A 57,671-nucleotide genomic window follows, 5' to 3' on the forward strand; every position below is an offset into this window, starting at 1 on the left:
GCCGGAAGGCGAAGACGTGCCCAAACTGGCCGACTTTATCACCCGCATCCGCCCGCTGGCCGACGCGGTGGTCAGTGACGAGCTGGGCCGGGTACTGGAAAAGAGCATCAACAAGATTCTGGTCGACCGCCTGGCCAACGTGCTGGCGCATATCGAAAAGAATATCTGAACACACCACGCCTCTGCGTAGGCACGTCGCTGGCGACGCGATCATACCCCCAGCTTCAAGGTACGAGTCACGGGGAGCGAAAACCCGGCCCTAAAGCGATAGGGTTTGATTTTCGAAACTCGCACCTCACAAAATCACGCCGCCAGCGACACTCCTACACACCCCCCCTCCTTTACACACCGATACATGATTAGCCGCCGGTTGGCTTTTCTTGCTGTTTTGTTGCCGGGGCTCCCTTCATACCCGCGGGAATGCCAATCTTGGGACGTTAGTGCGAATCTTGTTCGCCCTGCCAAAATAATAATGTCCCGAGGAGAGCCCCATGAAACCCGGCCTGTTACTCAGTACCCTGCTGAGCGCCAGCCTGCTTGCCGCCTGTGGCGGCGGCGGTTCCAGCAACCCGGCACCCGCCAGCAACACCCCCACACCCAGCAATCCATCGACGCCGGAAACACCCACGGGCCCGGAACCGCGTCCTTCCAATGTCACCGCCCCCTTTGCGGATTACGGCACTGTGCTCAATATCCTGCCCCCGGGTCAGGATGATATCGGCGGGGTGGCCAACCTGGCTGCCGACATTCCCGGCCTGGGCGATCTGCTCAGCACCCTGTTCGACGACCTGGTGGCGGAAACCGGCCTGGTACCGGCCCTCAGCAAGGAGCCCCATTTCGACGACCAGCTCGCTCTCTACGATGCCCTGGTGCGCAGCGAACCCGGGCTGACCGATGACCAGCTCGGCGACTACTTCAAGGCCGCCCCACTGCTGGCGCCGGACGCGGGCAACTGGGAAAGCGAGCTGAGCCTGGATGCGGCCGGCTATCAGGTGGATATCAAGCGCGACAATTTCGGGGTGCCCCACATTTTCGGTGACTCCCGTCGCGATGCCCTGTTTGGCGTGGGCTATGTGACCGCCGCCGATCGCCTGTTCCTGCTCGACGTACTGCGCCGCGCCGGGCGCGGTGAGCTATCCCGCTTCCTGGGGCCGGCAGACTTCTCCTTTGACAAGGATATCGCCGTCAACGCTCCCTACCGGGAAGAGGACCGCACCACCATGATCGCCAATACCATCGCCCGCTTCGGCGACGATGGCGCCCAAGTGTTCGATGATGCCACCAACTATGTGGCCGGCCTCAACCAGTACGTGGCCGACGCCCGTAGCGGGCTGCTGCAAGTGCCCGTGGAATACGTGGCCCTGGGGGTGCAACTGGAACCGTTCGTGATTGAAGACGTGGTCGCCATCGCCACCCTGATCCAGGGCATCTTCGCCGGCGGCGGCGGCAACGAGCACAACAATGTGCTGCTGCTCCAGGCCCTGGAGACCCAGACCGGCAGCAAGGACATCGCCTGCGACCTGTGGAAGGACCTGCGTCATGGCACCGATCCGGAATCCTCCGTGACCACCACCACATCCTTCGCTACCCAATCGCCCCCCACGCTACCGGACACCTGCCCGCTCAGTGGTGAGCTGGCTGGCCAGTTCCCCGGCGCGGTGATGTTCGATGCCGGCTCCTTCCAGAGCTATGACCCGCTCAGCCATGCACCCTGTGGCCGCCCCGGCCAGCCCGAGTGTCCGGAAGCCCTGGGCAATGTGCCCGCCCTGCCCGGCACCGGTGTGGTCGGTGGTCTGCTGGATACCGTGGGGGACCTGCTCGGCGGCATCCTGTCCCTGTCCTTCCTGGACGATGGCGGCCAGGCCCTGTCACAGCAGTGGGCCAGTCTCACTCGCCAGTTGCCCGCACTCTGGACCCGGGAGCACAGCCTCAGCGAGCAACAGCAGCAACAGGCCATGCAGCGCATCGCCGCCATCGAAACCGGTATTCAGGGTCTGCGTGACGGCTTCCCCAGCGTCATGTCCAATGCCCTGCTGCTCAATGCGGAGCATTCCGCCAGCGGCCAGCCACTGGCCGTGTTCGGTCCGCAGACCAGCTATTTCGTGCCCCAGCTGCTGCTGGAAATGGCCGTCCATGGTGGCGACATCAACACCCGCGGCATGACCTTCACCGGCCTGCCCTATGTGGTCATCGGGCGCGGCCCTGACTTCGCCTGGAGCGCGACCTCCGGCAGCTCCGACCTGACCGACGTGCGCGTCGTGCAGCGCTGTGAACCGGCGGAGTCGCCGGCCCATGGTGAGGGTGGCTACCAGGTCAACGGCCAGTGCAAACCCTTCGATGTGATCGACGAGCAATGGGTGGCCCGCTGGAATCTGGCCTCTTCCACCGATCCGGAAGCAGTGGGTCAGAACGAAGCGGTCACTCGCCGGGTGATCCGCACCGAGGAATACGGCCCGGTGATCGGCTTTGCCACCGTGTCCGGCATGCCCGTGGCGGTCACCCGCCAGCGCAGCACCTACTTCGCCGAGCTGGATACCGCCCTGCCGTTCCTGCAGGCCAGCCGCAATGATGTGCACGACGTGCAGAGTTTCTACGACGTGTTCCACAACACCACCGGCAGCTTTAACTGGTTCTATATCGATGATCGGGATATCGCCTTCTTCCATTCCGGCGACTACCCGCAACGGGCCAACGGCATCCATCCGGAGTTGCCCAGCTGGGGCAATGGCCAGTACGACTGGAACGGCTTTATCCCGCAACAGGCACACCCGCAGGAGAGCAACCCGCCGCGCGGCTACCTGGCCAGCTGGAACAACCGCCCGGCCCGGGACTGGTGGGCCGCCGACGCCCATGCGCCCTATGGTTCCGCCCATCGCAACGACATCCTCGATGTGCGTCTGCAGCAACTGGTTGAGGAAGGCAGCGTAACCCGGGCGCGCATGGTGGAAGCCATGGGCGACGCCGCCACCGTAGATCTGCGCGGCCAGGAAATCGTCCCCGCCGCCCTGGCGTTGCTGGAAAGCGCGCCGGTCACCGGCGATCAGGACAGCGCCATCCGCCTGATGCAGGACTGGGTCGCCAACGGCGCCCTGCGCCGGGACCGGGACGGTGACGGCAACTACGACGAGGAAGCCGCCGTGGCCCTGATGGATGCCTGGTACCCGCTGATGATCGACATCCTGCTGCCGCAGATTACCGCTGTGGAAGATGTGGATGGCCAGAACCTGTCCCTGATGGGGCGTGACAACAAACCTGGCGCCATGGGCTCGGCCTATAACAATGGCTACTACGGCTATCTGGAGCGGGTGCTGGAACAGGCCGCGGGCACCAGCGCCAGCCCCTACCGGGCCCTGCGCTGCGCCGGCAGCAATGACCTGGCCACCTGCCACAGCGCCCTGGCCAACAGCCTCAACCAGGCCATAGCAGAACTGGGCGGCATCGCCAGCATGGACAGCTGGAACGTGGACGAAACCCAGGACCAGATCCAGCATCGCGCCATCGGCCTGGCCACGGTCCCCGCCATCCACTGGCAGAACCGCCCCACCTTCCAGCAGGTGGTGGAGTTTACCGGGCATCGGTAAGCCCCCTCTGTAGGAGCCATGCTTGCATGGCGAACCGGCTCGCGATAGCCCATCCTCAGGGCTATTCGCCATGCGAGCATGGCTCCTACCCTTCTTTATAAGCCGCCTTTATTCCCCCCCATCCACCCCATGCATTTGTCTAATCCCCCCATCGGCGTTAGCGTCTGCTACACATAAAAAACAGATTTCCGGGAGAGCAACGCATGCGCGCGATTTTGTGTAAGGAACTGGGACCGGCGAATACGCTGGTCATCGACGACATCCCTTCCCCCGAGCCGGGCAAGGGTCAGGTCAAGGTGCGGGTAAAGGCCGCCGGCCTGAATTTCCCCGACACCCTGATCATCGAAGGCAAGTACCAGATCAAGCCGGAGCTGCCGTTTTCACCGGGCGGCGAAATGGCCGGTGAAGTGCTGGCCGTGGGCGAAGGTGTTCAGCGTTTCAAACCCGGTCAGCGGGTCATGGGCCTGACCGGCTACGGTGCCTTTGCGGAAGAAATCCTGGTGCCGGAAAACCAGCTGATCCCGGTGCCGGACGGCATGAACGACCACACCGCCGCCGCCTTCTCCATGGTCTACGGCACCAGCTACCACGCCCTCAAGCAGCGCGCCAACATCCAGCCCGGGGAAACCCTGCTGGTGCTGGGTGCCAGCGGCGGGGTGGGCCTGGCGGCCGTGGAACTGGGCAAAGCCATGGGCGCCACCGTGATCGCCTGTGCCAGCAGTGAAGAGAAACTGGCGGTGGCCAAAGAGGCCGGCGCCGATGATCTGATCAACTACGCCGAGGAAGACCTGAAGGACGCCCTCAAACAGCGTTACCCGAAAGGCGTGGACGTGATCTACGACCCGGTGGGTGACAAGTTCACCGAAGCCGCCATCCGCAACATGGCCTGGAACGGCCGCCTGCTGATCGTCGGCTTCGCCGCCGGCGACATTCCGAAAATCCCCGCCAACCTGGCACTGCTGAAAGGCTGCTCCATCGTCGGCGTGTTCTGGGGTGCCTTCACTCAGAAGGAGCCACAGACCAACATCCAGAACATCATGGAACTGATGCAGCTGTTCAATCAGGGCAAGATCAACCCGCGCATCAGCCAGGTGTTCAAGTTCGAGGACTACGAACAGGCGCTCGCCGCGCTCACCTCACGTACCGCCAAGGGCAAAGTGGTGCTGGATGTGGCAGGCGACTGAGTCGCAAATCGCAAGCTGTAAGACGCCTTGCAGCTTTTAACGCCCACTCTGATCAACCACCACACCCGGTGCCCCGGCCTGTAGCAGCTCGCGCAGGTCATCCGGCACCGGCGTTTTCGCAAACGGTTCCGTGGTCATCATCACGTACACCGCTTCCGCGCGAGCGATGGCGCGCCCTTCATCCGCATGGCGAATATCCGCTTCCAGAGTGAAGGAGGTGTTGCCCAGGTGTGTGAGGGATACGAACACATCCAGCACGTCATCAAAGCGTGCCGAGGATTGCCATTCCGTGGTCAGCTTCACCACCTGGTTATCCAGCCCCTGGGCCAGCAGCTGGTTGTAGTCACAGCCCATGGCGCGCATGAACTCGGTCATGGCGAGATCCACGTAATCCCCGTAACGGGCATTGAAAACCACTTGCTGAGCGTCGCATTCGTTGTAGCGCACCCGAAAGCGGAAACAGAACGGCTGGGGCATGACATTCTCCAAAACTTATCAATACTCTACGAAGCAACTGTTGGAGCTATGCCTGCATGGCGAATGGAGCATTGTTCGCCATGCAAGCATAGCTCCAACAGCAGAAATAAGAGGGTTTTGAGCATTGCCAGAGCTTGCCGCGCTTACAACATCCGCTCAATGGGCAATAGCGACAGCAACCACGCCAGCATGCGTCGCCATACGGTCACGTCGGGTTCGTTGTGGTGCACCTCCGGCCGACCGTCATGGCCATCGCCGGCCCAGGTCAGTTTTCCCTGCTCTTTATCGACCCGATAACTGTTTTCCGGCGCCAGGCCTTCTTCGATGAACGCCGCGACCTGCTGGCCCAGTTCCGCAGACGCCACGTAGTAGCCCATCTCCGTGTTCAGATGTACCGAGCGCGGATCAATATTGAACGAGCCCACGAACACCTCGCGCCGGTCCAGCACCATGGCCTTGGTATGCAGGCTGGCCCGGGAGCGCCCCTTGAACAACCGTACCTGGCGGTGCAGGGCACGGGCGTTGGCTTTCAATTCGTGCAGCTCCACACCCGCCTCCAGCAAGCCATTCCGGTACCGGGCATAGGCACCGTGGGCGGCAATCACATCATTGGTGGCCAGGCTGTTGGTGAGCACCGCCGCGCGGCCACCCCGTTGTTTCATCTCCGCCAGTTCCGCCACAAAGGCATCGCCGGGAATAAAGTAGCTGGCCTCCATCAGCAGCTCCTGATGGTCGTCCCGGGCCAGCAGGTGGGCGAGTTGATCGCCCATCAACGTCTGCTTAACCCCGGCGGCCTTGTCCGGGCTGTCGAACAGCAACACCGCATGGGCCTGCACACACTGGCGATCCTGGGCCGTCAGGTATTCGGTGAAGAAGGCTTCGTGCTGGGGAAACAGGTAGGGATAGTTCCTCAGGGTGCGGCGCCATTGCCGCAACCACTTCCAGACTCGATCCGCCGCCGTTTCCCGGTAACGACGCAGGGTCTTCATGGGCATGGCCAGCGGGCTGTCCCAGTAGCAATCAAACGCGGCCTGGGTATCGGCAACGATGGGACCGCGGGCGTACAGGTCCAGATCACGAAAATTGGTGGACGCGTTCACGCCAAAATAATGATCGGCAATATTGCGACCGCCCACAATTGCCCGTTCGCCATCCACGATCCAGGCCTTGTTATGCATGCGGTGATTCAGCAGCGGCGCATGGTGCAACCATTGCAGGAAGTGCTTGTAGCGACCATGGAAGGCGTTGAAAAGACGCACCTCGATATTGGGGTGCGCGTCCAGTGCCGCCCACTTCACATCCCGGCCCAATTGATTGGCGTGGTCCAGCAGCATGCGCACTTTCACCCCCCGGCGCGCCGCTTCCAGCACCCGGTAGATCAGCAGCTTGCCGGTGGTGTCGTCATCCCAGATGTAATACTGCACATCCAGGGTTCGCCGGGCCAGACGGACCAGGGTGACACGCAGGGTGAACGCCTGGTCGCTGTCAGACACCAGCGACAGGGAGGACAGTGCCGTCGGGCTGGCCTGCGCACTCATAATGTTCTCTCTCCATTCACCCACACCGCTCCATCTGCCGTTGTTATGACCCGATCATGACCGGGCCATGATGATTGTCCTGTTTTCGTCGGTAATGCCTACCCTGCCATAAAACGAACGGCATTCACCTAAAATTCACAGGGTTTTTACGCCCGGGACTTGTCACGCCGCCACCCTCTGGGCACTCCATTTTCTGCTCAGGGATGAACACTCATGAAGCACATTCTTTTCGCCGGCCTGCTGGCCGCCTCACTGGGGTCGGCCCATGCCTACCAGTGGAACTACCCCGCCCCCATCAAGACCCCCGGCGCCAACGACAACGGCAAGGTGGTGCTGTTCGACGTGTCCCACGGGGGCACCGAAGGCAACGCGGACTGGGTGATCGACGGCGCCTTTTCCGACTTCGCCGATGCGCTGGTGGCCGAAGGCTATACGGTGCAGGAATACCGGGGTGTGGACAAGAACAGCGACGGCGTTATCCAGTTTGTGGACGACTACACCACCCCAACCACCGCCAACAGCAACGCCAACGAAGCGGTCATCACTTACACCGCCATCAGTCACGCGGATGTGCTGGTACTGGCGGAAAGCAACCGTCCCTTCACCCTGGCCGAACAGCAAGCCCTGGAAGATTTTGTGGCCGCCGGCAAGGGCATCTTCTTTGTGGCCGACCATTACAACGCCGACCGCAACCTGAACACCTGGGACAGCACCGAGGTGTTCAACGGCTATAACCGCTCCACCCTGTCCCAGTTCAATGTGGGCGGCAGCTACGGCGACCTGCGTAACCCGGGCACCACCAGCGGCTGGCTGGCCCAGGAGTTCGGCATCCGCTTCCGCTTCAACGCCATCGACTGGCACAGCGGCGCCAGCGGCATCGAACCCGCCAGCCAGGTTGAGGGGCTGACCACCGGCGTGGGCCCGGTACTGATGGCCGGTGGCGCCACCCTGGCGATCACCGACCCGAACAAGGCCAAGGGCCTGGTGTATTTCTCCACCAGCGACAGCCCCAGCCGCTGGACCCACGCGGTGGATTCCGGGCTCTACTTTGGCGGTACCGCCGAAGGCCCCTATGTGGCCATCGCCAAATCCGGCCCCGGTAAGGCCGCCTTTATTGGCGACTCCAGCCCCATTGAAGATGCCTCACCCAAGTACAAGCGCCAGGACAACGGCAACACCAAGAGCACCTACCCGGGCTGGACCGATGCGGGCAACGCCGCCCAGCTCAGCATTAACCTGATCGACTGGCTGGCCACCCCGGAAAGCTACACCCAGTTCAACAGCAGCGCCCACCCGGCCGGCACCGCCACCCCCACTCCCATGGCCAGCGAAGAGCTGGACGACCCGGACAACGGCCAGCCCTGGAACACTCCCTCCGGCGGCTATAACCCCTGGGATGCCAGCACCTTCGACTATGGCGCCTACGGTGCCCCGAACGGCCCCGGTGGCAGCTCTGGCGGCGGGGAGGTGCTGTCCGTCAGCGAGGCCCTGGCCGAACCCACTGGCACCTCCGTCACCGTGGAAGGCGTGATTACCCAGGCCATCAACGGCGAGTACGCCCTGGAAATAGAGGACAGTGCCGGCAGCGCCGCCCTCTACGTGAAACTGGAAAGCCAGTACCGCAACGACTTCAGCCCCCAGAACAACCCGGCAGTGATCGGTGAAACCCTGCAGGTGAGCGGCGAGCGTGACGTCTACATGGGCGAGCCCAGCATCGAGTACGTCACCGACATGCAGCTAGTGGATGGCAGTACCGGCGGCGGCAGTTGTGGCAGCAGCGGCGCGGTGTCGGTAAGCGACGCCTACGCCAGCAGCCAGGGCACCCCGCTCACCGTAATCGGCGAAGTCATCAGCGGCGTCAACGACCCCTACGCCCTGGAGCTGGGCGACCTGAACAACAGCACCACCATTTACGTAAAGCTGGAATCCGACCAGCGCGCCGAATACAGCCCCGCCAACAACCCCGCCATGATCGGCCAGACCCTGGAAGTGGACGGCGTGCGCGACCTCTACATGAGTTACCCCAGCCTGGAATCGGTGAGCTCACTCACCGTGATCAGCAACTGCCCCTGACTCTTTTTGAACCCTTGCCTGGCGGCGTTCGCGCCGCCTTTCCCAACCCGACACACAGGACACATCATGAAAGCTTCACTGCGATTCCTGCTCGCCCTGTCGCTGGCCGGCGGCGCCCTGCTCAGTGGCTGCGGCGGCGATAATGACAACAACGCCGCAGAGCAGAACACCGGCCCCCGAGTGGATCTGCGTCTGATGGAAACCACCGACATCCACACCAACGTGATGGACTACAACTACTACAGTGACAGCGTGGACAACGGCCATGGCCTGGTGCGCACCGCCATGCTGGTCAAACAGGCCCGCGCCGAAATCACCTACCCGGAAAATTCTGCACTGGTCGACAACGGCGACCTGATCCAGGGCAGCCCCATGGGCGACTGGCGCCAGGCGCAGGGGCTCACCAGCGGCGAGGTGCACCCGGTCTACAAGGTGATGAATGAAATGGCCTACGACGTGGGCAACTACGGCAACCACGAATTCAACTACGGCCTGGATTTCCTCGCCGAAAGCGTGGACGACGCCGCCTTTCCCTACATTAGCGCCAACGTGTTCAGCGCCGACGGCAGCACCCCGTATTTTGATCAGTACAAACTGATCACCAAGACAGTCTACGACCGGGACGGCAACCCCCACGACCTGACCCTGGGCTTTATCGGCTTCCTGCCACCGCAAATCATGCAGTGGGACAAGAAGAACCTGGAAGGCAAGGTCACCGCCAAGGACATCAAGGCCACCGCGGAGTTGCTGGTGCCGCAGATGAAGGCAGAAGGCGCAGACATCATCGTTGCCATTCCCCACTCCGGCATCAACACCACCGCCTACTCGGAAGAGGCCAAGGCAGAAAACAGCAGCTGGTACCTGGCGGACGTGGATGGCATCGATGCCATCATGTTCGGCCACAGCCACCTGACTTTCCCCTCCGACAGCTTTGCCAACACCGCCAACGTGGATCTGGAAAAAGGCACCATCAAGGGGGTGCCTTCGGTCATGCCCGGCTACTGGGGCAGCCACCTGGGCATCATCGACCTGACCCTGGCACTCAATGAGGATGGCGAAAGCTGGACCGTGGTGAACAGCCAGGTGGAAGCCCGGGCCCTGGACCCGGAAGGCGAAGCCGATGCCGCCCTGACCGCCCTGGTGAAACCCGACCACGACGCCACCCTGGAATACATGGGCCAGGTGATCGGCGAATCCACCGATGACATCTTCAGTTTCCTGGCGGTGGTAAAGGACGATCCTTCCATCCAGATCGTCAGCGATGCCCAGAAAGCCTATGTGGAAGACGCCATTGTCGGCACCGAGCTGGATGGCTTACCTGTATTGTCCGCCGCCGCCCCGTTCAAGGCCTGTGACCGTGACGGGGTCTGCGCCGAGGAAAGCAGCTTCACCGTGGTGCCGGCCGGCGAGCTGCAAGTGAAGAACATCGCCGATCTCTACCTCTACCCCAACACCCTGATGGCAGTGAAGGTAACCGGCGCCGAACTGGAACAATGGCTGGAATGTTCTGCTTCCCAGTTCTTCCAGATCACCGACACCGCCGACCGCCAGGAATTGGTGGATTTCAGTGGCTTCCCCACCTACAACTTCGATGTCATCGACGGGGTCAGCTACCAGATCGATGTGACCGAACCGGCCCGCTACGATCGTGACTGCGCCAAGATCAGCGACGGCAGCCGCATCGTTGACCTGCAGTTTGAGGGTACCGCCATCGACCCGGCCCAGGAATTTCTCATCGCCAGCAACAACTACCGTGCTACCGGCGGCCACTTTGCCGGCACCGGTGGCGACCATGTGGTGATCGAATCTCCGGACGAAAACCGCCAGGTGGTCGGCAACTACATTCAGGCCAACAGCCCGGTAACCCCTACCGCCGATAACAACTGGTCCTTCGCACCGATCCTGGGTTACAGCAGTGATCTGCAAATCGTCTTCCGGGTACCCAACACCGACCGCGCCAAGAACTTCGTGGCCGATGCGGTGGCCGGAGCCGGTGGCAGCTTCATGGCCACCCTGCTGGATGACAGTGGCAACGAGGCGATCTACGAGCTGAACCTGCAGCCCTGATCAATCGGACTGCAACACCTGACGAGTCGGTGCCGCCGGCTCGTCGTTTCGTATTCGCAAAAAGCTGGCAAAGCGGGGCAAACCCGTGGATGTGAGACCGTAGAATTTATAGGTCACCGTGCTGCCCAGCGGCGGCGGGTCCGCCCGTTCGGCATCGCTGAGACCACTGCCCAGCTTGAAGCGCCGGCCCGCTTCGGTTTCCACCACCAATGCGCCAACCTGGCCCTGGTATTTGCCTTTTCCCGGGGTGTAATCCACCACCGTTGCTTCCGCATCCTGAAAGGTTTTTACCTTCAACAATGCCGCCGTGCGGCCGGTTTGGTAGACGCTGTCGCCATGGTGCAGCATCAAGCCTTCGCCACCCGCCGCCAGCACCCGATCCAGATCGGCCAGCAGGGCCTCATGATCCGCGGCCGGCCGCTGTTCCACCATGGCCAGATGGTAAGATCCGGTATCTCTGGTCAGCTGACGCATTCGGATAATGCGCTCGCTGAACGGTACACCGGAGGCCGGCAGGTCGAACAGCATAAAACGGATTTGCCGCCACTCTTCTGCCTTCGGCTGCAACCGGCGGATGGCCGCGGACACCTGGGCAAAGCGGCCCCGCCCCATCCACAGTTCGCCATCCAGAGGCTGATCCGGGAAATCCCGCAGGAACCAGTCCGGCGCCGCAATCACATTGCCTCCCCGGGACAGCAACTGCTGCCCATCCCAGTAGGCGCGCACCCCGTCCAGCTTTTCGCTGACCCAATAGCCCTGCAGATCCATGCCCGGCTGATACACCCTGGCCAGCTGCAAGGGGGGCTCGCCGGCCCGGGCCGCGGCCGCCAGCAGCCATATAGCCATCACCAAGCCAAGCCGCAGACCGCCTTGTCGTACCGGTATCGTCACGGTCTTCTCCTTTTATTCTCGCTCACGGTCCCAGACTGTGACGGAAGGAGAGGCCCGACTCTGTCCGCCTTCGCAGCAACAGCGCGTAAGAAATCACCGGTTTTGCAACAAATCCGCCGGTCGGGCATCCAAGCGTCAGGAGGTATCAATCATGCGTACGTTGTTGTTTCTGGTTGCTCTCACCGTGAGCAGCCCACTGTTGGCCGCCGAGGCCTACTTCGCCGGCGGCTGTTTCTGGTGTACCGAATCGGATTTTGAAGAGCTGGATGGGGTCAGTGAGGCCATCAGCGGCTTTGCCGGGGGAGACGAAAAGAATCCCAGCTACGAGGATGTGGCCCATGGCCGCACCGGCCATACGGAAACCGTCAAGGTGATCTACGACCCGGCGGTGGTGAGCTATGACAACCTGCTAACCTGGTTCTGGCAGCATATAGACCCCACCGACCCCAACGGCCAGTTCGTGGATCGCGGCCAGCAGTATCGCAGCGCCATTTTCTACCAGACCGAGGCAGAGAAAACGGCAGCCCTGGCCTCCCGGAAAGCACTGGATGAAAGCGGCCGCTTCGACAAACCGGTGGTCACCGAAATCACCGAGCTGAACGCCTTCTACCCGGCGGAGGATTACCACCAGGATTACTACAAGACCCACAGCCTCAAGTACAAGTACTACCGCTATCGCTCCGGCCGTGACCAGTTTCTGGAAGAACACTGGGACGACCCGAAACATCGCCCCTGGCTCACTGAGCAGGTGACGCAACGCTGGCAGGGTCCGGATCAGTTCCAGCGACCCAGCGATGAGGTACTGAAAAAAGCCCTGCCCAAGCTGGTCTACCAGGTGACCCGGGAAGACGCCACCGAACGGGCTTTCCAGAATGAATACTTCGACAACAAGGCCGAGGGTATCTATGTGGACGTGATCAGCGGCGAGCCGTTGTTCTCCTCCACGGACCAATACAAATCCGGCACCGGCTGGCCCAGCTTTACCAAGCCCATCGACAAGGAATTCGTCACCCTGCACGAGGACAACAAGCTGTGGGCCACCCGCACGGAAGTACGCAGCCGCTACGCGGACTCCCACCTGGGTCATGTGTTCAGCGATGGCCCCGCGCCCACCGGCCAGCGCTGGTGCATGAACTCCGCGGCGATGCGCTTTATGCCCAAAGACGAGATGGCCGAACAGGGTTACGGGGAGTATCTATCCCTGTTTGAGTGACACCAACCGTGGCCGGTTGATGACAATGGCGATCACCCCGGCCACCGCCAGCGCCCAGCAGTAATGGATGGCGCCGATGAGCGCCAGCGGTGACAGCCCGGCAATGGAACAGGCCAGCAGCACCTGGGCGCCATAGGGAATCAGCCCCTGCACCACGCAGGAAAAGATATCCAGCACACTGGCGGAACGGCGCAGGTCCACACCATGGTCATTGGCGATGTCTCTGGCCATTTCGCCGGTGAGCACGATGGCCACGGTGTTGTTGGCCACAAACACGTTGGCGAACACCACCAACAGGGCAATACCCACTTCCCCGGCCCGTTGCAGCGGCAGTTTCAGCCAGCGGGTCAGGCCGTGAATCCGTTCGATCAACCAGCGGGTGCCACCCTGGTCGGTCATCAGTTGTGACAGCCCACCGATCAGCATGGACAACAGCATGATCTCGAACATGCTTTCAAAACCGCTGTAGACCGCCCCATTCACCTGGGCCAGCCCATAGTCCGCCCCCTGCACCATGCCGGTGGCCCCGGCCACGGCGATACCGATGATCAACACCGCCAACACGTGCAGCCCGCTCAGGGCCAAAGCAAAGACCAGCAGGTAAGGCAGCACCAACCAGGGCTGCAACGGCTCCGCCTGCACCTGATGGTCACCGCCGCCCAGCATCACCAGCACCGCCACGGTCACCAGCGCCGCCGGCAGGGCAATCCAGATATTCACCCGGAACTTGTCCTTCAGCGACACGCCCTGGCTGCGAGTCGACGCAATGGTGGTATCGGAAATCATCGACAGGTTATCGCCGAACATGGCGCCGCCCACCACGGCCCCCACCGCCAGCGGCAAGGGCAGCCCGGTGGCCTGGGCAAACCCGGCGGCAATGGGCGCGGTGGCGGCGACGGTCCCCATGGAAGTGCCCATGGCCGTGGCGATAAAGGCAGCGATCAGAAACAGGGCCGGCAATACCCAGTCAGAGGGAATAATGCGCAACCCAAACTGCACGGTGGCATCCACACTGCCGATGCTCTCGCTGACACTGGCAAAGGCCCCGGCCAGCAGGAACACCAGACACATGAGGATGATATTGGGGTGGCCGATCCCCGCCAGCAGGCGCTCCACACTGCGGCCCAGCGCCTGCCGCGCCAGCACACAGGCCAGCACAATGGCCGCCATGGCCACCACCGGCGCCTTGATCTGGTAAAAGGCGAACTCGGTGCCCTGCAGGCTGTAATAGATCCCGCTACCGAAGAACACCGCCATAAAAAACAGCAGCGGCAACAAGGGCCAGGCGCGGGCAGGAGCTTGAGTCATGGATCAGTCCGGATCAGCGGTGAATCTCCACACAGTGTAGAGATTCCCGGCCGGTGACGGTACCGGCGCTACCTTCCTTCTCTAGCCGCTGTAGGAGCCCATGCTTGCATGGCGAACCGAGCGTAGCGAGGCGACAGAGATTCGAGCGGCAGCAATCTTTTTTGAAACCTGTCGAGCTCTGAAAACCCTGATCGCCCTACGGTCGATTTCCGCGCAGGCGCGGTTCGCCATGCAAGCATGGGCTCCTACAGCGGCTTCGTATCCAGGTTTTCGCAACTCGACACTCGCAACTCGCTTCTGGTCTTTCAAAACGTATCCACAAACGGTCGACCGCCGTGCCGGCCGGTGTTGAACCCGGACGCATTCAACCCGCGCAGAATCCACTGGCGGCTCTCCTGCGGATCAATCACCGCATCGATTTCCAGAAAGCTGGCCATGTTCAGGGCCTTGCCCTGCTGGTAGGCCTTGGCCACCAGCTTGTCGAACAGGCGCTGCTGTTTCTCCGCGCTGGGCTGGGCAGCCAGTTCCTTGGCAAAGCCGAGCCGCACCGCCCCTTCCAGCCCCATGGCGCCGAACTCGGCGCTGGGCCAGGCAGCAGTGAACAGCGGCGAATGGAAACTGCCCGCCGCCATGGCCTGGGCGCCCAGGCCGTAGCCCTTGCGCAGCACCAGGGTGAAGAACGGCACGGTGAGGCTGGCGGCGGTGACGAACATGCGTGACACATGGCGCACGGTACCCTGCTTTTCCGCTTCCGGACCGACCATGAAACCGGGGGTGTCGCAAAGGGACACCATGGGCAACCCGAACGCTTCGCACAGCTGCATAAAGCGCGCCGCCTTGTCGCCGCCCACCGCATCGATGGCTCCGCCCAGGTGCTGGGGATCGTTGGCGATCAGGCCGAACGGCTTGCCTTCGATGCGCACCAGGGCGGTGATCATGCCGGGGGCAAATGCCCGGCGCAGTTCCAGCACCGAACCGGTATCGGCCAGTGTCTCGATGACCCGGCGCATGTCATAGACGCGAGTGCGTTTTTCCGGAATGCGGTGACGCAGCTCCCGCGGGTCCGTCGCCTGCCAGTCCGCCACCGAGCCCTGGAAATAGGACAGGTACTGTTTGGCCACGGCCACCGCCTCGGCTTCATCGCGGACTCGCACATCCACCACCCCGTTGGCCGCCTGCACACTGACCGGCCCCACCTCTTCCGGGGTAAAGCGCCCCAGGCCACCGCCTTCGATCATGGCCGGCCCGGCCATACCAATGGAGGCATCTTCGGTGGCAATGATCACATCGCAGCAACCCAGCAAGGCGGCGTTACCGGCAAAGCAGCGACCCGAACCGATGCCCACCAGTGGCACCTGGCCGGACAATTTCGCCATGGCTGCAAAGGTATGGCAATCCAGACCCGCCACGCCGACAAAGTCGGTATCACCGGGTCGCCCGCCACCACCCTCGGCGAACAGCACCAGTGGCATCTTCCACTGGCCGGCCAGCTGCAGCAGGCGGTCGGTCTTCTTGTGGTTCATCATCCCCTGGGTACCGGCGAACACGGTGTAGTCGTAACTCATGGCCATCACCCGCGCGCTCTGCTCGCCCACCTGATCCGCGTTGACCGTGCCGGTACCACCAATCAATCCGTCCGCCGGGCTCATGGTCTGCAGTTCCTCGGCACTGCGACGGCGGCGCTGGGCGGCCAGGGCCATAGCGCCGTATTCCTGGAAGCTGCCCGCGTCGAGCAGATCGTCGAGGTTTTCCCGGGCGGTGCGCTTGCCCTTGCCGTGGCGTTTTGCCACCGCCTGGAGCCGGCCTTCGTCGCTGATGGCCTGGTGGCGATCCAGCACCTCCGCCAGGTCCTTGCGGATATGGTCCAGGTCCACGCTTTCTTCCGTGGCGATGGCATCGCCCGCCACCTCACCGGGTTCCACAAACAGCAGCGGCGCGGATTCGTTCAGGGCATCGCCCTCCCCGGCCACCAGGCGATGCACCCGACCGGCCGTGGCAGCGCACACCTCGAATTCCATCTTCATGGCTTCCAGCACCGCCACCACCTGTCCCACCTGCACGGTATCTCCTTCCTGGACAAGCAGGGACACCAGCACCCCGGTGGAGGGGCTCAGCAGCGCCTCGCAGCCGGCGGGGGTCGCCGACGTTTCACTCTGAGGGGCGCTGGCCACGGCAGGACGATCCCCTGCCGGTGCCGCCGGCATGGCCGCCAGCAAGGCGTCGAGATGGCTTTCCACATACCCGGTGGTGACCGTGTTCGCTGCCACGTGGTCACTGGCCAGCAGTGCCTGTAGCAAGCCCCGGTTGTTTGGTACCCCCTCGATACGGGTCTGCGTCAGGGCGCGACGGGCCCGCTGCAATACCGACCCGTAATCCGTGCCGGTGACGATCAGCTTGGCCAGCAGGGAATCGTAGGCCGGGCTGACCGGGTACCCGGCGTAGCCATAACCGTCCACGCGGATGCCCGGGCCGCTGGCCGGCTCATAGGCGCTGAGGGTGCCCGCCGCCGGCGCGGTACTGCCATCGGCCTTGAGGGTTTCCAGATTGAGACGCAGCTGTACCGCCATGCCCTCACAGGCCGGGGCGGTTTCCAGGTTCAGGTCGGCGAGACTGGCCCCCGCCGCCAGCCAGATCTGACTCTGCACCAGATCCACCCCGGTGACCTGCTCGGTGACGGTGTGCTCCACCTGCACCCGGGGGTTGGCTTCCATGAAATAGAAACGGTCCTGATCCGGCTCCACCAGAAACTCGAAGGTGCCGATGCCCTGATAGTTCACTTCTGCCGCCAGGGTCAGGGCACTGTCGATAATGCGATCACGCAGGGCCGGGTCCAGGCCCGGCGCCGGCGCGAATTCCACCAGCTTTTGATGACGGCGCTGCAGGGTGCAGTCCCGCTCCCACAAATGGCTCACCGCCCCGCTGCCGTCGCCCAATACCTGCACTTCGATATGCCGGGCAGCCTCGACCAGTTGCTCCACGTAAACGGCGTCGTTACCAAAGGCAGCCTTGGCTTCCGACTGACAACGGGCATAAGCCGCGTCGAGCGCTGCCGAATCAGTGACCGCTCGCATACCTCGCCCGCCGCCACCGCTGAGGGCCTTGATCATCACCCCACTGCCCTGCAGAGACGCCATGAACGCCCTCGCCTCTTCCAGCGACACCGCCTGCGCCGTGCCCTGCACCAGCGGCACCTGGCAGCGGGCGGCCAGCGCCCGGGCCGCCGCCTTGTCGCCAAACAGGCGCAAGGTGTCCGCCCCCGGCCCGATCAAAGTGATGCCCGCCTCAGCACACTGGTCGGCAAAGTCCGCGTTCTCGGCCAGAAAGCCATAACCGGGATGAATCGCCCCGCAACCCTGCTCCCTGGCAACCGCAATCAGCTGCGCCCCGTCCAGGTAGGCCGGCACCCCCCGCCCGGGCAGCGCTACCGCCGTATCCACCTGACGGGTGTGCAGGGACGCCTGATCATCCTGCGCAAACACTCCCACGGAACGAACCCCCAGATCCGCACAGGCATTGGCAATACGAATGGCAATCTCGCCACGGTTGGCAATCAGGATGGCAGAAAACGGCACGGGCACGGCGGACTCCAGTCTTTGATTCGACGGCAAAGACCACAGTGTAGCCAGTCGGGCTTATCGATGGCATTGATCAGAGTGCATGGTGAACCATGCATTGGGTTAATGCAGATTTGTCGGGATAACAGGCACAGGGAAAGCGCTGGACCCCGTTACCCCATTTTCCTGAGGGTCCCCGCAATGGCACCCCTAACGGATAAACGACCTGGGACTGTAACCGCAGTGAAAACCGAAGGGCACATGGTTTCTCAGCGGCACTACAGCCACTTCGTCCAGGGTGCGGGCATCGAAGATGACCACTTCGCTGCTGTGATCACGGGCATCGTAGACCATGCTCACCAGCCAGCCTTCTTGATTATCGTCTTCTTCGCGAGGGGCCACGTACATGGCTTCAGAGGTATACCGGCCTTCACCTAGTGCGTGCGTTTTTACCTTGCCGGTTTGCAGATCAATCCGTTCCACGCCATCGAAGAAGGTGGAGTCATCGCCCATCATGCAGGCGGCATACATCACCGAGGTGGGCTGGGTGGTGTAGCGGTGATCCCACTGGGGAAACTCGCCGCCCAGGGCCCCCTTGTATTCGTTGGCCTCAATCGTGCCACTGTGGAGATCCAGGCGGTAACGCATGAATCGCCCGGCAGAGGTATCGCCCTTGCTGTGGAGCACATTTCGCAGCTGCTCGTTCACGGAAAAATCTTCGTAGCGGGTCAGGTCCACCTCGATGTTGCCATCGTCCGCTTCCCAGGCATTGGAGAAATGAATGGCCACGAAGGGATCGTCCACGGTGAACACTTTCTCCACCTGGAAATCCGCCGTGCGCACCACATAGATTTTCATGCCCAGTTCCGGGCGCCAGGCAATGGCCTGATCGAAGGGAATCAGCCCGGCCAGCCAGGGCACCGGTGACTTCATGGCAATGGGGGACTGGAAGAAGATCATGTAGTTTTCCGTCAGCGCGAAGTCGTGACAGAAACTGAGGAAATCCACCTCAAAGGACCCCTTTTCCACCAGATGGCCGGACGGCGCGACCTTGTAAAGATCGATGGCGCCCTTGCCAGTGAGCGCGCCTTTGGGATTGAAAGAAGGACGAATGCCGAAGTTGTAATACACCCCGGTGCGCGGGTTCACTTTGCCATGGGCGCTGAAGGCATTGAACTTGCCCAGCTTGCCGTCGTAATCGTGCTCGCCAATGGTATCCAGGGTGGCCGGGTCCAGCTGCCAGGGACGACCGCCCTCCCACAGCGCCAGCAACTTTCCGCCGTGGTAAACCAGATTGGTATTGGCGCAGTTGGCCGGCAGCCGGCCGATGTTCTTGCGGATGCCGCCCGGCGCATTGTGGCCGAAGCTTCGCATGACGATTTTGTTGGCCCTGGTTTCCGCCAGGTACTTGGGCGTGCGCACATAACGGTTGCGGTAGACCACACCGTCACTCGTGAAGGACACGGAATGCAGCATGCCGTCGCCATCAAACCAGTGACCGAACTCCTGCCCCCCGATCTTGTTGCGCCCCGGGCCGATACGGAAAAAGGTGCCGCTCACGGCATCCGGGATCGTTCCCTTTACTGCGTTGAGAGGAACAAGGTAATCCAGCTCTTCATTCAGCGCTTCAAAACCACCGTGATGCGTTACCGGCTTACCGGGAGACGTCCGTAGCGAACTCACTTCTGCCGTCATGGGATAACCCCTGCATTTTTCTTGTCAGAGCTCCCTTTCTAAGCCTCGATGGGGTGGTGTGCAAGGTGGGTTAAACAGCTAATTGTTTGGTGTTTCACTGTGTGGATGATGGGGGGGTTGGGATGGACGGTTGTGCTGTTGGATACTAGTAGGGCTCGGGCTCGATTAATCCAGGCATGGCGGTAAGTCACGCTTTTACTTGGAAATATTGATGCGTACCCCCGATTTCATTTCGTTGGCTTGTTATGCATTGTTTACTACAACCTGTTTAACGACTGTTCCGATTTCAAGGTACTCGTATACAGCTGCTACTTTTCTAACAAATGCGGCATCCCGAGAAAGCAATAAGTGACAGAATGAAGCCATAGATGCATGGCTAGTATCACTTAAAGATGCGACAAATCTACGTTCTTTTTGGACCTTTGAGTCAGGCCAATAGCCAACAGTGTTCAATAGGTTGTATACGCTATTTACTTTTTGATAGGGATATATTGTTCTGTCTCGGTATATGGGATTCGTTGAAACATCGAACAATTGTTCTACCGATACTTCTTTGCCTTGGAATGGAGAAGCGGCTTTAAGAAGCTCGCATATTTGATGGATTATTTTAGGCGGTTTCAAATTGTTAAGTTGCTTAGGACCAATTCCTGTCGCTGCTCGAAAATCTTCAATGCCTGACCAAGACTTACCATCGCCAACCTGCTCAGTTAACATTTTCTCAATTTTTTCCAAAGAAATTGATAGTTGAGAGGCCGTTTTATCTTCATATCCTTCGAATAATCTTTCAATCTCTGGGAAATCTTCAGCAATTTCTGAGATTTTCTCACGTAAACTCCTCATCAAATTTTCGAAGGCGGCCTTCTGCTCGCTATGTATTTCAGCAATAGTTTCATCCTTTCTTCCACCTGAGAATTTGTACAACCATTGTTCCATGGATCGCTGAACATCAGCGTTTTCAGCTGAGTTTTTACAATACTCATCAAACGCCTCGAAAGCATCTCGAAAAATAATTGACGCCTTACCCGTTTCCTCAAATTCCGGTTGACTAAGTACGATTTTTAGATGAGATGCTTTTAAATCGTTTAACAGATCCAGAAACGCATGTGCTCCTTCCCCGGATCGCTGTATCTCCTTCAAAGTTTCGTCGGAATACACTATCTGAAATTTATTTTTAAGGTTCTCCTGAAAATCCTCACAGCCACCGCCTACCAATATATCTAGCACATTCTGGTCTAGATATACCGTTGGCTTCCCTTGATATTCTGAAGATTCATTATTCATGAGTTAACCTTTTTTATGCATAAAGCCAAGTATTAGGAAGCCGGCTCGAATATTCAATGAACGTGCCGGCTTTATATCACAATTATGAAATTTGCATAATGTATGATAAAACGAGAAAGGTCAGCAGCTTACAAATCCCGATGAGGCCGCATGATTCAATATGTTGACCTCTTCTTTTCTCGGATTCATAACAAGGCCCATAACATGTCTCTCAAATGGAGTGTTTTTTTGCTTTAGATCAGCCGAAATAGACAGAGGTTGGAGATCGCGCCGCCAGCGACGCTCCTACGGCTAGGCTTCGGTTATGGTTCTCCGCCAGGCACCCACAAAAAAGCCCGGCATCGCCGGGCTTTCGCTGTTAACTATTAACTGTTAACTGCTTTTATTCCACCGTCACCGACTTGGCCAGATTCCGCGGCTGATCCACATCGGTGCCGCGCAAGACAGCCACGTGATAGCTGAGCAACTGCAGCGGCACGGTGTAGACGATGGGGGCAATGGTTTCCGGCACGGCGGGCATGTTCAGCACGTGGATGCCTTCGCCTTCTTTCACGTGGGCGTGCTTGTCGGCGAACACATAGAGCTCACCACCGCGGGCCCGGACTTCCTGCAGGTTGGATTTGAGTTTTTCCAGCAGTTCGTCGTTGGGTGCCACGGACACCACCGGCATTTCGCTGTCCACCAGCGCCAGGGGGCCATGCTTCAGTTCCCCGGCGGCGTAGGCTTCCGCATGGATGTAGGAAATTTCCTTGAGCTTGAGCGCACCCTCCAGGGCCACCGGGAAATGCACGCCACGGCCCAGGAACAGGGCGTGGTGTTTTTCCACGAAGGCTTCGGAAAGCTTTTCGATGGGCTTGTCCAGGGCTGCAGCCTGTTCAATCAGGTTGGGCAGCTGGCGCAGCTCTTCCAGGACTTTTTCAATCTCGTCGTCGGCCAGGCCTTTTTGACGGCCCAGGGCCAATACCAGCATCAACAGGCCCGCCAACTGGGTGGTGAAGGCCTTGGTGGAAGCCACACCGATCTCCGGACCCGCCTTGGTGAGGAATACCAACTCGGATTCACGTACCAGGGAGGAACTGTCCACGTTGCATACCGCCAGGCGACCCACGTAGTTGGGTGACTGGGTGTCCCGCAGGGCAGCCAGGGTATCGGCGGTTTCACCGCTCTGGGAAATGGTGACGAACAGGGTGCCTTCCGGGACCACATGCTTGCGGTAACGGAACTCACTGGCCACTTCCACCTGGCAGGGGATACCGGCAATGTCTTCCAGCCAGTAACGGGCCACCATACCGGCGTGGTAGCTGGTGCCGCAGGCTACGATCTGTACGGTTTTCACCTTCTCGAAGATGGCCGGCGCCTTTTCGCCAAAGGCATCGATCAGGGTCTCCGGGCTGTTGATGCGATCCTCGAGGGTTTTCTGGATGGCCGCCGGCTGCTCGAAGATTTCCTTCTGCATGTAGTGGCGGTATTCGCCTTTTTCTGCGTCTTCGTGGGTGCCATCGAATTCGTGGGTGTCGCGGCTGGCCGGTTGGCCTTGCGCATCCACGATGCGGATGCTGTCGGTGCTGATTTCCGCCTGGTCGCCCTCTTCCAGGAAGATGAAGCGGTTGGTCACCGGCAGCAGCGCCAGCTGGTCGGAGGCAATGTAGTTCTCGTCGATACCCAGGCCAATGACCAGGGGGCTACCGGAACGCACGGCCACCAGCTTGTGGGGCTCATCCTTGTGGATCACGCCCAGGGCGTAGGCGCCGTCGAGTTTTTTCACCACTTGCTGGACGGCGGTAAACAGATCCACACCGGTGGCCAGCACCTGGTGGAGCAGGTGCACGATGACTTCGGTGTCGGTTTGCGACTGGAAGGCGTAACCGGCAGCTTCCAGTTCGTCTTTCAGTTCCTGGAAGTTTTCGATGATGCCGTTGTGTACCAGGGCCAGATCGCTGCCGGACATGTGCGGGTGGGCATTGGCTTCCGAGGGCTTGCCGTGGGTGGCCCAGCGGGTGTGCGCAATGCCGGTGAAACCGGTGGTTTGCTCGTCCACGGTGGCGCTTTCCAGACCGGCCACCTTGCCCTGACGGCGCACCCGGGTAATACCGGAATCATTGAGCAGCGCCACGCCGGCGCTGTCGTAGCCGCGGTATTCCAGGCGCTTGAGGCCAGTGATCAGGATATTGGTCACATTACGCTGGGCAATGGCCCCGACGATTCCACACATGTTGGTTTCCTTGAATATTGCTTGCCGGCCGTGTCTACAGGTTCACTGCCGTATCTATTCGCCATGCGAGCATGGCTCCAACGGATTCGGTTATTTCTTTTTCGGACGTTTCCAGTCGCTCACATTGCGCTGCTGGCCACGGGCAACCGCCAGGCCATTGTCGTCCACGTCTTTGGTAATGGTGCTGCCGGCGCCCACGGTGGCATTTTCGCCGATGGTGACCGGGGCCACCAGTGACGAATTGGAACCGATGAAGGCACCGTCTTTCATTACCGTCTGGAACTTGTTGGCGCCATCGTAATTGCAGGTGATGGTGCCGGCACCCACATTGACGCCTTTGCCGATCTGGCTGTCGCCGATGTAGGTGAGATGGTTCACTTTGGATCCCTCACCCACGTAGGACTTCTTGGTTTCCACAAAGTTGCCGATCTTGGCCTTGTCGGCCAGCTCGGTACCCGGACGCAGGCGAGCGTAGGGACCGATGGTGCAATGCTCGCCAATGATGGCGCCGTCCAGCAAACTGTTGGCTTCGATGACGGAGCCCGCACCGATATTGGTATCGCGGATTATGCAGTTGGGGCCGATGACCACGCCTTCCTCAATGGTCACGTCGCCTTCCAGCACCACGTTCACGTCGATGATCACGTCGCTGGCGATCTGCACGCTACCGCGCACGTCCAGACGGTTCGGGTCACGGAGGGTGACCCCGTCGCGCATCAGGGATTCAGCCTGGGCCAGCTGATAGAGTCGCTCCAGGCGGGACAACTGCACGCGATCGTTGATGCCATCCACTTCCCAGTCGAATTCCGGCTGCAGGGTTTCCACGGAGAGCCCGGACTGTACCGCCATGGCGATGACGTCAGTCAGGTAGTATTCGCCCTGGGCGTTGTTGCTGGACAGTTTCGGCAGGCAATCTGCCAGGAAGCTGCTGGTGCAGGCCAGGATGCCGGTGTTGATTTCCGGGATACCCAGTTCCGCTTCACTGGCATCTTTCTGTTCGACGATACGCTGCACATTGTTCTGGCCATCGCGAACGATACGGCCATAGCCGCTGGGGTCGTCCAGGGTCAGGGTCATCAGTGCCAGGGTCTGGTCATCCACGCACTGAACAAATTCTCGCAGGGTTTCCGGACGGATCAGGGGCACGTCGCCGTACAACACCAGGACGGTATCTTCCTTCACCAGCGGCATGGCCTGGGCCACCGCATGGCCGGTACCCAGTTGCTCGGCCTGCTCGGCCCATTGCAGGTGATCGCCGTTGACGACGTTCTTTACCTTGTCGCCACCGTGCCCATACACGATGACCGTATTATCGGCGGCCAGGCTGGTGGCGGCATCCACCACGTGCTGGACCATGGCCTTGCCGGCCACTTGATGCAGTACCTTGGGCAAGGCACTTTTCATGCGTGTGCCTTTACCGGCGGCCAGAATGACTACTGCGAGACTCATACCCTGTCCTTATCGTTTTACCCTTGTCGCGATTTGCTGTGCGGCTTTATAGCATCACATCGTGACATTTCTGTCTCTTTAACCCGAATCCATGGCGCCAGCGTGGTCACATGGCATAAGCCTTTGCCGACGAGGACCTATGACAGAAACAAAAAAGGGTAGCACTTGGCTACCCCTTCTGTGTTGAAGATTTGCAAAAGGTGCTTACCGGCCTTTTTTCTTCAACTGTTGGATTGCGCGCAACTGGGCCACGGCCTCGGCCAGGGTAGCGGCGGCACGGGAGTAATCCATTTCGGAATTCTTCCCTTCCAGCGCTTCTTTGGCACGCTGTTTGGCCTGCTCGGCAGCGGCTTCGTCCATGTTGTCGGCGCGATCTGCGGTATCTGCCAGCACTGTCACCAGCTTCGGCTGCACTTCCAGGAAGCCGCCGGATACGTAGAACACTTCTTCGTCACCATTCTGCTTCTTCACCCGTACCGGACCCGGCTTGAGCCGGGTCAGCAGCGGGGCGTGGCCCGGCATGATACCGAGATCGCCTTCCACACCGGAGGCCACCACGATCTCAACCAGACCGGAGAACAGCTGGCGTTCTGCACTAACAATGTCGCAATGCACGGTCATCGCCATTTGCTTGTCTCCCGGTGCAGGTTACTTGCTACGCTTGTTGTAGGCTTCTACAACTTCGTCGATGGAGCCCTTCATGTAGAAGTCCTGCTCCGGGATGTGATCGTAATCACCGTCAAGGATGCCCCGGAAGCCCGCGAGGGTGTCTTTCAGGGAAACATACTTGCCCGGGGAGCCAGTAAATACTTCGGCCACGAAGAACGGCTGGGACAGGTAACGCTCGATCTTACGAGCACGGGCAACGATCATCTTGTCTTCTTCAGACAGTTCGTCCATGCCCAGGATCGCAATGATGTCCTTCAGTTCCTTGAAGCGCTGCAGTACGGACTGCACGCCACGGGCCACGTCGTAGTGCTCCTGACCAATCACCAGCGGATCCAGCTGACGAGAGGTGGAATCCAGCGGGTCGATCGCCGGGTAGATACCCTTGGAGGCGATGTCACGGCTCAGTACCACGGTCGCATCAAGGTGAGCAAAGGTGGTTGCCGGAGACGGGTCAGTCAAGTCATCCGCAGGAACGTATACGGCCTGAACAGAGGTGATGGAACCGGTCTTGGTGGAAGTAATACGCTCCTGAAGAACGCCCATCTCTTCCGCCAGGGTCGGCTGGTAACCTACCGCTGAAGGCATACGGCCCAGCAGTGCAGATACTTCGGTACCGGCCAGGGTGTAACGGTAGATGTTATCCACGAAGAACAGAACGTCGCGGCCTTCATCACGGAACTTCTCGGCCATGGTCAGACCGGTCAGCGCTACACGCAGACGGTTACCTGGCGGCTCGTTCATCTGGCCGTATACCAGGGACACTTTGTCCAGTACGTTGGAATCCTTCATTTCGTGGTAGAAGTCGTTACCCTCACGAGTACGCTCACCCACACCGGCAAACACGGAGAAACCAGAGTGCTCGATCGCGATGTTCCGGATCAGCTCCATCATGTTTACGGTTTTACCTACACCGGCACCACCGAACAGGCCAACCTTACCGCCTTTGGCGAAGGGGCAGACCAGGTCGATTACCTTGATGCCGGTTTCCAGCAGTTCGTTGGTGGCTGCCTGATCCGCATAGGTAGGAGCAGCACGGTGAATCGGCATGCGCTCTTCTTCACCGATGGGGCCGGCTTCGTCGATGGGACGACCCAGCACGTCCATGATACGGCCCAGGGTCTTGGTGCCTACCGGTACCTGAATCGGCTCACCGGAGTCGGTCACGTTAAGACCACGCTTCAGACCTTCGGTGGAGCCCATGGCAATGGTACGAACCACGCCGTCGCCCAGCTGCTGCTGAACTTCCAACGTGGTTTCAGTACCGTCCACGGTGAGGGCGTCATATACCTTCGGTACGCCGTCGCGCGGGAATTCCACGTCGATCACAGCACCGATGATCTGAACAATACGACCGCTACTCATGCTTGCATCCTCTTAACTTGCGTTTTTGCCGCGTTCTTTCTACCAGCCTGCTGACAAATCAGACCGCAGCAGCACCACCAACGATTTCGGAGATTTCCTGCGTAATTGCAGCCTGGCGTGCCTTGTTGTACACCAGCTGCAGATCACGAATGATGTCGCCGGCGTTATCACTGGCCGCTTTCATCGCTACCATTCGCGCTGCCTGCTCACAGGCATTGTTTTCAACCACACCCTGATACACCTGGGACTCAATGAACCGCACCAGCAGCTCGTCGAGCAGTGCTTTCGGAGCAGGCTCGTAAATGTAGTCCCAGTGACGCTTGAACTCTTCGTCTTCTGCCGGTTCCAGCGGCAGCATCTGAATGTTCTTGGGCGCCTGGGTCATGGTGTTCACGAACTCGTTGTACACGATGTACAGGCGATCGATCTCACCATTTTCGTAGGCATCCAGCATTACCTTGATGGAACCGATCAGGTCGTTCAGGTGCGGGGTATCCCCCAGACCGGACACTGTCGCTTCCACATTGCCGCCAACGCTCTTGAAGAAGCTGACACCCTTGGAGCCCACTACACAGTACTGGGCTTTGGCGCCTTGCTCTTCCCACTCGCGCGCGCTTTTGACGACATTCTTGAGCAGATTCACGTTGAGGCCACCGCAGAGACCCCTGTCGGAGGTCACCACGATGTAGCCAACGTTCTTCACTTCCCGCTCTTGCAGGTAAATGTGCCGGTATTCCAGATCGGCATTGGCCAGATGTGCAACCACCTGACGCATGCGAGTCGCGTAGGGCTTGCTTGCCGCCATACGATCCTGCGCTTTACGCATCTTGGAGGCTGCCACCATTTCCATTGCACGGGTAATTTTCTTCGTGCTCTGGACGCTGGCAATTTTGCCTTTGATCTCTTTACCGCTGGCCATAGGAAGTACCCTTTTTCAGCGAATTACCAGGTCTGGGTGGCTTTGAACTGATCGAGAGATTCTTTGATCTCGGCTTCGATCTCGCCGTTGTAGTCACCCTTCTCGTTGATTTTGTCCATCAACGCTTTCTTTTCGCTGTTCATGTAGTCCAGCAGAGCCGCTTCGAAGGCGCCGATTTTCTCGACTTCCATCCCTTTCAGGTAACCTTCGTTCGCTGCGTACAGAACAACGCCCATCTCGGCAACGCTCATGGGGCTGTACTGCTTCTGTTTCATCAGCTCGGTAACGGCCTGACCGTGCTCCAGCTGTTCGCGAGTGGAGTCATCCAGATCAGAGGCGAACTGGGCAAAGGCCGCCAGTTCACGGTACTGAGCCAGTGCCAGACGAATACCACCGCCGAGCTTCTTGACGATCTTGGTCTGCGCGGAACCACCCACACGGGATACGGATACACCCGCGTTCATCGCCGGACGAATACCGGAGTTGAACAGGTCGGTTTCCAGGAAGATCTGACCATCGGTAATGGAGATTACGTTGGTCGGTACGAAGGCAGACACGTCACCACCCTGGGTTTCAATGATCGGCAGTGCGGTCAGGGAACCGGTCTTGCCTTTCACTTCACCGTTGGTGAACTGCTCAACGTATTCTTCGTTTACCTTGGCGGCGCGCTCCAGCAGACGGGAGTGCAGGTAGAACACGTCACCAGGATAAGCTTCACGACCCGGAGGACGACGCAGCAGCAGGGAAATCTGACGATAGGCCCAGGCTTGCTTGGTCAGGTCATCATAAACGATCAGTGCATCTTCACCGCGATCACGGAAGTACTCGCCCATGGTGCAACCGGCAAAGGCTGCAAGGAACTGCATGGAGGCCGGATCGGAAGCGGAAGCCGCAACGATGATGGTGTTGTCCATGGCACCGTGTTCTTCCAGCTTGCGCACCACGTTAGCGATGGTGGACTGCTTCTGGCCGATGGCGACGTAGACACACTTAATGCCGGAGTTCTTCTGGTTGATGATGGCATCAACCGCGACCGCCGTCTTACCAATCTGACGGTCACCAATGATCAGCTCACGCTGACCACGGCCGATCGGCACCATGGCATCGATAGACTTGTAGCCGGTCTGGACGGGCTCGTTAACCTCACGACGCCAGATAACGCCGGGCGCTACCTTCTCGACCGCGTCGGTCTGCTTGGCGTCGACCGGGCCTTTGCCGTCGATGGGGTTACCCAGGGCGTCAACCACACGACCCAGCAGTTCCGGACCTACCGGTACTTCCAGGATGCGGCCGGTACAACGTACCTTTTGACCTTCGGCCAGACCCAGGTAATCACCCAGGACCACGGCACCCACAGAGTCTTGCTCCAGGTTAAGGGCCATGCCGTAGATGCCGCCCTCAAACTCGATCATCTCGCCGAACATCACGTCGGCCAGACCATGAATACGCACAATACCATCGGATACGGATACCACCGTACCCTCGTTGCGTGCTTCGGTGGAGGTATCAAGTTTCGCGATGCGCGACTTGATAATCTCGCTGATTTCGGACGGGTTGAGTTGCTGCATCTCTAATCCCTCAAACTCAAGAGTTCAGTTGCTCTGCCAGACGGTTTAGTCGGCCACGCACACTGCCATCAATTACGGTATCGCCGGCTCGCACCAGCACGCCTCCAATCAGGGACTGGTCCACAGACGTGGTGACATTCACGTCAGTGCCAAGGCGTTTCTTCAGCGCTGTTACCAGCTTCTCGGTTGCAGCGTCATCCAGATCGAATGCGGAGATAAGCTCCACATCGGTGAACCGCTGCTCCTGGGCCAGAAGCTCGTGGAACAGTTGCAGGATGATCGGCAAAAGCGGCAGACGCTTGTTTTGCGTCAGCTGGGCGATGAAATTACGCCCACTTTCGTCGAGTTCATCGCCACAGACTTCTGCAAAAGCAGAAACCTTGGCAGCGTCATCCAGTTCCGGCTGGTCAAGGTAGGCACGCATGGTGGCATCACCTGCCACTGCCGCTGCCAAGCCCAGCATCTTTTCCCACTTGCCCAGGTCACCTTGTTCCTTTGCAAAAACAAAGGCGGCCTTGGCGTAGGGGCGTGCGATGGTGGTCAGTTCAGCCATGAGTTACCCGTAGTCTCAGAGTTCAGCCGCCAGCTGCTCAAGCATCTGCTTGTGCGCATCCTGGTTAACTTCGCCAGCCAGTACCTTTTCGGCACCGCTCAGCGCCAGGGCTGCCACTTCTTTCCGCAGTTGCTCACGAGCCTGATTAACCTCTTGGTCAATCTCAGAGTGGGCTTTGGCTACCAGACGCTCACCTTCGGTGCGCGCTGCATCTTTAGCCTCTTCCACAATCTGATTAGCCCGGCGATTGGCCTGATCAATAATTTCGGCCGCCTTCTCTTTCGCTTCTTTGAGATTGGCGGTCGCCTTTTCCTGCGCCAGTTCCAGATCACGCTCTGCCCGATCCGCGGCACTCAGGCCCTCGGCAATCTTCTGCTTACGCTCATCGAGCGCCCGAGAAATCGGGGGCCAAACGAACTTCATGCAGAAGAACACAAACAGGGCAAACCAAATGGCCTGGCCAATTAGTGTCGCATTCATATTCATGCCAACACCTCAATCCGCGTTGCTTAGATTTCCCAAAATCGGGGCTTAAAAAGTAAAGCGCGATTTACTGGAAAATCAGCAGGAACGCGATAGCGATACAGATAATCGGCACAGCATCCAGCAGACCAGCGATGATGAACATGCGGGTTTGCAGCATCGGAGCCAGTTCAGGCTGACGCGCTACGGATTCCAGAAAACGGCCACCCATCATGCCAAAACCCAGACCTGCGCCGATGGCCGCCAGGCCAGCTACGATAGCAGCAGCAAGAAATTGAATGCCTTCCATCTTTACACTCCCGTTAAGTGCTTGGTTGGTTTAATTAAAAACCGGTTTAAAAAATCTTAGTGGTCTTCGACCGCCATGCTCAGGTACACGATAGTGAGTACCATGAAGATAAATGCCTGCAGGGTGATAACCAGGATATGGAATACCGCCCAGGGCCAGGCACCGATAAACTGCCAGGTGCCCATCATGGCGGCCAGCAGAATAAACACGAACTCACCAGCGTACATGTTGCCGAAGAGTCGCAGACCCAGGGATACCGGCTTGGCCAGAAGACCGATGGTCTCCAGCAGCAGGTTGACCGGGATCAGCAGAACTTTCACTACCGGGTTGCTGGCTTCAAAGGGGTGCAGAGCCAGGGTACCGATAAAGCCGCCCACACCTTTCGCCTTGATGGTGAAGAAGATCACCAGCAGCATCACACAGAATGACATGGACAAGGTGATGTTCGGGTCGGTGGTGGGAACGATCTTGAAGTAGGCTTCCTGTGCGGTCCAGCCGAAGAACGATGTCATGATCCAGCTGAAGGTGGCCGGAACCACGTCCACCGGAATGAGATCCATCAGGTTCATCAGGAAGACCCAGCAGAAGATCACCAGTGACAGCGGCGCCACCAGCTTGCTTTTGCCGTGGAAAGAATCACGAACCTGGGTATCAATAAATTCGATAATGGTTTCGATGAAGTTCACGAAACCGGAGGGAACGCCTGCGGTCGCCTTGCGGGCTACCAGCCAGAACATCAGGCACATGATGATGCCGAGGCCGCCGGACCAGGCGAGAGAATCCACGTGGAATGCCGCGAAGCCCATGTCTTTGGCTTCATTACCGTTGCAGGCAAACGTCCAGGTGGTTTCAGTCAGAGTTACTGTGTCTCGCCCGTCACACTCACGGACGTAGCCTTCGGGCAGTTTGCCATAGGTCAGATTGCCCAAATGGTGCTTGATGTACTCGCCCGGAGAGCTACCAGCCATATCGATACCTACAGTCTCAGTCGTTTTGCTCGTCTTGTCCTGCTGTGCGTCCGTCGAGACGCGCTACCTGGATCCAACCCACGACCTGGGTCAGCAGGAAGCCTAGCAGCAGAACCATTGCAATTTTCATTTCCCGCGCTTCGGGGACCTTGGCGAAAGTGAGCCAGAACAGCAATAACATGATTGCGATCTTGCCCATCTCTGCCCGCACCGCCGCAGTGGCCATGCGTTTGGGTGCGCGGTTAGCCGGGTGCAGCCAAATCTGAAAGCCACCCCAGGCATATGCCATCAGGCTGATAGTGCCTCCCCAGGCCGCTACCAGACCGGCCAATGTACCGGCCAGGGTGGTTACCAGCAGTGCGAAAATCACCAGCGTCGCCAGCTGGGCGCGCATTAAGCCCCAGAACAGTGTTCTGTTGGGCTGGAATTCGTTGCTGGTCACCGTGAAGCCTCTGGGCTGATGCAAGTTGATGCCGCACCAGGCGCAAGGTCATGGGCACCCCTGATCTTTAGCGCGGCGAAGTATATGGAGTTGGCACCCATGTGGCAACCGTACTGGACGGATTGTTAGTCAATGTCAGAGCAATTGCGCAAGGCAAATAGAATGAGAGCGGGGCCACGCCCATCATGAATTTGATTCAGTTAATTAGGTAAACTTTAAATTTTTTTTGTTTACCCTTTTGCCAGGGGCTCCCGTGACCCGTTGGCGGGCAAAACCGGCGCCAGCGCCGCAAGCTGATCCTGGTCCCCATGGACCGCCAGCACCGGCCATACCGCTGTCGCTATTGCCGCCGCCTCATGGCTCTGCTCAAGCCGCAGCAACGCATGGGCAGCATCACCCCCCACCATGGCCAGGACAGGCCATATCGCCGGATTACCGGCCAGTGGCTGCAGCTTGTCCAGGGCCAGACGAAGGCTGGCGGCGGCAGCTTCGTTGCGACCCTGGCGTAACGCCACGATCCCCGCCACCCAGGGCACAAAGGCATCGCCGTATTCCGGTAATAACGCCGGGTCCACCTCCAGCAGCAGACAGTGGGCGCGGGCAGCGGATCCGTAGCGGGCCTCCATCAGCGCATAATCCAGAGTCTGGCCGGGGTCCTGCTGCGAGGCCGCCACGGCCTCGCGGTGGCAGCATAGCTGGGCGTCATGCTCCCGGGCCGCCAGGTAGACGCGGGCCTGCTGGGCGGCATACATGCCCGGCATCAACATATCCATGACCGGCTGCCAGGGGGCCAGGGTGGCGAGCGCCTCATCGGTATCCCCGACCCTCGCCTGCACACAGGCGCGCTGCACCGTCAATTCCATGGCCACGGATTCATCGCGGATACGGCGACTCAGGCGGTCCCCCAGGGAGGTGGCTTTTTGCCAGTGCCCCAGGGCAATGGCGGACAGCATGGCATCAAAATCCCGGGCGTCGCGGTATTTCCACAGGGCGATGGCCGCCACCGTCAGAGGGACCAGCAATAGCAGACCGGCCCAGAGTCGATAATCGACCAGCCACAGCAGCACCGCCCCGGGCACGGCCAACAACCAGAGCAAGCCGGTTTGCCTGAACAGCATCAACAGAAAGGGGCGCAGCCCGTGACGGGCCTGAAGGGAGTGGCGCAGTTCGGCGTAGTCCCGGTCTGCCAGACCCCGGGTATCCAGGGGCATGGCGGCACTCATGGCATCATTTTGCAGACGCACGGACTGCAGGCCCTGCGCCTTGAGCAAAGCCACCGCCTCGGCGGCGCTGTTCGCATCCTGAATACCGGATACCGGCTGGCCATCGGCCTCGGCCCGGTAAAGAAAGCGTGCCACTGCCCCTCCCTGGAGATTCCGGGCGTATTACTTGATGTGGGCCAGGATGCCGTCCAGTTCATCCAGGTTGTTGTAGCTGATCACCAGCTTGCCCTTGTTGCCCTGGCCTTGCTGGATCTGCACCGGCGCGCCCAGACGGTCGGACAGGTCGGTGATCAACGCTTTCACGTTGGGGTCTTCCTTCACCGGTGCCGGCTTGGCGGGCTTGGCTTTTTCGAAATCCCGGACCAGTTCTTCCGTCTGGCGCACGGACAGACCCTTGGCCACCACGGTGCGAGCCGCTTCCACTTGCTTGTTACCCGTGAGGGCCAACAACGCTCGGGCATGGCCCATTTCCAGGTCACCGTGCTCGAGCAGCTTCTTGACGTCGGATTCCAGGCTCATCAAGCGCAGCAGGTTGGTGACCATGGCGCGGGATTTCCCGACCGCGTCAGCGACCTGCTGGTGGGTGAGCCCGAATTCTTCCTTCAGGCGACCCAGCGCGATGGCCTCTTCCATGGGATTGAGGTTTTCCCGCTGGATATTCTCGATCAGCGCCATGGCAATGGCGGCTTCGTCGGGCACCTCGCGGATTACCGCCGGGATGGTCTCCAGCTCGGCCATCTTGGCGGCGCGCCAGCGGCGTTCACCGGCAATGATCTCGTAGCGCTTTTCACCGAGGGGGCGCACCACGATGGGCTGCATGACCCCCTGGGCACGGATCGACTCGGCCAACTCTTCCAGGGCATCCGGGGACATGTCCCGGCGCGGCTGGTAGCGACCACGCTCCATGCATTCCACCGGCAGGTGGCGCAGTTCGCCGTCGCGGGGCGGATGCTCCACGCCACTGGCCCGGTCTTCCGCCTGCTGCTGAATCCGCACTTCGTCCTGGTGCTGCTGGTAGGACTCGCTGCTGCTGAGCAGGGCATCCAGGCCCTTGCTGAGACCGCGTTTACGCTTTGCCGCCATGATCTTTCTTTCCTTATGAAGCTGCTGCAGGCTGGGCCTTGAGGGCCTGCTCACGACGCAGGATCTCACCGGCCAGGGCCAGATAACTGACTGCGCCACGGGATTTGGGGTCATAGGTGATCACCGGCGCACCATGGCTGGGCGCTTCCGCCAGCCGCACGTTGCGCGGAATGATGGTGCGATACACCTTGTCGCCGAAGTGGCTGATCAGCTGGTTGGACACATCGTTGGACAGGCTGTTGCGCGGGTCGTACATGGTGCGCAGCAGGCCGCCGATGTGCAGCTTGGGATTGAGGACCGAGCGGATCTTTTCGATGGTATTCATCAGCGCGGTCAGGCCCTCCAGGGCGTAGTACTCGCACTGGATCGGCACGATCACCGAGTCCGCCGCCGTCAACGCATTCACCGTCAGCATGTTCAGTGACGGCGGGCAGTCGATGAGAATGTAATCATAGTTGTCACGGATCCGCGCCAGGGCATTACGCAGACGGAATTCCTTGGACTTCAGATCCAGCAGCTGGACTTCAGCGGCGGTCAGGTCGCCATTGGCGGCGATCAGGGAAAAGCCGGAGTCTTCCGGGGTACCGGTCACCGCCTGCTCAATGGGCACGTCATCGCAGAGCACATCGTAGATGGTGTAATCCGTCTCGAACTTGTCCACCCCGGAGCCGGTGGTGGCATTGCCCTGGGGGTCGATATCCACCAACAGCACTTTCTTGCGGGTGGCTGCCAGCGACGCCGCCAGATTCACACTGCTGGTGGTCTTCCCCACGCCGCCTTTCTGATTCGCTACGGCAAATACGGTGGTCACTGCTGTCTCCTTATGGAGGCCACCCCGGTGGCCTTCAATCGCTGCGCTGTTGTACCACCACCAGTGTCCTGGGCCCATCGAGCCCGGGAATGTTCAGACTATGGTGGTTGCCTTGCCAGTGCGGCGGCATGGTCGCCAATTCCCGCTCTGTGCTGGCCGCTTTCATGGCCAGTACCCGGGTATTATCGGTAATTATCGGCGCCATGAGTGCCAGCATGTCCGACAAGGAGGCAAAGGCACGGCAAATTATCTGTGATGGGCTCTTACCGTACTGTTCCACGCGGGCGTGCACAACCTCCACGTTATCCAGCCCCAATTCACGGCGGGCCTGACGAACGAAGCGGGTTTTCTTGCCGTTGGAATCCAGCAGGGTAAACGCCTGCTGCGGACGGGACACCGCCAGAATAATGCCGGGAATGCCGGCGCCGGTGCCCACGTCCAGGGTGTCAGTGTCCGCCAGGTAAGGCAGCACGGCCAGGGAATCGAGCAGATGGCGGGTCACCATTTCTGCCGGATCACGAATGGCAGTGAGGTTGTAGGCCTGGTTCCATTTCACCAGCAGGTCCACGTACGCGAGTAGCTGGCGCTGCTGGTCATCACTGAGGGACAGGCCCAGGGCCTCAACACCCCGGGCCAGGGTGTCGGATAAGGTTGTGGAAAGGGTCATGCCTGTTGGGCCGCCTTCTGCTGGTGCTGATGTTTCTTCAGGTAGATCATCAGCAGGGAAATGGCCGCCGGGGTCACCCCGGGAATCCGGCCCGCCTGGCCCAGGGTTTCGGGACGGATCTCTCCCAGCTTCTGCTTCACCTCGTTGGACAGGCCTTTCACCTGGCCATAGTCGAAGTCGTCCGGCAGGCGGGTGGTCTCTGCCGCCCGCAGCTTGGCAATCTCGTCGTTCTGACGATCAATGTAGCCGGCATACTTGGCAAGAATTTCCATCTGTTCGATCACCGCCGCGTCCGGACGCTCGTCCAGGGCCACCGCATCTGCCAGGGTGGCGTAGCTCAACTCCGGACGCTTGAGCAGATCCAGCAGGCTGTATTCGTGGGTCAGCGGCTTCTCGATCAGGGCGTTCACCGCCTCCGCCTGGGGCGTTTTCGGCTGCACCCAGGTGCTCTTCAGGCGCTGCTCTTCCTTGGCCATGCCCTCACGCTTGGCGTTGAACGCGGCCCAGCGCTCATCGTCGACCAGGCCCAGCTCACGGCCTTTTTCAGTGAGACGCAGGTCGGCATTGTCCTCACGCAGCAGCAAGCGGTATTCCGCCCGGCTGGTGAACATGCGGTAGGGCTCCTGGGTGCCCATGGTGATCAGGTCATCCACCAGCACGCCGATATAGGCCTCGTCGCGACGGGGGGTCCAGGCGTCTTTTTCCTGGCTCAGTCGCGCCGCGTTCAGGCCCGCCAGCAACCCCTGGGCACCAGCCTCTTCGTAGCCGGTGGTGCCATTGATCTGGCCGGCGAAGAACAGGCCGGGCATGTGCTTGGTCTCCAGGCTGTGCTTGAGATCCTGGGGATTGAAGTAATCGTATTCGATGGCGTAGCCCGGCCGGGTGATATGGGCATTCTCGAAACCCCGGATGGAACGCACCGCCTCAAGCTGCACATCGAACGGCAGGCTGGTGGAAATGCCATTGGGGTACAGCTCGTGGGTATCCAGCCCTTCCGGCTCCACAAAGATCTGGTGGCTGTCCTTGTCCGGGTAGCGGTTCACCTTGTCCTCGATGGACGGACAATAGCGCGGCCCGACCCCGTCGATGACGCCGGTGAACATGGGGCTGCGGTCGAAGCCGCTGCGGATAATGTCGTGGGTCTGGGCGTTGGTGTGGGTGATGTAGCAGCACACCTGCTGCGGGTGCTCTTCCACCTTGCCCAGGTAGCTCATCACCGGCAGCGGACTGTCGCCCCACTGCTCTTCCATCACGGAAAAGTCCACGGTCTTGCCGTCGATCCGCGGCGGGGTACCGGTTTTCAGGCGGTCGACCCGGAACGGCAGTTCGCGCAGGCGACGGGCCAGGGCATTGGAGGGCTGGTCGCCGGCACGGCCACCCTGGTGGTTATCCAGACCAATATGAATGACACCGCCCAGGAAGGTGCCGGCGGTGAGCACCACCGCATCGGCCACAAAGCGCAGGCCCATATTGGTGACCACCCCCACACAGCGGCCGTTGTCCACAATCAGGTCGTCCACCGCCTGCTGGAACAGGGTCAGGTTGGGCTGGTTTTCCAGGGTGGCGCGGATGGCCGCCTTGTAACGGACCCGGTCCGCCTGGGCACGGGTGGCCCGTACCGCCGGCCCCTTGCGGGCATTGAGCACACGGAACTGGATGCCGCCTTTATCCGTGGCACGGGCCATGGCACCGCCCAGGGCGTCGATCTCGCGCACCAGGTGGCTCTTGCCGATGCCGCCGATGGCCGGGTTGCAGCTCATCTGGCCCAGGGTTTCGATGTTGTGGGTCAGCAGCAAGGTGGAAACGCCCATGCGCGCGGACGCCAGTGCCGCCTCGGTACCGGCATGGCCGCCGCCGATCACAATCACGCCAAATCGCTGGGAAAAATCCATCTCAACACTCGCCTTGCAGGGGGCCTGCTGTTCAAAATATAGCCAGAAGGGCGCGCTAGTATAATGGCAATGCTTCACGCTGCAAGCTCCGTGCAACCCCGCCTTACTGTAGGAGCGCCGCTGGCGGCGCGATCACAACAGCTAAATTCACTTCGCGATCATCACAAGGCCACCGTAGGAGTTCCTCTTGAGGGACGAATCCGAGCTTGGGCGAGGAGGCAGGCCGTGCGGGTGCACCAATCACTCTGGTGATGCCGGGTATTCCTGATCGGCCTGTCGGTCGATTTCCACGCTGACGCGTGGTTCGTCCCTCAAGAGGAACTCCTACAGCGACGTTGTAGATATCATGGGGCGCGGTTTCGTCTCACGCCTACGGCTAAAGATGAAAACCTCTTTCATGCAGCGTGCAGCAAGTTGCGTGTAAGCTAGTCTACTATAGAACCCTGACTCTCTTGGCATGGATTCGGCTTGGACTCTCTGAACCTGTTTCTTCTTATCGGCACCGGCCTGATGTTTACCGGCCTGCTGCTGGGCTCGCTGAGTGCCCGGTTCGGGGTGCCGTCGTTGCTGATTTTCCTGGTGGTGGGGATGCTGGCCGGCGAAGACGGCATCGGCGGCATCCAGTTTGACGATTTTTCCACCGCCTATGTGATCGGCAATATCGCCCTGGCGGTGATTCTGCTGGACGGCGGCCTGCGCACCCGGCTCAGCACCTTCCGCATGGGGCTGAAGCCGGCGCTCAGCCTGGCCACCCTGGGGGTGGCCATTTCCGCCGCGTTGGTGGGGGCCTTCGCCACCTGGCTGATGGGCGTGGACTGGCGGGTCGGCCTGCTGCTGGGCGGCATTATTGGCTCCACGGATGCGGCAGCGGTATTCAGCGTCATCAAGGGCGCCGGGGTCACCCTCAACGAACGGGTGGCCAGCACCCTGGAAATCGAATCCGGTCTCAACGACCCCATGGCCATCTTTATTACCCTGATGCTGGTCGGTCTGCTGGTGGACCCGGCGGCGGACTGGGGTGTGGGCATGCTGTGGACCCTGCTGCAACAGTTCGGTCTGGGCGCCCTGCTGGGCCTGCTGCTGGGGGCGGTGATCAGTGAATTGCTGTTGCGGGTACGCAGTAACGAAGGGTTGCATGCCCTGCTGCTGTGCAGTGGTGGCGCCATGGTGTTTGCACTGACCAACCTGGTGGGCGGCTCCGGTTTTCTGGCCATCTATCTGACCGGTCTGGTGGCCGGCAACCGCCGTGGTGGCACCGGCGACAACGTGCTCAAGGCCATGGATTCCATGGCCTGGCTGGCCCAGTCCGGCATGTTCCTGATCCTCGGCCTGCTGGTGACGCCGTCCCGGCTTACCGAAAACCTGCCCTGGGCCCTGGCCGTGGCCGCTTTCCTGATGCTGCTGGCGCGTCCCATCGCCGTGTGGGTGAGCCTCCTGCCGTTCCGTTTCACCTGGCGGGAGGAAACCTTTATCGCCTGGACCGGCCTGCGCGGGGCGGTGCCCATTGTTCTGGCGGTATTCCCGTTGCTGGCCGGCGTGGAGCAGACCTATCTGCTGTTTGATATCACCCTGGTGGTAGTGCTGATTTCCCTGCTCGGTCAGGGTGCCAGCCTGCGCTTCGTCGCCCGTAAATTGAAAGTGTCGGTGCCACCCACCACCGAGCCGAAACAGACCGTGCCACTGGCCGCACCGCGGGACCGCTACCTGATGCAGTTCGAAGTGGAAGCCGGTGCCCGGGCAGTGGGTAAACCGCTGGCTGAGCTCAGTGAAGACAAACGGACACCGCTGGTTCTCTACCGCAATCAACAGGTACTCAGCCTGAGTGACAACCCGGATATCGAAGCGGGCGACCTGATCGCCTGGCTGGCGCCCCTGTCCCACAAGTCCGCCCTGTCCGACCTGTGCCACAAGATGAGCCATGACGAGAAACGCTATTACGGCGACTTCACTGTCCTGGGCCAGACACCGCTGGCCCAGTTAATCGCCATCTATGGCGTGGAACCGCCACCACCGCTATGGCAAGGTCTGACCGTGGCCGAACTGTTTACCAAACAGGTCGGCAAGCAAACTGTGGTAGGTGATACGGTCCGCGTCAGCGGCCTGCGTTTGCGGGCGCGATCAGTGGAAGACGGCAAGGTGGTGCTGGTCGGTTTGAAGCTGCCGGGATAAGACTGGTAAGTGTCGAGTTGCGAGAAGCGAGTTTCGAAAGGGAAAACCGTTTTGGCTTTTCGCAACTCGAAACTCGTCACTCGCGACTCCTCGCTGATCGCTGAATCTCTGACTCACACAAGGACGACTCATGGCCCGTTTTGACAACCATCGCATTCTGATCACCGGCGCCGGTGCCGGCATTGGCGCCCTGATGGCGGAGGAATTTGCCAAACAGGGCGCCGAAGTCATCGTCACCGCCCGGCGCATCAGCGCTGCCCGCGAGGTGACCGACCGCATCAAGGCCGCCGGCGGCAAGGCGCATCCCTATGTGCTGGATGTGAGCAAGATTGCCTCCATCGCCAAATTCCGCGACAAGTTGCACTCCGAAGTGGGCCCGATCACCGCGCTGATCAATAACGCCGGAGTGGTGTTTGGCGGTGAATTCGAGACCGTGGAGCTGGAACAGCACCTGAACACCTTCCGGGTCAATACGGAGGGGTTGATGGCTACCACCCATGCCTTTCTGGAAGATCTGATCCAGGCCGACGAGGGCTTTCTGGTCAATATCGCCAGTGCCTCCGCCTTTATCGGCCTGCCCTACGGCAGCACCTACGCGGCCAGCAAATGGGCAGTGGTGGGGTTCTCGGAATCCCTTCGCCTGGAACTGGCGGTGCGCAAGATCAAGCACGTGCACGTGACCAGCGTCTGCCCCAGCTATATTTCCACCGGCATGTTCGACGGTGTAAAAACCCCGCTGTTCTCGCCCATGCTGACCCCGAAGAAGGTGGTGAAAAGCATCATCCGGGGCATGCAGAAAAAAGACGCCTTCGTCATCGAACCGCCCATGGCCAAGTCCGTGGAACTGATGAAGGCCATTCTGCCTCAAGGTATCTGGGACGAAGTCGCCCGGCGCACCGGCGTGTCCACGTCCATGTACAGCTGGAAAGGGAAGAAGTAGGAGCAGGATCTGTCGTCTGTCGTAGGAGTTCCCTTCCAGGGGACGAACCGAGCGGCAGCGAGGAAATCGGTGGGGCTTCTCGCCCCGCTCCCAGAAAGTCGTTCCAGAAACCCGAACCCCCTGATCGTCCTGCGGTCGATTCCGCACTGCGTGCGGTTCGTCCCCTGGAAGGGAACTCCTACAGTGGCTCCGTAGCAATCCCGTTGCTTGCCGCTCAATGTCCCGTGAACGCCCATTCACCCTAACGCCCGTCCGCGCCCGCCTTGACAGTCAATGTGTTTACGCTGGAATTCCCCAACAATGCCCGCCCTGTTGCGCTGTCCGTTCCTGACAGTTGAATCGATTTCTGCCTGACGAGGGTAACTGTTATGCCGACTTATAAGGCCCCCGTGCGCGATATGCGCTTTCTGATGAACGAAGTCCTGGACTTCGAGAGCCACTACAAAACCTTCCCGGAAGGTGAAGAAGCCACGCCGGATATGGTCGAAGCCATCATTGGTGAAATGGCCAAACTGTGTGAAAACACCCTGGCGCCGCTGTACCAGAGCGGTGACGAGGAAGGCTGCAAGTTTGAAAACGGTGTGGTGACCACGCCGAAAGGCTACAAGGAAGCCTACGACGAGTTCGTGGCCGGCGGCTGGCAGGGTCTCAGCCACCCGGTAGAGTTCGGCGGCCAGGGCCTGCCCGCGTCTCTGGGCCTGATCAAGTCCGAAATGATGGCCACCGCCAACTGGTCGTTCACCATGTACCCTGGCCTGTCCATGGGGGCCATGAACACCATCCAGATGCACGGCTCCGACCAGCAGCTCCAGGATTACCTGGTTCCCCTGACCGAAGGTCGCTGGGGCGGCACCATGTGCCTCACCGAGCCCCAGTGCGGTACCGACCTGGGCCAGGTGAAAACCAAGGCCGAGCCGCAGAAAGACGGCTCCTACAAGATTTCCGGCACCAAGATCTTCATTTCTTCCGGTGAGCACGACCTGACCGAGAACATTGTCCACATCGTGCTGGCTCGCCTGCCCGATGCGCCGAAAGGCACCAAGGGCATTTCCCTGTTCATCGTACCCAAGTATCTGCCGGGCAAGATCGGTGAAGACAACGGCGTGAGCTGTGGTTCCCTGGAAAAGAAAATGGGTATCAAAGCCTCCGCCACCTGCGTGATGAACTTCGATGAAGCCACCGGCTTTTTGATCGGCCCGGAAAACAAGGGCCTGGAGTGCATGTTCACCTTCATGAACACCGCGCGTATCGGCACCTCCATCCAGGGTCTGGCCCACGCCGAGCTGTCCTACCAGGGCGCCCTGGCCTACGCCAAGGAGCGTAAGTCCATGCGCGCCCTGTCCGGCAAAAAAGAACCGGATGCCATCGCCGACAGCCTGATCCACCACGGTGACGTGCGCCGCATGCTGCTCAAGCAGAAAGCCGTCGCCGAAGGTGGCCGCGCCATGATCTACTTCGCCGCCCAGTACGCGGACAAGATGATCAGCGCCGCCCAGGCCGACAACGACGAGGAATACCAGAAATGGGATGACGAGCTGGGCTTCCTGACGCCGATCCTGAAAGGCTTCCTCACCGAGAAAGGTCTGGAAGTGGCCAACGACGGCATGCAGGTATTCGGTGGCCACGGCTACATCAAAGAGCACGGCATGGAACAGATCGTCCGTGACGCGCGCATCTCCACCCTGTACGAAGGCACCACCGGCATCCAGGCACTGGATCTGCTGGGCCGTAAAGTCCTGCTGCTGACCAAGGGCAAGTGCGTCCGTGACTTCAGCAAGAAGCTGGTGGATTTCGGCACCAAGAACCTGCGTGATCCCAAGCTGCGTCCCTTTGCCTGGAAGCTGCTGAAGATCGCCGCCGAGTGGAACTACCTGACCACCCGCATCATGCTGGTGGCCGCCAAGGACCGCGATATCGTTTCCACCGCCAGCTACGACTTCCTGATGTACAGCGGCTACGCCATGATGGCCTACTTCTGGGCCCTGCAAGCCGGTGTTGCCAAGGACAAGCTGGAAAACGGCGGCAACGAGCCGGCGGAGTTCTACCAGGCCAAGCTGGCCACCGCCGAGTTCTACTTCGATCGCATGCTGCCCTCTGCCAAGGCCCACGCGGATGCCGCGCTGAAGCCCACCAAGAGCACCATGCAGCTGAAGCCGGAACACTTCTCCTTCGATTACGAGTAAGGGGAAGGTCCGACGTCGGTTGTCTGACGTCGGACACTAAAAAAGGGGCGGCCTTCGGGCCGCCCCTTTTTTTGTTGTCACAAAACCCGCGCGGTTTCCCAAGAGCGTAGGGTGCACTGAGCCTAAAGCGAACTGCACCATCAAACGCCGTATCGGTGCAGTTCGCCTTGGGCTCAGTGCACCCTACACAATCTGTGGCGGCGGTGAGGAATTCAGAGTTGCGGTTCTGTCATCCGAAAGGAAAGCCCGTCTGCCCCCTTACCCCTTAGTCTCCCTGCAGGAACACCGGGGCCAATCCCCCCTTTCCTATCCCACACTTTCCTCTCCGTAGGAGCGTCGCTGGCGGCGCGATAACCCCCAGTTTCGAGGTACGAGTTACGAGAAGCGAAAACCAAGCCTTTACGTGAAGGTTTTGATTTTCGAAACTCGTTTCTCGTTTCTCGAACCTTACGAAATCGCGCCGCCAGCGACGCTCCTACGGAAAAATTCGGCACAAAAAAAGCGGCCCCCTTTCGGAGGCCGCTTCTTCAAGACTTACCTTGAACAGATCGGAACTTAGTTGTTCTCGAACTGGTTCATGGTGTTGTCTTTACCGCCAGCTTTCAGCGCAGCTTCACCGGAGAAGTACTCTTTGTGGTCATCACCGATGTTGGAACCGGCCATGTCCTGGTGCTTCACGGTAGCGATGTTGCGACGGATTTCCTGACGCTGAACACCTTTGGCGTAGGCCAGCATGCCTTCTTCGCCGAAGTAGCCTTCTACCAGCTGGTCGGTGGACAGAGCAGCGGTGTGGTAGGTCGGCAGAGTGATCAGGTGGTGGAATACACCCGCTTCACGGGACGCCTTGGCCTGGAACTCTTTCGCCCACTCGTCAGCAACAGCTGCCAGTTCGGTGTCGTCGTACTTCACGCTCATCAGACCAGCGCGGTCGTAGGCGGACAGATCCTTGCCTTCCTTCTCCCAGGCATCGAATACCTGCTGACGGAAGTTCAGGGTCCAGTTGAAGGACGGGCTGTTGTTGTAAACCAGCTTGGCGTTCGGCTCTTGTTCCTTGATGCGATCAACCATCAGTTTGATGTGCTCGACATTCGGGGTCGGAGTCTCGATCCACAGCAGGTCAGCGCCGTTCTGCAGGCTGGTAACACAGTCCAGAACCACACGGTCGATGTTGGAATCACGACGGAACTGGAACAGGCCGGAAGCCAGACGGGTCGGCTTGAGCAGCTTGCCGTTGGACTTGATCACAACGTCGCCGTTGTTGATTTCGTCGGCGGACTCGATGTACTCACCTTCCAGGAAGGAGTTGTACTGGTCGCCCAGGTCGCCCGGCTCGTTGGTCACGGCGATCTGCTTGGTCAGGCCAGCACCTTCGGAGTCGGTACGGGCAACGATCACACCATCGTCAACGCCCAGCTCGAGGAAGGCGTAACGCACGGCATTGATCTTGGCCAGGAAGTCGGCGTGGGGAACGGTCACTTTACCGTCCTGGTGGCCACACTGCTTCTCGTCGGAAACCTGGTTCTCGATCTGGATGCAGCAAGCACCCGCTTCGATCATCTGCTTGGCCATCAGGTAGGTGGCTTCCGGGTTACCGAAACCAGCATCGATGTCAGCAATGATCGGCACAACGTGAGTTTCGAAGTTGTCGATCTTTTCGATGATTTCTTTCTGCTTGGCCGCGTCGCCAGCGTCTTTGGCATCGTCCAGAGCACGGAACAGGTGGTTCAGTTCCCAGGCATCCGCCTGCTTCAGGAAGGTGTACAGTTCGCGGATCAGGTCAGCGACAGCAGTCTTCTCGTGCATGGACTGGTCAGGCAGCGGACCGAACTCGGAACGCAGGGCAGCAACCATCCAGCCGGACAGGTAGAGGTACTTGCGCTTGGTGCCGCCGAAGTACTTCTTGATGGAGATCATCTTCTGCTGGCCGATGAAGCCGTGCCAGCAACCCAGGGACTGGGTGTACTTGGAGTTGTCAGCGTCATAGGCCGCCATGTCTTCACGCATGATCTTGGCGTTGTACTTGGCGATGTCCAGATGCGTGTTGAAACGGTTTTGCAGACGCATGCGAACAGCAGATTCCGGATTGATGTCTTTCCAGGTGCTGTTGGCACCAATCACGGAGCTAAGTGCTTCGATGTCTTTGGTGTATGACATGGTGAACCTCTGATTAACAAATTGGTTTATCGATACCGGGAGGGGCAACCCTGCTCATGTCAGACAGAACACATGCCGGTCTACCGATGCGGCGCATTCTAGAGCCAGTCGACCCATAAACATAATCAATATGGTCTATGTTCGGTATTTTTCTGATGAATATAAGGGGTAATTCGTAGTTGTCTCCGCCCCTCTGGCCTGTCGCAACCGGCTCGCCGAGGGTGCCATGGCCAACAACCGGCGGCCCGACTTGCCAATCGGCAAGTCGATGTTCAGGGTGGAGGAAGATGCGTTTTTTTCTGCACACACTGCCATTCATCAATGTGCCATCCGGCGGCAGTTACCGCATCGCCCGCCGATTTACACCTTGCACACAGTGACCCGCAGGCGGCTTTGCTACTATGATCTTCCCTTGGCATGGAGAGTGCATTGCCGTTTTCAGGTAATGGTTTTGGTTGTGTTCAGGGATATAAAAATGACGAAGGGGAATCTATGAAAGCGCTTAGCCCGGTGGATCAACTTTTTCTGTGGCTGGAAAAACGACAACAGCCCATGCACGTGGCCGGACTGCAACTATTTTCCTTCCCGGAAGACGCGGGCCCCAAGTATGTCAGTGAACTGGCTCAGCACATGCGTGACTACTGCTGCCCGGTGGCGCCCTTCAACCAACGCCTGACACGCCGGCTGGGCCAGTATTACTGGACCGAGGACAAGCACTTCGATATCGACCATCACTTCCGCCACGAGGCCCTGCCCAAGCCCGGCCGTATCCGTGAGCTGTTGTCCCTGGTCTCCGCCGAGCACTCCAACCTGCTGGACCGGGAGCGCCCCCTGTGGGAAGCGCACCTGATCGAAGGCATCCGCGGGCGCCAGTTCGCGCTCTATACCAAGATCCACCATTCCGTGGTGGACGGCATCTCCGCCATGCGTATGGGCATGCGCGCCCTGTCCACCGATCCGGACGAACGGGACCTGCCGCCGGTGTGGGCCTACGAGCCGAAAAAACGCAGCCGCTCCCTGCCCAGCAACCCGGTGGATGTGGCCTCCAGCCTGGCGCGCCTGGGTGCCGGTATCAGTAAGCAGGCCGCCACGGTGCCGGGCCTTGCCCGGGAAATCTACAAGGTGAGCCAGAAGGCCAAGAAGGACGAGAACTATGTGTCCATCTTTCAGGCCCCGGACACCGTTCTCAACCAGACGGTCACCGGTTCCCGGCGCTTTGCCGCCCAGAGTTATTCCCTGTCACGTCTGAAAGTAATCGCCAAGGCATTCAACTGCACCATCAATACCGTGGTGCTGGCCATGTGCGGCCATGCCCTGCGCGAATACATGATCAGCCAGAACGCCCTGCCGGACGAGCCGCTGATTGCCATGGTGCCCATGAGCCTGCGCCAGGATGACAGCGCCGGCGGCAACCAGATCGGCATGATCCTGGCCAATCTGGGCACCCATATCTGCGACCCGGCCAACCGGCTGCGGGTGGTCAATGATTCGGTGCAGGAAGCCAAGGAACGCTTCTCTCAGATGAGCCCGGAGGAAATTCTCAATTTCACCGCCCTCACCATGGCCCCCACCGGTCTCAACCTGCTCACCGGGCTGGCACCGAAATGGCGGGCCTTTAATGTGGTGATCTCCAATGTGCCGGGGCCGAAAGAGCCCCTGTACTGGAACGGCGCCAAACTGAAAGGCATGTACCCGGTGTCCATCGTGCTGGACCGCATCGCCCTGAATATCACCCTGACCAGCTACCAGGACCAACTGGAATTCGGCCTGATCGCCTGCCGGCGTACCCTGCCTTCCATGCAGCGTCTGCTGGATTACCTGGAGCAGTCCATCCGCGAACTGGAGATTGCGGCGGGGATTAAATAACCGCCGCAACAAACGCCTCCTCATGGCAGGAGCGTCGCTCGCGGGGCAATTGAAACCGTAACGAGACACGAGAAGCGAGTTTCGGAAAGCATATCCCGGGAGCGACTTTATAGGGGGTTGCCTTTCGAAACTTGCTTCTCGCAACTCGAAACCCTGATTATCGCGCCGCGAGCGACGCTCCTACAGTTGCGTGGAGAGGGTATGACAGCAACCATCAAACAGATTACCCGCGGCGAGCTGGCCTGCTGGGAAGTTCGCCATCGCAACCAGACCCTGGTGATCGCCGAACAGGGTGCACAGGTGCTGGAGTACCAACGGGATGACGAGCCACCGCTGATCTGGCTCAGTGAAGACGCGGCCTATCACAACGGTCAGGGTGTCCGTGGCGGGGTGCCGGTGTGTTGGCCCTGGTTTGGCGGCCTGGACTTCAATCCCACTGAGATCCGCCAGCAATATACGCTGGCACAGCCACCGGCCCATGGCCTGGTGCGCCAGCAGCCCTGGACCCTGAGTCATTCGCACCAGGATGATGAACACATCACCCTGAGCTTCGCCCTCTCCCCCCATGCTGACCGGAAATCTCTACCCGCGGTGACCCCCACTCTGACCGTGCGACTGGACGACGGCCTGACCCTGTCTCTGATCAACCATAACCACGGTGAGGAACCGGTATGGATCAGCCAGGCCCTGCACAGTTACTTCGCCGTATCCGACAGCCGTCAGGTCGAGATTCACGGCCTGGACACCTGCCCCTACGTGGATGCCCTGGATAACTGGCAACGCCATCGGCAGCAAGGCCCGCTGACATTCCGGGGAGAAACCGACCGGCTCTATCTGCAACTGCCCGACACCCTGCATATCGACGACCCCGGCTGGCAGCGACGGCTGACACTGACGAGCACAGGCAGCCGTTCGGCGGTGGTATGGAATCCCTGGATCGACAAAAGCCAACGTCTGAGCCAGTTCGCTGACGATGCCTGGCAGAGAATGCTCTGTATCGAGACCGCCCGGGTGCTGGAAGATGCCCTGTTTCTGGGCCCGGACGAACGCCACCAAATGAGCGTCCGCTTTGTGACAACGGCATTATAACTGCCGGTTTAAGCGCCTATAAAAAGGGGTGGTGCTCGCCGAAAAAGGAGGGTAAAGTCGGAAGTGGCTGCGAATTATGGCCGTGGATTGTTTTGGTAGTTGTCTTCCCTGCGTGAAGCTGAAGTTGTCTCCGAACACCGCCCAACATGGTTTGCAAGCAACACCCTAAGTAATAGTTTCGAGGTATAGATTCACATGGCTACTGGTACTGTGAAGTGGTTTAACGAGTCCAAGGGTTTTGGTTTCATTTCCCAGGACGATGGTGGTGCGGACGTTTTCGTTCATTTCAGCGCAATTACCGGCTCAGGCTTCAAAACCCTGGCCGAGGGTCAGAAGGTTTCCTTCGAGATCCAGCAGGGCCCCAAAGGTCCGCAGGCCGCTAACGTAGTTGCTGAATAAGCGATTGCATTAGCAGAAAAAAGCCCGCTTCGGCGGGCTTTTTTTATGTCTGGCGAAACAAGACGCCCCATCCTTTCCGTAGGAGCGTCGCTCGCGGCGCGATTTCGAACGTTGGGTTATCGCGCCGCGAGCGACGCTCCTACGGAAAGGCTTGATCATTACCTACAGGCTTTTCCGCCGCTAACGCTTTTTCCCCGGGCTCTCTCTCATCACTCTTAGATCCATGGACTCGCTACATCATGGATACAGTCTGATCACCGGAGTTACCCGAAACCGAATACCCTGGTTTGAGAATACCCACAGGGCACGACTGCTTTCGCGCAATTTCCTCAACCTGGACCAGCAAGGGGCCTGCATGTCTCTATGCTTTGTGGTGATGCCGGACCATTTTCACTGGTTGTTGGTGCTGTCCAATAAGCATTCCCTTTCGCAAACAGTAGGCATGCTAAAGAGCCAGACTGCCCGAGCCATTGGGCAATCCATCTGGCAGCGAGGGTTCCATGACCACGCGCTCCGACAGGAAGAGGATGCCCTGCAAATTGCCCGCTATATCGTCGCTAATCCGTTCCGAGCCGGTTTGGTAAAAAGCGTCAGAGATTATCCCTATTGGTATGCCATCTGGCTGTAGGGTCACATTTTAATCGTAGGAGCGTCGCTCGCGGCGCGATTCCATACGTTGGGCTATCGCGCCGCGAGCGACGCTCCTACGAGGGGGATGCGGTGGTTTTATTCAGGGTTGGAAAAGCGGCTGGTCGAGGAGTTGTTTGCGTTGGCGCCAGTCGGGCATGCGGGCGTCCATGAGGGCGTGGAAGCCGGGGCCGTGGTCCATGTGTTGCAGGTGACAGAGCTCGTGCATGACCACGTAATCCAGCGCCGCCGGTGGATAGTGCAGCAGGGCCATGTTCAGGTTGATGTAGCCCCTGGCTGACAGCGACCCCCAGCGGGTGCGCATTTTTTTCACCCGCAACACCGGCTGGGAAAAACCCTGGCTGGCAAACCAGGGGAACTGCCGGGCAATGCTGTCTTCAAACAGCGACCGCGCCTGCTTGCGCAGCCAGTTTTCCACCGCCTGCCTTACCGCTGGCTCGCTGTCCGGTTCCGGCACCCGGATCTGCAGGTAACCGCCAGACACCACCACCGCATTGCGCCCGGCGGACACATCCATGATCAGCAGTTGCCCGCGGAACGGAAAGGCCGCCCCATCCTGCCAACGCTGCCGGGGCCGACTGGCCTGGCGCTGTTGCTGATCGGCAATCCACTGGCGGCGGCTATCCACGAACGTCTGCACCATCCGCAACGACGCCCGCTGCGGCGCCCGCACCTGCACCCGGCCATCGTCCAGCACGCGCAGCTCCAGGCTGCGGCGTTTGCTGCGGATCAGTTCGTAGTCAGTCATGGCTCCTGAATCCACTCTCGCCGTAGGAGCGTCGCTGGCGGCGCGATTCCATACGCTAGGTTATCGCGCCGCCAGCGACGCTCCTACGGAGAGGAATAGTCGTTATTCGCCCATCTCTTTTTCGAGCTGCTGCTTCACCGCATCCGCCGGCGAGGCATAGGGTGCCAGCCACTGGTACAACACCGGGATGATAAAGAGTGTCAGCACGGTGGCAAAGAGCAGACCACCGAGGATCACCACGCCAATGGTGAAGCGGCTTTCTGCGCCGGCGCCGGTGGCCAGTACCAGTGGAATGGCACCGAAGATGGTGGAGACGCCGGTCATCAATACCGGGCGGAAGCGCACGATGGCCCCCTGGTAAATGGCCTCTTTCACCGCCAGCCCCTGATCACGTAACTGGTTGGCGAATTCCACGATCAGGATACCGTTCTTGGCCATCAACCCCAGCAGCATGATCATGCCGATCTGGCTGTAGATGTTGAGGCTGTCGCCGGTAACACGGATGGCCAGCACCGCCCCCGCCAGGGCCAGGGGCACGGTGAGCATGATGATCAGCGGGTGTATCCAGCTTTCAAACTGGGCGGCCAGCACCAGGAACACGATCACCAGCGCCAACACAAAGGTGATCAGAATGGCGGCGGCGGATTCTTGAAGCTCTTCCGCCATGCCCTTGTAACCGATACGCGCTTCCAGCGGCAGTCGTTCCCGGGCCTGTTCTTCCACATAGGTCATGGCCGCCGCCAGGTCGTAGCCGTCGGCCAGGTTGGCGGACAGGGTAATGGCCGGCAGCCGGTCCACCCGGCGCAGCTCCGGGGCATCGCCGGTGGTGGTCAGTTCCACCACACTGGAGAATGGCACCAGCTCACCGTTGGCGGCGCGCAGATAGATCGGCAGCACATCATCCGGGCCCTGGCTGTTGCGTTTTTCTGCTTCCAGCAGCACATCGTATTCCCGGCCCCGGTCCACGTAGGTGGAGGCGGTCAGGGTGGCGAACATGGCCTGCAGGGTCTGGCCCACATCCGTGGCGGTGATCCCCAGGTCCGCCGCCCGCTCCCGGTCCAGCTTCACGTCCAGTTGGGGTTGGGTCTGTTCGAAATCCGTATCGATGCTGGTCAGCCCCGGGTTCTCTTCCATGGCCTCCATGAGCGTTTCGCTCCAGGCCAGCACCTGGTCGTAATCCGGCCCGGCCACCACCACTTCCAGGGCCTGATCGAAGGCGCTCTGCCCCAGCCCGGGCGGGTTTACCGCGAAGGCCCGCAGCCCGGCCACCTGGGATAATTTGCCGCGCACTTCATTGACGATTTCCTGCTGGGAGCGATCCCGCTCGCCCCAGTCCTTGAGTCGCACAATACTGAAGGCCCGCTCGGTAACACCGCGGAAACCGACGATGGACAGGGCCCGTTCCGCCTCGCCGCTTTCCACCAGCGGCGCCATGATGTTTTCCACTTCCTTCACATGGTGCAGGCTGTACTCCGCGGTGGAACCCTGGGGCGCCGACGCGGGAATAATAAAGACGCCCCGGTCTTCCGTAGGCGCCAGCTCCTGGGGCAACCCCCGGAACACCAGCAGTGCCACCACGCACAGGGCCACACAGCCCACCACCAGCGGCCAGGGTTTGCCCAGGGCCGCCGCCAGACTTCGGGCATAACCGCTGTTGAGTTTTTGCAGGGAACGCTCAAAAGCATTGCCCTCCCCTTGCAGCTCCTTGACGCTGTGCCGGTGCAACCAGCGGGAACAGAGCATGGGGGCCAGACTCAATGCGACGATGCTGGAGATAATCACTGCCGAGGCCAGAGTGAAACCAAACTCGCCAAACAGTCGGCCCACGTCGCCACCCATAAAGGAGATCGGTACGAACACCGCCACCAGGGTCAGGGTGGTGGCCACCACGGCAAAGGCGACCTGGCGGGCCCCCTGGTAGGCGGCCACCAGACGGGTTTCCCCCTCATCGATGCGGCGCTGGATGTTTTCCAGCATGACGATGGCATCGTCCACCACCAGGCCAATGGCCAGGATCAGCGCCAGCAGGGTGAGCACGTTGATGGAGAAATCCATGATCCCCAGGCCGATGAAGGCCCCGATGATGGATACCGGAATGGTCACTGCCGGAATCAGGGTGGCGCGCAGGTTGCCCAGAAAGGCAAAGATCACCGCGATCACCAGCACCACGGAAATGCCCAGGGTGACCAACACTTCCTTGATGGAGGCGCGGATAAACAGGGATTCGTCGTAGTTCACATCCAGGCTGATATCCGCTGGCAGGCTGGTGCGCACCGCTTCGATTTCCGCCTGCAGGTTGTCGGAGACTGCCACGGTATTGGCCTTGGACTGGCGGATGATACCCAGGCCGATGGCGGTTTCGCCGTTGGCGCGCAGCACGGTGTCATCGCTTTCCACGCCCAGTTCCACCCGGGCCACATCCCCCACCCGCAGCAGGTAATCGCCCTGGCGACGCACCACCAGATCCTCGAATTCGTTTACCGAAGACAAGCGGTTGTCGGCCCGCACGGTAAAGGCACGGGACTGGGATTCCAGCCGCCCGGCGGGCAATTCCACGTTGTTGCTGCGCAGGGCCTGTTCGATATCGGTAACGGTAACCTGGTTGGCGGCCATGCTCTGACGGTCCAGCCAGACGCGCATGGCATAGCGGCGTTCCCCGCCGATGAAGACTTCCGATACCCCATCCAGCACCGCAAAACGGTCCACCAGGGAACGCTCGGCAAAGTCGGTGAGTTCCTGGGGGGCCAGGGTACTGCTGGTCAGGGTGACCCAGATAATGGGCCGGGCATCCGCGTCGGACTTGGCGATCACCGGAGTCTCCGCTTCTTCCGGCAGCCGGTTGAGCACCCGCGACACCGCATCGCGCAGGTCGTTGGCGGCCACGTCCACATCCCGGTCCAGGTTGAATTCCACACTGGTACGGGCGGAGCCCAGGCGGCTGCGCGACTCGATCTTGCGCACCCCTTCCACCCCGGCCACGGCCCCTTCGATGACCTGGATAATCTGGGTATCGATCACTTCCGGGGCGGCGCCGGCGTAGTCCACCGAGATGGACACTTCCGGCGGATCGATGTCCGGGTATTCACGCACCGACAGTTTCATCAAGGCGCTGATACCGAACACCACGATCAGCAAGCTGATCACGGTGGCGAAGACCGGTCGCTTGATGGAGATATCGGAAAGAATCATGCAGCGGCCTCGCTGTCCGCCTGATCGGCGTCCGGCGAGGCGGGTTCCAGCAGGGCCCGCTGGCCCGGCAGCAAGGCTTCCGGGTTATCCAGCACCTGCACCGCCTGACCGCTACCCAGCCGGGAATGGCCGTTGACCACCACATCCGGCTGGCCGGTCAGGCCGCTGGTAATTTCCACCCAGCCATCACGACGGCCACCCAGGGTGACCGGATGGCGTTCGGCTGTGTTGTCGCCCGTAACGGTGAACACATAGCTCTGTGCCCCCTGGGTAATGATCGACTGCTCGGGTACCAGCAGCGCATCACGCTCGGCCAGTTGCACCGACACACGCAGAAATTGCCCCGGACGAATCCGGTCCTGGGGGTTTTCCAGCCGAGCCCGGGCGGTCAGGCTGCGACTCGCCGTGCTCACCCGGGAATCCAGGTCGGTGATAGTGCCTTCGAACACCTGATCCGGAAACGCTTCATTGCGGGCCTGCACCGGCAGCCCGGAAACCAGCCGTGCCAGATAGCGTTCCGGCACCTGGAAATCCACTTCGATATAGCCCAGGTTATCCAGGGTGGTGATGGCATCGCCGGTTTGCAGGTAACCGCCCGCATCCACCTGTCGCAAGCCCACCACACCGGCGAAGGGCGCCCGGATGGTATGGTCATTCAGATTCGCCCGGGCGGCGTCGCGACTGGCCTTGGCCCCATCCAGGGTGGTGCGGAAGGTATCCACTTCAGACTGGGAAATGGCGCGGCTCTTCACCAGTTTCTGGCCGCGCTGGAAATCGTTCAGCGCGCGCTGATATTCCGCTTCGCTGCGCGCCAGCTCGGCGCGGGCATTGCGATCATCCAGGGTGACCAGCACCTTACCCTGTTCCACCTTCTGGCCCTGACGGAAGTGGATCTGCGCCACCCGACCGGGGACTTCGGTGAGGATCATCACTGCCTGGGCGGCCCGCGCCGTCCCCACCGCCTCCACCCGATCAAACAGGGAACGTTCGATGCTCGGCGCCAGATTGACCACCGTGGGCGGACGCTGCCCCATGGGGGCCGGCGCTGGTGCGAAGAGCCACCACAGGCCAGCACCTACCAGCACCACCAATATCAGGGCGGCGATAATCCGCTTCATGAACGTCTCCAAACGATGATTTGCAACAAACCGAAAAGGAAGCTTAGCGCCCAATTATGCAAGCAATTTGTAGAGGGAGCGTTAAAGTGACAGGTAATTATGAAGGAAATTCAGTTTTAGCGCAGATTGTTGCCACAGGAACGTCGCTGGCGGCGTGATGAAAGAACCGCGAGGTACGAGTTGCGAGAAGCGAAAATCTGCCTTTCCCGGTGTTCCGGTTTTGATTTTCGTCACTCGCTTCTCGCAACTCGAGACTCAGGTAATCGCGCCGCCAGCGACGCTCCTACAGTAAGGATATGATCACGGCGACCAGCCAATAAAAAGCCCGCCAGGTGGCGGGCTTTTCAATAGCGTCGCGCCTTCAGGCGTTACACCATTTCGGCGCGCATCTTTTTCTTGTCCAGCTTGCCCACGGAGGTGCGCGGCAGCTCATCCACGAAGATGACGCGATCGGGAATGCCATAGCGGCTGATGATGCCCTTGTCAGCGTAATCCGCCATCAGGGCTTTGATGCCCTCCTCATCCGCATCGCCGTTCTTGACCACCAGGGCCACCGGGCGCTCGCCCCATTTTTCATCGGGTACGCCGACCACGGCACACTCACCCACGCCCGCATGCTGCAGGATCATGCCTTCCAGGTCGATGGAGGAGACCCATTCGCCACCGGTCTTGATCACGTCCTTGATGCGGTCAACGATCTTCAACCAGCCGTCTTCGCTCATCACCGCCACATCCCCGGTGTGCAGCCAACCGCCGGCCCACAGTTCCTCGGATTTTTCCGTGTCGTGCAGGTACCCCTGGGTCAGCCAGGGCGCGCGAACCACCACTTCCCCCTGGCTCTTGCCATCGTGGGGCACGTCGTTCATTTCCCCATCGACGATACGCAGCTGCACCATGGCCACCGGACGGCCGGTGCGGGTGCGGTAGTCCGCCTGGGTTTCCAGGTCGGCCTTTTCCAGTTCCGGGGTCAGTTGTGCCAGGGTCAGCAGCGGACAGGTCTCACTCATGCCGTAGCCGGTATAGATGTCGATGCCGCGCTCCAGGGCGCCCATGGCCAAGGCCTTGGGCAAGGCGGAACCACCAATGATCACTTTCCAGCCACTCAGGTCGATGCTCTTGGCCGCTTCCGCCTGCAACAGCATCTGGATGATGGTGGGTACACAGTGGGAGAAGGTGACCTTCTTGGTGACCAGCAATTTCAGCAAGCTGGCCGGCTCATAGCGACCCGGGTACACCTGCTTCACGCCCATCAGGGTGGCCATGTAGGGAATGCCCCAGGCATGCACGTGGAACATGGGAGTGATCGGCATGTAGACATCGTCTTCATTGAAGCGACCCTGACCGATCCCGGACATGGTGTTACGACCGGCAAAGGTATGCAGTACCAGCTGACGGTGGGAGAAGTACACGCCCTTGGGCAACCCGGTGGTACCGGTGGTGTAAAAGGTGGTGGCGCGGGTGTTTTCATCCAGCTCGGGGAAATCATAACGGGCCGGCGCCTTGGCCAGCAGGTCCTCGTACTCACCGGCGATGGGCAGCGCATCGCTGCTTTTCACACCGTCGTCGTCGAGCAGAATGTAGGTCTTCACCGGCTCGATGCGGTCCTTCACCGCTTCCAGGATCGGCAGGAATTCGCTGTTCACCAGGATGGCGTCATCCTGGGCGTGGTTGATGGTGTAGAGCACCTGTTCCGGGCTGAGCCGCACATTCACGGTGTGCAGTACCGCCCCCATCATGGGAATGGCGAAAAACGCCTCCAGGTAACGGTTGGTGTCCCAGTCCATCACCGCCACGGTGTCGCCGGGCTTGATGCCCTGGGCTGCCAGGGCGCCGGCCAGACGGTGTACCCGCTCTTCAAATTCCCGGTAGGTAAAATCCCGATCACCGTAGGTGATGGTCTGCTCCGGCGCCTTGCCCACGCCGGCTTCGAGAATGCGGTTGATTACCAGCGGCGGCTCCACGGCGGAGGGGGTGCGCTGGATAGTGAGATTACTGCTCATAGTGGCTCCGTTACCTTGTTATTCTGCCGATAAGGGCGGGGCTGAAAGCGCCCATACCTGTGGGTATGTAAGGCGCTCCAGACTGACACAGTCCCCCGCACGGGTCATCCGTTCAGCTGTGCCAAAGGTAACAAAATACTACCCGGTGTAGACGCTGTGTCTAGCACGAGTTGCGACAAGCGAGTCACGAGGAGCGAAAAGCTGTGGGTAGGGTGCACCGCGCCTCAGTGCACCCTTCCCATTCAGGCGCGAGTGAGGGTTTTCGGGTCCAGCAGTTTTTCCAGTTCGTCCCGGGACAGGTCGGACTGCTCCTCGGCCACATCGATCACCGGGCGGCCACTGGCAAAGGCGTCTTTGGCGATCTTCGCTGCCTTCTCGTAGCCAATCACCGGATTGAGGGCCGTGACCAGAATCGGGTTCTTGCCCACCCCTTCCGCCAGACGGTCTTCATTGAAGGTCATTCCGGTGATGGCCCGGTCGGCCAGATTCCGGCAACTGTTGGCCAGCCAGCCGGTCATGTCCAACAGGTTGCTGGCCACCAGCGGCAACATCACGTTGAGCTGGAAGTTACCGCTCTGGGCCGCCACCGCATTGGCCTGATCCAGGCCCATGACCTGGGCCGCCACCATGGTCACCGATTCGCAGATCACCGGGTTGACCTTGCCAGGCATGATCGAAGAGCCCGGCTGGGTGGCCGGCAGTTGCAGCTCGCCCAGACCATGGATGGGGCCCGAATTCATCCAGCGCAGATCATTACTGATCTTCATCAGTACGACCGCCAGGCCACGCAGGGCGGCGGACAGATTCAGCGGCGCATCCAACGCACTCTGGGCCACAAAGGGATGCGGCATTGGCGTGAAGTCCAGCCCGGTTTCCTCTGCCAGTTGCCTGGCAAAGGCCGCCGCAAAATCCGGGTGGGCATTGATGCCGCTGCCCACCGCCGTGCCGCCCTGGGGGATGGTCAGCAGTTCATCCCGGGCCCGGGCCAAGCGGCTGCTGGCATCCTGCAATTGCAGCACCCAGGTCTGCAGTTCCTGCTCCACCGTCACCGGCATGGCATCCATCAGATGGGTTCGGCCGGTCTTCACCAGCTCCCGGCCTTCCCGGGCACGCAACCCCAACGTGGCGATCAGGTGTTCCAGTCCCGGGAGCAATTGTTCGGTGACGGCCAGTACCGACGACACATGAATGGCGGTGGGAATGGTGTCGTTGCTGCTCTGCCCCAGATTCACATCATCGTTGGGATGAATTTCCACGCCCGCGTCGGCGCACAGGTGCGCAATGACCTCATTCACGTTCATGTTGGTGCTGGTGCCAGAGCCGGTCTGGAAAATATCCACCGGGAATTGGTCCAGGTGATGGCCGGCCAGCAAATCATTACAGGCCCCGACAATGGCAGCCTGCTTGTCCGCTGGCAGCTGTTCCAGCCGGAGGTTGGCCTCCGCCGCGCAGCGTTTGATGCGTACCACCGCCAGAATAAACCGCTCCGGCAACGGGCGACCGCTGATGGGAAAGTTGTCCACTGCCCGCTGGGTCTGGGCACCCCATCGGGCCGTTTTGGGCACCTGCACCTGGCCCAGGGAATCGGTTTCGATACGGGTGTCGGTATCGTGGCCGCTCATGATGGCCTCCTGGCAATGAATTTTCTCCATCATGGCACGGGAAATAGGTCAGATCATCCACCCTGCCTTCACCACATCATGGCGTTTTTCAATG

General features: G+C 60.2%; 42 protein-coding genes (1 of these 42 running past the window's edge). 13 read left to right on the forward strand and 29 right to left on the reverse strand.

Translation table 11 applies throughout. The features are described from left to right. The 3 genes from A0251_RS01385 to A0251_RS01395 form a co-directional block, all read left to right on the forward strand. On the forward strand, nucleotides 1-169 hold the final stretch of the coding sequence (locus A0251_RS01385; protein WP_231866182.1) for a MerR family transcriptional regulator. The gene continues 740 nt to the left of window position 1, outside the view; only the last 169 of its 909 coding nucleotides appear in the window; its start codon lies beyond the left edge, outside the window; the stop codon is at nucleotides 167-169. 322 nt (nucleotides 170-491) lie between these two features. Beyond that, nucleotides 492-3,581, forward strand: coding sequence for a penicillin acylase family protein (locus A0251_RS01390; protein WP_062815043.1), 3,090 nt, complete (start codon nucleotides 492-494; stop codon nucleotides 3,579-3,581). Nucleotides 3,582-3,784: 203 nt separating this feature from the next. After that, complete coding sequence (locus tag A0251_RS01395) at nucleotides 3,785-4,765, forward strand: NADPH:quinone oxidoreductase family protein (RefSeq protein WP_062815044.1); 981 nt, start codon at nucleotides 3,785-3,787, stop codon at nucleotides 4,763-4,765. A gap of 36 nt (nucleotides 4,766-4,801) precedes the next feature. On the opposite strand, the gene A0251_RS01400 is transcribed toward A0251_RS01395, so the two are convergent. Together A0251_RS01400 and A0251_RS01405 are read right to left on the reverse strand one after the other, a co-directional pair. Beyond that, nucleotides 4,802-5,242 (reverse strand): thioesterase family protein, encoded by a 441-nt coding sequence (locus A0251_RS01400; RefSeq protein ID WP_062815045.1) that lies wholly within the window; start codon nucleotides 5,240-5,242, stop codon nucleotides 4,802-4,804. A gap of 143 nt (nucleotides 5,243-5,385) precedes the next feature. Next, nucleotides 5,386-6,780, reverse strand: a complete 1,395-nt coding sequence (locus A0251_RS01405; RefSeq protein ID WP_062815046.1) for a phospholipase D family protein — start codon at nucleotides 6,778-6,780, stop codon at nucleotides 5,386-5,388. Between the two features lie 213 nt (nucleotides 6,781-6,993). On the opposite strand from A0251_RS01405, the gene A0251_RS01410 reads away from it, so the two are divergent. Next, a complete protein-coding gene (locus A0251_RS01410) occupies nucleotides 6,994-8,853 on the forward strand; it encodes a hypothetical protein (RefSeq protein ID WP_062815047.1) in 1,860 nt (619 codons plus the stop codon). 66 nt (nucleotides 8,854-8,919) lie between these two features. Then, nucleotides 8,920-10,920: a bifunctional 2',3'-cyclic-nucleotide 2'-phosphodiesterase/3'-nucleotidase gene (locus A0251_RS01415; RefSeq protein WP_062815048.1), complete on the forward strand. Its 2,001-nt coding sequence runs from the start codon at nucleotides 8,920-8,922 to the stop codon at nucleotides 10,918-10,920. On the opposite strand, the gene A0251_RS01420 is transcribed toward A0251_RS01415, so the two are convergent. Continuing rightward, nucleotides 10,921-11,811 carry a DNA ligase gene (locus A0251_RS01420; RefSeq protein ID WP_231874136.1) on the reverse strand — a complete coding sequence of 297 codons (891 nt, stop codon included), beginning with the start codon at nucleotides 11,809-11,811 and terminating at the stop codon, nucleotides 10,921-10,923. Between the two features lie 151 nt (nucleotides 11,812-11,962). Here A0251_RS01420 and msrB point away from each other — a divergent pair, with 151 nt between their 5' ends. Further along, nucleotides 11,963-13,024: a peptide-methionine (R)-S-oxide reductase MsrB gene (gene msrB / locus A0251_RS01425; protein WP_062815049.1), complete on the forward strand. Its 1,062-nt coding sequence runs from the start codon at nucleotides 11,963-11,965 to the stop codon at nucleotides 13,022-13,024. Here msrB and A0251_RS01430 read toward each other — a convergent pair. The 20 genes from A0251_RS01430 to mnmG form a co-directional block, all read right to left on the reverse strand. Further along, nucleotides 13,007-14,332 (reverse strand): Na+/H+ antiporter NhaC family protein, encoded by a 1,326-nt coding sequence (locus A0251_RS01430; RefSeq protein ID WP_062815050.1) that lies wholly within the window; start codon nucleotides 14,330-14,332, stop codon nucleotides 13,007-13,009. The genes msrB and A0251_RS01430 overlap by 18 nt on opposite strands. A 305-nt stretch (nucleotides 14,333-14,637) precedes the next feature. Beyond that, the gene (locus A0251_RS01435; RefSeq protein WP_156478213.1) at nucleotides 14,638-17,910 is read right to left on the reverse strand and encodes a carboxyl transferase domain-containing protein; all 3,273 of its coding nucleotides are present in this window, start codon (nucleotides 17,908-17,910) and stop codon (nucleotides 14,638-14,640) included. A 186-nt stretch (nucleotides 17,911-18,096) separates the two neighbouring features. Further along, a complete protein-coding gene (locus A0251_RS01440; RefSeq protein ID WP_062815051.1) occupies nucleotides 18,097-19,581 on the reverse strand; it encodes a carotenoid oxygenase family protein in 1,485 nt (494 codons plus the stop codon). Between the two features lie 243 nt (nucleotides 19,582-19,824). Continuing rightward, nucleotides 19,825-20,862: a hypothetical protein gene (locus A0251_RS01445; RefSeq protein WP_062815052.1), complete on the reverse strand. Its 1,038-nt coding sequence runs from the start codon at nucleotides 20,860-20,862 to the stop codon at nucleotides 19,825-19,827. Nucleotides 20,863-21,244: 382 nt separating this feature from the next. After that, nucleotides 21,245-23,074 carry a glutamine--fructose-6-phosphate transaminase (isomerizing) gene (glmS, locus tag A0251_RS01450; RefSeq protein WP_062815053.1) on the reverse strand — a complete coding sequence of 610 codons (1,830 nt, stop codon included), beginning with the start codon at nucleotides 23,072-23,074 and terminating at the stop codon, nucleotides 21,245-21,247. Nucleotides 23,075-23,164: 90 nt separating this feature from the next. Beyond that, entirely contained in the window at nucleotides 23,165-24,523 is a 1,359-nt protein-coding gene (gene glmU / locus A0251_RS01455) for a bifunctional UDP-N-acetylglucosamine diphosphorylase/glucosamine-1-phosphate N-acetyltransferase GlmU (protein WP_062815054.1), read from the reverse strand. A 204-nt stretch (nucleotides 24,524-24,727) separates the two neighbouring features. Beyond that, complete coding sequence (locus A0251_RS01460) at nucleotides 24,728-25,150, reverse strand: F0F1 ATP synthase subunit epsilon (protein ID WP_062815055.1); 423 nt, start codon at nucleotides 25,148-25,150, stop codon at nucleotides 24,728-24,730. Between the two features lie 21 nt (nucleotides 25,151-25,171). Beyond that, the gene (gene atpD, locus A0251_RS01465) at nucleotides 25,172-26,554 is read right to left on the reverse strand and encodes a F0F1 ATP synthase subunit beta (protein WP_062815056.1); all 1,383 of its coding nucleotides are present in this window, start codon (nucleotides 26,552-26,554) and stop codon (nucleotides 25,172-25,174) included. A gap of 58 nt (nucleotides 26,555-26,612) precedes the next feature. Continuing rightward, nucleotides 26,613-27,473 (reverse strand): F0F1 ATP synthase subunit gamma, encoded by an 861-nt coding sequence (gene atpG, locus A0251_RS01470; RefSeq protein WP_062815057.1) that lies wholly within the window; start codon nucleotides 27,471-27,473, stop codon nucleotides 26,613-26,615. A gap of 23 nt (nucleotides 27,474-27,496) precedes the next feature. Then, nucleotides 27,497-29,041: a F0F1 ATP synthase subunit alpha gene (gene atpA, locus A0251_RS01475; protein WP_062815058.1), complete on the reverse strand. Its 1,545-nt coding sequence runs from the start codon at nucleotides 29,039-29,041 to the stop codon at nucleotides 27,497-27,499. 16 nt (nucleotides 29,042-29,057) lie between these two features. Then, entirely contained in the window at nucleotides 29,058-29,594 is a 537-nt protein-coding gene (locus tag A0251_RS01480) for a F0F1 ATP synthase subunit delta (protein ID WP_062815059.1), read from the reverse strand. Nucleotides 29,595-29,609: 15 nt separating this feature from the next. Further along, entirely contained in the window at nucleotides 29,610-30,080 is a 471-nt protein-coding gene (locus A0251_RS01485; RefSeq protein ID WP_062815060.1) for a F0F1 ATP synthase subunit B, read from the reverse strand. 64 nt (nucleotides 30,081-30,144) lie between these two features. Next, entirely contained in the window at nucleotides 30,145-30,366 is a 222-nt protein-coding gene (gene atpE / locus A0251_RS01490; RefSeq protein ID WP_007151035.1) for a F0F1 ATP synthase subunit C, read from the reverse strand. Nucleotides 30,367-30,422: 56 nt separating this feature from the next. After that, a complete protein-coding gene (gene atpB / locus A0251_RS01495) occupies nucleotides 30,423-31,334 on the reverse strand; it encodes a F0F1 ATP synthase subunit A (RefSeq protein WP_062815061.1) in 912 nt (303 codons plus the stop codon). 16 nt (nucleotides 31,335-31,350) lie between these two features. Next, nucleotides 31,351-31,776, reverse strand: a complete 426-nt coding sequence (locus tag A0251_RS01500) for an ATP synthase subunit I (RefSeq protein ID WP_231866127.1) — start codon at nucleotides 31,774-31,776, stop codon at nucleotides 31,351-31,353. A 230-nt stretch (nucleotides 31,777-32,006) separates the two neighbouring features. After that, nucleotides 32,007-33,134, reverse strand: a complete 1,128-nt coding sequence (locus tag A0251_RS01505; RefSeq protein ID WP_062815062.1) for a hypothetical protein — start codon at nucleotides 33,132-33,134, stop codon at nucleotides 32,007-32,009. Between the two features lie 27 nt (nucleotides 33,135-33,161). Beyond that, nucleotides 33,162-34,082, reverse strand: coding sequence for a ParB/RepB/Spo0J family partition protein (locus A0251_RS01510; protein WP_062815063.1), 921 nt, complete (start codon nucleotides 34,080-34,082; stop codon nucleotides 33,162-33,164). Between the two features lie 13 nt (nucleotides 34,083-34,095). Continuing rightward, nucleotides 34,096-34,893 (reverse strand): ParA family protein, encoded by a 798-nt coding sequence (locus A0251_RS01515; protein WP_062815064.1) that lies wholly within the window; start codon nucleotides 34,891-34,893, stop codon nucleotides 34,096-34,098. Nucleotides 34,894-34,927: 34 nt separating this feature from the next. Continuing rightward, nucleotides 34,928-35,560, reverse strand: coding sequence for a 16S rRNA (guanine(527)-N(7))-methyltransferase RsmG (rsmG, locus tag A0251_RS01520; RefSeq protein ID WP_062815065.1), 633 nt, complete (start codon nucleotides 35,558-35,560; stop codon nucleotides 34,928-34,930). Next, entirely contained in the window at nucleotides 35,557-37,452 is a 1,896-nt protein-coding gene (gene mnmG, locus A0251_RS01525; protein WP_062815066.1) for a tRNA uridine-5-carboxymethylaminomethyl(34) synthesis enzyme MnmG, read from the reverse strand. The genes rsmG and mnmG overlap by 4 nt, the downstream gene beginning before the upstream one ends. A gap of 468 nt (nucleotides 37,453-37,920) precedes the next feature. Between mnmG and A0251_RS01530 the strand changes: the two genes are divergently transcribed. From A0251_RS01530 to A0251_RS01540, 3 genes are all read left to right on the forward strand, one after another. Beyond that, complete coding sequence (locus A0251_RS01530; RefSeq protein ID WP_062815067.1) at nucleotides 37,921-39,621, forward strand: potassium/proton antiporter; 1,701 nt, start codon at nucleotides 37,921-37,923, stop codon at nucleotides 39,619-39,621. Nucleotides 39,622-39,751: 130 nt separating this feature from the next. Beyond that, the gene (locus A0251_RS01535; RefSeq protein WP_062815068.1) at nucleotides 39,752-40,561 is read left to right on the forward strand and encodes an SDR family oxidoreductase; all 810 of its coding nucleotides are present in this window, start codon (nucleotides 39,752-39,754) and stop codon (nucleotides 40,559-40,561) included. Between the two features lie 368 nt (nucleotides 40,562-40,929). Then, the gene (locus tag A0251_RS01540; RefSeq protein ID WP_062815069.1) at nucleotides 40,930-42,744 is read left to right on the forward strand and encodes an acyl-CoA dehydrogenase C-terminal domain-containing protein; all 1,815 of its coding nucleotides are present in this window, start codon (nucleotides 40,930-40,932) and stop codon (nucleotides 42,742-42,744) included. Between the two features lie 555 nt (nucleotides 42,745-43,299). Here the strand turns inward: A0251_RS01540 and A0251_RS01545 are convergent. Next, entirely contained in the window at nucleotides 43,300-44,898 is a 1,599-nt protein-coding gene (locus A0251_RS01545) for an isocitrate lyase (RefSeq protein ID WP_062815070.1), read from the reverse strand. 492 nt (nucleotides 44,899-45,390) lie between these two features. Between A0251_RS01545 and A0251_RS01550 the strand changes: the two genes are divergently transcribed. The 4 genes from A0251_RS01550 (at nucleotide 45,391) to A0251_RS17105 (ending at nucleotide 48,880) form a co-directional block, all read left to right on the forward strand. Beyond that, entirely contained in the window at nucleotides 45,391-46,764 is a 1,374-nt protein-coding gene (locus A0251_RS01550; RefSeq protein ID WP_062815071.1) for a wax ester/triacylglycerol synthase family O-acyltransferase, read from the forward strand. 201 nt (nucleotides 46,765-46,965) lie between these two features. Next, nucleotides 46,966-47,853 (forward strand): D-hexose-6-phosphate mutarotase, encoded by an 888-nt coding sequence (locus A0251_RS01555; protein ID WP_062815072.1) that lies wholly within the window; start codon nucleotides 46,966-46,968, stop codon nucleotides 47,851-47,853. Between the two features lie 195 nt (nucleotides 47,854-48,048). Then, entirely contained in the window at nucleotides 48,049-48,252 is a 204-nt protein-coding gene (locus A0251_RS01560) for a cold-shock protein (protein WP_011590014.1), read from the forward strand. Between the two features lie 223 nt (nucleotides 48,253-48,475). Continuing rightward, on the forward strand, nucleotides 48,476-48,880 hold the full coding sequence (locus tag A0251_RS17105) for an REP-associated tyrosine transposase (RefSeq protein WP_082810722.1): 405 nt from the start codon (nucleotides 48,476-48,478) through the stop codon (nucleotides 48,878-48,880). A 102-nt stretch (nucleotides 48,881-48,982) separates the two neighbouring features. Here the strand turns inward: A0251_RS17105 and A0251_RS01570 are convergent, their stop codons facing one another. The 5 genes from A0251_RS01570 to A0251_RS01590 all read right to left on the reverse strand — a co-directional run bounded on the left by A0251_RS01570 (nucleotide 48,983) and on the right by A0251_RS01590 (nucleotide 57,577). Further along, nucleotides 48,983-49,648 (reverse strand): M48 family metallopeptidase, encoded by a 666-nt coding sequence (locus A0251_RS01570; protein WP_062815073.1) that lies wholly within the window; start codon nucleotides 49,646-49,648, stop codon nucleotides 48,983-48,985. A 102-nt stretch (nucleotides 49,649-49,750) separates the two neighbouring features. Further along, nucleotides 49,751-52,837: an efflux RND transporter permease subunit gene (locus A0251_RS01575; protein WP_062815074.1), complete on the reverse strand. Its 3,087-nt coding sequence runs from the start codon at nucleotides 52,835-52,837 to the stop codon at nucleotides 49,751-49,753. Continuing rightward, a complete protein-coding gene (locus A0251_RS01580; protein ID WP_062815075.1) occupies nucleotides 52,834-53,955 on the reverse strand; it encodes an efflux RND transporter periplasmic adaptor subunit in 1,122 nt (373 codons plus the stop codon). The genes A0251_RS01575 and A0251_RS01580 overlap by 4 nt, the downstream gene beginning before the upstream one ends. A gap of 368 nt (nucleotides 53,956-54,323) precedes the next feature. Next, the gene (locus A0251_RS01585; protein WP_062815076.1) at nucleotides 54,324-55,955 is read right to left on the reverse strand and encodes a fatty acid--CoA ligase; all 1,632 of its coding nucleotides are present in this window, start codon (nucleotides 55,953-55,955) and stop codon (nucleotides 54,324-54,326) included. A 242-nt stretch (nucleotides 55,956-56,197) separates the two neighbouring features. Beyond that, nucleotides 56,198-57,577 carry a lyase family protein gene (locus A0251_RS01590; RefSeq protein WP_062815478.1) on the reverse strand — a complete coding sequence of 460 codons (1,380 nt, stop codon included), beginning with the start codon at nucleotides 57,575-57,577 and terminating at the stop codon, nucleotides 56,198-56,200. Between the last annotated feature and the right edge of the window lie 94 nt (nucleotides 57,578-57,671).

Origin of the sequence: Alcanivorax sp. NBRC 102024 (genome assembly GCF_001602235.1) — a bacterium.
Taxonomy (GTDB): Bacteria; Pseudomonadota; Gammaproteobacteria; order Pseudomonadales; family Alcanivoracaceae; genus Alcanivorax.

Excerpts from the sequence above, each read along its gene's own strand:
- A0251_RS01540 (WP_062815069.1), top strand. The coding sequence starts at position 40,930 with ATGCCGACTTATAAGGCCCCCGTGCGCGATATGCGCTTTCTGATGAAC.
- A0251_RS01440 (WP_062815051.1), bottom strand. The coding sequence starts at position 19,581 with ATGACGGCAGAAGTGAGTTCGCTACGGACGTCTCCCGGTAAGCCGGTA.
- A0251_RS01590 (WP_062815478.1), bottom strand. The coding sequence starts at position 57,577 with ATGAGCGGCCACGATACCGACACCCGTATCGAAACCGATTCCCTGGGC.
- A0251_RS01430 (WP_062815050.1), bottom strand. The coding sequence starts at position 14,332 with ATGACTCAAGCTCCTGCCCGCGCCTGGCCCTTGTTGCCGCTGCTGTTT.
- A0251_RS01485 (WP_062815060.1), bottom strand. The coding sequence starts at position 30,080 with ATGAATATGAATGCGACACTAATTGGCCAGGCCATTTGGTTTGCCCTG.
- A0251_RS01575 (WP_062815074.1), bottom strand. The coding sequence starts at position 52,837 with ATGATTCTTTCCGATATCTCCATCAAGCGACCGGTCTTCGCCACCGTG.
- A0251_RS01580 (WP_062815075.1), bottom strand. The coding sequence starts at position 53,955 with ATGAAGCGGATTATCGCCGCCCTGATATTGGTGGTGCTGGTAGGTGCT.
- A0251_RS01460 (WP_062815055.1), bottom strand. The coding sequence starts at position 25,150 with ATGGCGATGACCGTGCATTGCGACATTGTTAGTGCAGAACGCCAGCTG.
- A0251_RS01555 (WP_062815072.1), top strand. The coding sequence starts at position 46,966 with ATGACAGCAACCATCAAACAGATTACCCGCGGCGAGCTGGCCTGCTGG.
- A0251_RS01445 (WP_062815052.1), bottom strand. The coding sequence starts at position 20,862 with ATGAATAATGAATCTTCAGAATATCAAGGGAAGCCAACGGTATATCTA.
- glmS (WP_062815053.1), bottom strand. The coding sequence starts at position 23,074 with ATGTGTGGAATCGTCGGGGCCATTGCCCAGCGTAATGTGACCAATATC.
- A0251_RS01560 (WP_011590014.1), top strand. The coding sequence starts at position 48,049 with ATGGCTACTGGTACTGTGAAGTGGTTTAACGAGTCCAAGGGTTTTGGT.
- atpA (WP_062815058.1), bottom strand. The coding sequence starts at position 29,041 with ATGCAGCAACTCAACCCGTCCGAAATCAGCGAGATTATCAAGTCGCGC.
- atpG (WP_062815057.1), bottom strand. The coding sequence starts at position 27,473 with ATGGCCAGCGGTAAAGAGATCAAAGGCAAAATTGCCAGCGTCCAGAGC.
- A0251_RS01585 (WP_062815076.1), bottom strand. The coding sequence starts at position 55,955 with ATGAGCAGTAATCTCACTATCCAGCGCACCCCCTCCGCCGTGGAGCCG.
- A0251_RS01400 (WP_062815045.1), bottom strand. The coding sequence starts at position 5,242 with ATGCCCCAGCCGTTCTGTTTCCGCTTTCGGGTGCGCTACAACGAATGC.
- A0251_RS01510 (WP_062815063.1), bottom strand. The coding sequence starts at position 34,082 with ATGGCGGCAAAGCGTAAACGCGGTCTCAGCAAGGGCCTGGATGCCCTG.
- A0251_RS01545 (WP_062815070.1), bottom strand. The coding sequence starts at position 44,898 with ATGTCATACACCAAAGACATCGAAGCACTTAGCTCCGTGATTGGTGCC.
- rsmG (WP_062815065.1), bottom strand. The coding sequence starts at position 35,560 with ATGACCCTTTCCACAACCTTATCCGACACCCTGGCCCGGGGTGTTGAG.
- A0251_RS01480 (WP_062815059.1), bottom strand. The coding sequence starts at position 29,594 with ATGGCTGAACTGACCACCATCGCACGCCCCTACGCCAAGGCCGCCTTT.
- A0251_RS17105 (WP_082810722.1), top strand. The coding sequence starts at position 48,476 with ATGGACTCGCTACATCATGGATACAGTCTGATCACCGGAGTTACCCGA.
- A0251_RS01550 (WP_062815071.1), top strand. The coding sequence starts at position 45,391 with ATGAAAGCGCTTAGCCCGGTGGATCAACTTTTTCTGTGGCTGGAAAAA.
- A0251_RS01390 (WP_062815043.1), top strand. The coding sequence starts at position 492 with ATGAAACCCGGCCTGTTACTCAGTACCCTGCTGAGCGCCAGCCTGCTT.
- atpB (WP_062815061.1), bottom strand. The coding sequence starts at position 31,334 with ATGGCTGGTAGCTCTCCGGGCGAGTACATCAAGCACCATTTGGGCAAT.
- A0251_RS01535 (WP_062815068.1), top strand. The coding sequence starts at position 39,752 with ATGGCCCGTTTTGACAACCATCGCATTCTGATCACCGGCGCCGGTGCC.
- atpE (WP_007151035.1), bottom strand. The coding sequence starts at position 30,366 with ATGGAAGGCATTCAATTTCTTGCTGCTGCTATCGTAGCTGGCCTGGCG.
- A0251_RS01570 (WP_062815073.1), bottom strand. The coding sequence starts at position 49,648 with ATGACTGACTACGAACTGATCCGCAGCAAACGCCGCAGCCTGGAGCTG.
- A0251_RS01410 (WP_062815047.1), top strand. The coding sequence starts at position 6,994 with ATGAAGCACATTCTTTTCGCCGGCCTGCTGGCCGCCTCACTGGGGTCG.
- glmU (WP_062815054.1), bottom strand. The coding sequence starts at position 24,523 with ATGAGTCTCGCAGTAGTCATTCTGGCCGCCGGTAAAGGCACACGCATG.
- mnmG (WP_062815066.1), bottom strand. The coding sequence starts at position 37,452 with ATGGATTTTTCCCAGCGATTTGGCGTGATTGTGATCGGCGGCGGCCAT.
- A0251_RS01395 (WP_062815044.1), top strand. The coding sequence starts at position 3,785 with ATGCGCGCGATTTTGTGTAAGGAACTGGGACCGGCGAATACGCTGGTC.
- atpD (WP_062815056.1), bottom strand. The coding sequence starts at position 26,554 with ATGAGTAGCGGTCGTATTGTTCAGATCATCGGTGCTGTGATCGACGTG.
- A0251_RS01405 (WP_062815046.1), bottom strand. The coding sequence starts at position 6,780 with ATGAGTGCGCAGGCCAGCCCGACGGCACTGTCCTCCCTGTCGCTGGTG.
- msrB (WP_062815049.1), top strand. The coding sequence starts at position 11,963 with ATGCGTACGTTGTTGTTTCTGGTTGCTCTCACCGTGAGCAGCCCACTG.
- A0251_RS01415 (WP_062815048.1), top strand. The coding sequence starts at position 8,920 with ATGAAAGCTTCACTGCGATTCCTGCTCGCCCTGTCGCTGGCCGGCGGC.